47 protein-coding genes and 5 pseudogenes (1 of these 52 cut by a window edge) are annotated in these 57,337 nt (G+C 71.8%); 26 read left to right on the plus strand and 26 right to left on the minus strand.

The window, feature by feature from the left end; translation table 11 throughout:
• Window positions 1–97 precede the first annotated feature (97 nt).
• Window positions 98–829, minus strand: a pseudogene (locus tag ACWEO5_RS13625) (glycoside hydrolase family 27 protein); the annotation flags it as partial.
• Window positions 830–2,007: 1,178 nt separating this feature from the next.
• On the opposite strand from ACWEO5_RS13625, the gene ACWEO5_RS13630 reads away from it, so the two are divergent.
• From ACWEO5_RS13630 to ACWEO5_RS13640, 3 genes are all read left to right on the plus strand, one after another.
• On the plus strand, window positions 2,008–2,244 hold the full coding sequence (locus ACWEO5_RS13630) for a hypothetical protein (protein WP_452162573.1): 237 nt from the start codon (window positions 2,008–2,010) through the stop codon (window positions 2,242–2,244).
• A gap of 286 nt (window positions 2,245–2,530) precedes the next feature.
• Entirely contained in the window at window positions 2,531–3,364 is an 834-nt protein-coding gene (locus tag ACWEO5_RS13635; RefSeq protein ID WP_452162574.1) for a PP2C family protein-serine/threonine phosphatase, read from the plus strand.
• A 139-nt stretch (window positions 3,365–3,503) separates the two neighbouring features.
• A complete protein-coding gene (locus ACWEO5_RS13640; RefSeq protein ID WP_452162617.1) occupies window positions 3,504–4,499 on the plus strand; it encodes an MASE1 domain-containing protein in 996 nt (331 codons plus the stop codon).
• Window positions 4,500–5,393: 894 nt separating this feature from the next.
• On the opposite strand, the gene ACWEO5_RS13645 is transcribed toward ACWEO5_RS13640, so the two are convergent.
• From ACWEO5_RS13645 to ACWEO5_RS13660, 4 genes and pseudogenes are all read right to left on the minus strand, one after another.
• Window positions 5,394–5,972: a TetR/AcrR family transcriptional regulator gene (locus ACWEO5_RS13645; RefSeq protein WP_452162575.1), complete on the minus strand. Its 579-nt coding sequence runs from the start codon at window positions 5,970–5,972 to the stop codon at window positions 5,394–5,396.
• A 114-nt stretch (window positions 5,973–6,086) separates the two neighbouring features.
• Window positions 6,087–6,404, minus strand: a pseudogene (locus ACWEO5_RS13650) (alpha/beta fold hydrolase); the annotation flags it as partial.
• Between the two features lie 207 nt (window positions 6,405–6,611).
• Complete coding sequence (locus ACWEO5_RS13655) at window positions 6,612–7,511, minus strand: SDR family NAD(P)-dependent oxidoreductase (protein ID WP_452162576.1); 900 nt, start codon at window positions 7,509–7,511, stop codon at window positions 6,612–6,614.
• Between the two features lie 173 nt (window positions 7,512–7,684).
• Entirely contained in the window at window positions 7,685–11,731 is a 4,047-nt protein-coding gene (locus tag ACWEO5_RS13660; protein ID WP_452162577.1) for a DUF7927 domain-containing protein, read from the minus strand.
• A gap of 1,109 nt (window positions 11,732–12,840) precedes the next feature.
• Between ACWEO5_RS13660 and ACWEO5_RS13665 the strand changes: the two genes are divergently transcribed.
• Genes ACWEO5_RS13665 through ACWEO5_RS13675 form a run of 3 tightly spaced genes read left to right on the plus strand, consistent with a single transcriptional unit; the run spans window position 12,841 to window position 15,837 of the window.
• Complete coding sequence (locus ACWEO5_RS13665) at window positions 12,841–14,082, plus strand: cation:proton antiporter (protein WP_452162578.1); 1,242 nt, start codon at window positions 12,841–12,843, stop codon at window positions 14,080–14,082.
• Window positions 14,069–14,542, plus strand: coding sequence for a CBS domain-containing protein (locus ACWEO5_RS13670; RefSeq protein WP_452162579.1), 474 nt, complete (start codon window positions 14,069–14,071; stop codon window positions 14,540–14,542). Before ACWEO5_RS13665 ends, ACWEO5_RS13670 begins: the two co-directional genes overlap by 14 nt.
• Window positions 14,539–15,837 carry an SLC13 family permease gene (locus ACWEO5_RS13675; RefSeq protein ID WP_452162580.1) on the plus strand — a complete coding sequence of 433 codons (1,299 nt, stop codon included), beginning with the start codon at window positions 14,539–14,541 and terminating at the stop codon, window positions 15,835–15,837. Before ACWEO5_RS13670 ends, ACWEO5_RS13675 begins: the two co-directional genes overlap by 4 nt.
• Before the next feature lie 35 nt (window positions 15,838–15,872).
• Here ACWEO5_RS13675 and ACWEO5_RS13680 read toward each other — a convergent pair whose 3' ends face one another.
• The 5 genes and pseudogenes from ACWEO5_RS13680 to ACWEO5_RS13700 all read right to left on the minus strand — a co-directional run.
• Complete coding sequence (locus ACWEO5_RS13680) at window positions 15,873–16,223, minus strand: MarR family winged helix-turn-helix transcriptional regulator (RefSeq protein ID WP_452162581.1); 351 nt, start codon at window positions 16,221–16,223, stop codon at window positions 15,873–15,875.
• 14 nt (window positions 16,224–16,237) lie between these two features.
• Window positions 16,238–16,492, minus strand: a pseudogene (locus ACWEO5_RS13685) (chloride channel protein); the annotation flags it as partial.
• Window positions 16,493–16,738: 246 nt separating this feature from the next.
• Window positions 16,739–17,623 carry a hypothetical protein gene (locus tag ACWEO5_RS13690; RefSeq protein WP_452162582.1) on the minus strand — a complete coding sequence of 295 codons (885 nt, stop codon included), beginning with the start codon at window positions 17,621–17,623 and terminating at the stop codon, window positions 16,739–16,741.
• 42 nt (window positions 17,624–17,665) lie between these two features.
• Window positions 17,666–18,178, minus strand: coding sequence for a SigE family RNA polymerase sigma factor (locus ACWEO5_RS13695; protein ID WP_452162583.1), 513 nt, complete (start codon window positions 18,176–18,178; stop codon window positions 17,666–17,668).
• Between the two features lie 320 nt (window positions 18,179–18,498).
• A pseudogene (locus ACWEO5_RS13700) lies at window positions 18,499–18,939 on the minus strand (flavodoxin family protein); the annotation flags it as partial.
• 1,118 nt (window positions 18,940–20,057) lie between these two features.
• On the opposite strand from ACWEO5_RS13700, the gene ACWEO5_RS13705 reads away from it, so the two are divergent.
• The 4 genes from ACWEO5_RS13705 to ACWEO5_RS13720 all read left to right on the plus strand — a co-directional run bounded on the left by ACWEO5_RS13705 (window position 20,058) and on the right by ACWEO5_RS13720 (window position 24,220).
• A complete protein-coding gene (locus ACWEO5_RS13705; RefSeq protein ID WP_452162584.1) occupies window positions 20,058–20,375 on the plus strand; it encodes a helix-turn-helix domain-containing protein in 318 nt (105 codons plus the stop codon).
• Window positions 20,362–20,880: an ImmA/IrrE family metallo-endopeptidase gene (locus ACWEO5_RS13710; RefSeq protein ID WP_452162585.1), complete on the plus strand. Its 519-nt coding sequence runs from the start codon at window positions 20,362–20,364 to the stop codon at window positions 20,878–20,880. The genes ACWEO5_RS13705 and ACWEO5_RS13710 overlap by 14 nt, the downstream gene beginning before the upstream one ends.
• 572 nt (window positions 20,881–21,452) lie before the next feature.
• The gene (locus tag ACWEO5_RS13715) at window positions 21,453–22,451 is read left to right on the plus strand and encodes an SMODS domain-containing nucleotidyltransferase (RefSeq protein ID WP_452162586.1); all 999 of its coding nucleotides are present in this window, start codon (window positions 21,453–21,455) and stop codon (window positions 22,449–22,451) included.
• Complete coding sequence (locus tag ACWEO5_RS13720) at window positions 22,448–24,220, plus strand: ThiF family adenylyltransferase (RefSeq protein WP_452162587.1); 1,773 nt, start codon at window positions 22,448–22,450, stop codon at window positions 24,218–24,220. Before ACWEO5_RS13715 ends, ACWEO5_RS13720 begins: the two co-directional genes overlap by 4 nt.
• A 19-nt stretch (window positions 24,221–24,239) precedes the next feature.
• On the opposite strand, the gene ACWEO5_RS13725 is transcribed toward ACWEO5_RS13720, so the two are convergent.
• Window positions 24,240–25,340, minus strand: a complete 1,101-nt coding sequence (locus ACWEO5_RS13725) for an SAVED domain-containing protein (RefSeq protein WP_452162588.1) — start codon at window positions 25,338–25,340, stop codon at window positions 24,240–24,242.
• A gap of 284 nt (window positions 25,341–25,624) precedes the next feature.
• On the opposite strand from ACWEO5_RS13725, the gene ACWEO5_RS13730 reads away from it, so the two are divergent.
• The 4 genes from ACWEO5_RS13730 to ACWEO5_RS13745 are packed head-to-tail and all read left to right on the plus strand — an operon-like array spanning window position 25,625 to window position 27,462.
• A complete protein-coding gene (locus ACWEO5_RS13730) occupies window positions 25,625–25,918 on the plus strand; it encodes a transposase (RefSeq protein ID WP_452162589.1) in 294 nt (97 codons plus the stop codon).
• A complete protein-coding gene (locus tag ACWEO5_RS13735) occupies window positions 25,915–26,181 on the plus strand; it encodes a hypothetical protein (protein WP_452162590.1) in 267 nt (88 codons plus the stop codon). The genes ACWEO5_RS13730 and ACWEO5_RS13735 overlap by 4 nt, the downstream gene beginning before the upstream one ends.
• Entirely contained in the window at window positions 26,181–26,684 is a 504-nt protein-coding gene (locus ACWEO5_RS13740) for an IS3 family transposase (RefSeq protein WP_452162591.1), read from the plus strand. The genes ACWEO5_RS13735 and ACWEO5_RS13740 overlap by 1 nt, the downstream gene beginning before the upstream one ends.
• A 28-nt stretch (window positions 26,685–26,712) precedes the next feature.
• Window positions 26,713–27,462, plus strand: a complete 750-nt coding sequence (locus ACWEO5_RS13745) for a hypothetical protein (protein ID WP_452162592.1) — start codon at window positions 26,713–26,715, stop codon at window positions 27,460–27,462.
• A 181-nt stretch (window positions 27,463–27,643) separates the two neighbouring features.
• On the opposite strand, the gene ACWEO5_RS13750 is transcribed toward ACWEO5_RS13745, so the two are convergent.
• The 8 genes from ACWEO5_RS13750 to ACWEO5_RS13785 form a co-directional block, all read right to left on the minus strand.
• Window positions 27,644–31,006: a hypothetical protein gene (locus ACWEO5_RS13750; protein WP_452162593.1), complete on the minus strand. Its 3,363-nt coding sequence runs from the start codon at window positions 31,004–31,006 to the stop codon at window positions 27,644–27,646.
• Window positions 31,007–31,356: 350 nt separating this feature from the next.
• On the minus strand, window positions 31,357–31,590 hold the full coding sequence (locus tag ACWEO5_RS13755) for a hypothetical protein (protein WP_452162594.1): 234 nt from the start codon (window positions 31,588–31,590) through the stop codon (window positions 31,357–31,359).
• A gap of 236 nt (window positions 31,591–31,826) precedes the next feature.
• Entirely contained in the window at window positions 31,827–33,569 is a 1,743-nt protein-coding gene (locus ACWEO5_RS13760; RefSeq protein WP_452162595.1) for a relaxase/mobilization nuclease domain-containing protein, read from the minus strand.
• Complete coding sequence (locus tag ACWEO5_RS13765; protein WP_452162596.1) at window positions 33,566–33,985, minus strand: MobC family plasmid mobilization relaxosome protein; 420 nt, start codon at window positions 33,983–33,985, stop codon at window positions 33,566–33,568. Before ACWEO5_RS13765 ends, ACWEO5_RS13760 begins: the two co-directional genes overlap by 4 nt.
• Before the next feature lie 185 nt (window positions 33,986–34,170).
• A complete protein-coding gene (locus tag ACWEO5_RS13770) occupies window positions 34,171–34,395 on the minus strand; it encodes a hypothetical protein (protein WP_452162597.1) in 225 nt (74 codons plus the stop codon).
• Between the two features lie 86 nt (window positions 34,396–34,481).
• Window positions 34,482–34,604 (minus strand): hypothetical protein, encoded by a 123-nt coding sequence (locus ACWEO5_RS13775; protein WP_452162598.1) that lies wholly within the window; start codon window positions 34,602–34,604, stop codon window positions 34,482–34,484.
• 399 nt (window positions 34,605–35,003) lie between these two features.
• Window positions 35,004–35,711 carry an ATP-binding protein gene (locus ACWEO5_RS13780; RefSeq protein ID WP_452162599.1) on the minus strand — a complete coding sequence of 236 codons (708 nt, stop codon included), beginning with the start codon at window positions 35,709–35,711 and terminating at the stop codon, window positions 35,004–35,006.
• Complete coding sequence (locus tag ACWEO5_RS13785) at window positions 35,711–36,757, minus strand: hypothetical protein (protein ID WP_452162600.1); 1,047 nt, start codon at window positions 36,755–36,757, stop codon at window positions 35,711–35,713. The genes ACWEO5_RS13780 and ACWEO5_RS13785 overlap by 1 nt, the downstream gene beginning before the upstream one ends.
• Window positions 36,758–37,272: 515 nt before the next feature.
• Between ACWEO5_RS13785 and ACWEO5_RS13790 the strand changes: the two genes are divergently transcribed.
• The gene (locus ACWEO5_RS13790; protein ID WP_111552637.1) at window positions 37,273–37,890 is read left to right on the plus strand and encodes a hypothetical protein; all 618 of its coding nucleotides are present in this window, start codon (window positions 37,273–37,275) and stop codon (window positions 37,888–37,890) included.
• 106 nt (window positions 37,891–37,996) lie between these two features.
• Here ACWEO5_RS13790 and ACWEO5_RS13795 read toward each other — a convergent pair whose 3' ends face one another.
• Both ACWEO5_RS13795 and ACWEO5_RS13800 read right to left on the minus strand, forming a co-directional pair.
• The gene (locus ACWEO5_RS13795; RefSeq protein WP_452162601.1) at window positions 37,997–38,500 is read right to left on the minus strand and encodes a TrmO family methyltransferase domain-containing protein; all 504 of its coding nucleotides are present in this window, start codon (window positions 38,498–38,500) and stop codon (window positions 37,997–37,999) included.
• Window positions 38,501–38,544: 44 nt separating this feature from the next.
• Entirely contained in the window at window positions 38,545–39,936 is a 1,392-nt protein-coding gene (locus ACWEO5_RS13800) for a Tat pathway signal protein (RefSeq protein WP_452162602.1), read from the minus strand.
• A 175-nt stretch (window positions 39,937–40,111) separates the two neighbouring features.
• On the opposite strand from ACWEO5_RS13800, the gene ACWEO5_RS13805 reads away from it, so the two are divergent.
• From ACWEO5_RS13805 to ACWEO5_RS13840, 8 genes are all read left to right on the plus strand, one after another.
• Window positions 40,112–40,546 carry an ATP-binding protein gene (locus ACWEO5_RS13805; protein WP_452162603.1) on the plus strand — a complete coding sequence of 145 codons (435 nt, stop codon included), beginning with the start codon at window positions 40,112–40,114 and terminating at the stop codon, window positions 40,544–40,546.
• Window positions 40,547–40,727: 181 nt separating this feature from the next.
• Window positions 40,728–41,960: a methyltransferase, FxLD system gene (fxlM, locus tag ACWEO5_RS13810; RefSeq protein ID WP_452162604.1), complete on the plus strand. Its 1,233-nt coding sequence runs from the start codon at window positions 40,728–40,730 to the stop codon at window positions 41,958–41,960.
• Between the two features lie 43 nt (window positions 41,961–42,003).
• A complete protein-coding gene (locus ACWEO5_RS13815) occupies window positions 42,004–42,168 on the plus strand; it encodes an FxLD family lanthipeptide (protein WP_111552634.1) in 165 nt (54 codons plus the stop codon).
• Window positions 42,169–42,290: 122 nt separating this feature from the next.
• Window positions 42,291–45,383 (plus strand): lantibiotic dehydratase, encoded by a 3,093-nt coding sequence (locus tag ACWEO5_RS13820; RefSeq protein WP_452162605.1) that lies wholly within the window; start codon window positions 42,291–42,293, stop codon window positions 45,381–45,383.
• The gene (locus ACWEO5_RS13825) at window positions 45,380–46,537 is read left to right on the plus strand and encodes a lanthionine synthetase C family protein (RefSeq protein ID WP_452162606.1); all 1,158 of its coding nucleotides are present in this window, start codon (window positions 45,380–45,382) and stop codon (window positions 46,535–46,537) included. The genes ACWEO5_RS13820 and ACWEO5_RS13825 overlap by 4 nt, the downstream gene beginning before the upstream one ends.
• 27 nt (window positions 46,538–46,564) lie before the next feature.
• Window positions 46,565–47,419 (plus strand): thiopeptide-type bacteriocin biosynthesis protein, encoded by an 855-nt coding sequence (locus tag ACWEO5_RS13830; RefSeq protein ID WP_452162607.1) that lies wholly within the window; start codon window positions 46,565–46,567, stop codon window positions 47,417–47,419.
• Entirely contained in the window at window positions 47,416–48,570 is a 1,155-nt protein-coding gene (locus ACWEO5_RS13835; protein WP_452162608.1) for a hypothetical protein, read from the plus strand. Before ACWEO5_RS13830 ends, ACWEO5_RS13835 begins: the two co-directional genes overlap by 4 nt.
• A 98-nt stretch (window positions 48,571–48,668) precedes the next feature.
• Complete coding sequence (locus ACWEO5_RS13840; RefSeq protein WP_452162609.1) at window positions 48,669–49,628, plus strand: hypothetical protein; 960 nt, start codon at window positions 48,669–48,671, stop codon at window positions 49,626–49,628.
• A gap of 126 nt (window positions 49,629–49,754) precedes the next feature.
• Here the strand turns inward: ACWEO5_RS13840 and ACWEO5_RS13845 are convergent, their stop codons facing one another.
• The 4 genes and pseudogenes from ACWEO5_RS13845 to ACWEO5_RS13860 form a co-directional block, all read right to left on the minus strand.
• On the minus strand, window positions 49,755–50,471 hold the full coding sequence (locus ACWEO5_RS13845; protein ID WP_452162610.1) for a flavodoxin family protein: 717 nt from the start codon (window positions 50,469–50,471) through the stop codon (window positions 49,755–49,757).
• Window positions 50,472–50,580: 109 nt separating this feature from the next.
• Complete coding sequence (locus tag ACWEO5_RS13850) at window positions 50,581–51,198, minus strand: recombination directionality factor (RefSeq protein WP_452162611.1); 618 nt, start codon at window positions 51,196–51,198, stop codon at window positions 50,581–50,583.
• Between the two features lie 143 nt (window positions 51,199–51,341).
• Complete coding sequence (locus tag ACWEO5_RS13855) at window positions 51,342–52,901, minus strand: recombinase family protein (RefSeq protein ID WP_452162612.1); 1,560 nt, start codon at window positions 52,899–52,901, stop codon at window positions 51,342–51,344.
• 71 nt (window positions 52,902–52,972) lie between these two features.
• Window positions 52,973–53,254: pseudogene (locus tag ACWEO5_RS13860) on the minus strand (flavodoxin family protein); the annotation flags it as partial.
• Between the two features lie 471 nt (window positions 53,255–53,725).
• Here ACWEO5_RS13860 and ACWEO5_RS13865 point away from each other — a divergent pair.
• Together ACWEO5_RS13865 and ACWEO5_RS13870 are read left to right on the plus strand one after the other, a co-directional pair.
• On the plus strand, window positions 53,726–54,220 hold the full coding sequence (locus tag ACWEO5_RS13865; RefSeq protein WP_452162613.1) for a glutathione peroxidase: 495 nt from the start codon (window positions 53,726–53,728) through the stop codon (window positions 54,218–54,220).
• A 113-nt stretch (window positions 54,221–54,333) separates the two neighbouring features.
• Window positions 54,334–54,918, plus strand: coding sequence for an isochorismatase family protein (locus tag ACWEO5_RS13870; protein WP_452162614.1), 585 nt, complete (start codon window positions 54,334–54,336; stop codon window positions 54,916–54,918).
• Window positions 54,919–55,081: 163 nt separating this feature from the next.
• Here the strand turns inward: ACWEO5_RS13870 and ACWEO5_RS13875 are convergent, their stop codons facing one another.
• A complete protein-coding gene (locus tag ACWEO5_RS13875; protein ID WP_344556354.1) occupies window positions 55,082–55,315 on the minus strand; it encodes a hypothetical protein in 234 nt (77 codons plus the stop codon).
• A gap of 299 nt (window positions 55,316–55,614) precedes the next feature.
• Here ACWEO5_RS13875 and ACWEO5_RS13880 point away from each other — a divergent pair, with 299 nt between their 5' ends.
• On the plus strand, window positions 55,615–57,337 hold the 5' portion of the coding sequence (locus ACWEO5_RS13880; RefSeq protein WP_452162615.1) for a glycosyl hydrolase family 28-related protein. The gene runs 332 nt beyond the window's last position; the window shows 1,723 of its 2,055 coding nt (coding positions 1–1,723); it begins with the start codon at window positions 55,615–55,617; its stop codon lies off the right edge, out of view.

Consider the following 57,337-nt stretch of genomic DNA (forward strand, 5'->3'; position numbering starts at 1 on the left):
GGAGCATGATGCCAGCACGGCTGTCCCGCCGCACCACATTTCGGTTTCCGTAACAGCCGCCAGGTCTGCGAGGGCAGTTGCGGGACAGCCCTTAGGGGGCCAGCTGCACGTTGCCGTGGAAGATCGACAGCATGCTGGAGTAGCTGGCGTTGATGTCGCCGGTGGTGCGCCAGCTGTTGCCGGTGCCCGCGCCCCAGGTCCACACGTTGTCCTCGCCCCAGTTGCACAGGCTGAACAGGATGGGCCGTCCCGTCGCGGCCAGCGCGTCGCGCATCGTGGCGTAGCGGGTCTGGGCGGGCGCCTTGGTGCCGTTGGGGCAGGAGTTCAGCGCGCAGCCCGGCCCGGCGTAGCAGTTGTCGTACTTCAGGTAGTCCACGCCCCAGGCGGCGAAGGACTGGGCGTCGGCGCTCTCGTGCCCGAGGCTGCCGGGGAAGCCGGCGCAGGTCTGCAGTCCGGCGTCCTCGTAGATGCCCAGCTTCAGGCCCAGCGAGTGGACGTAGTCGGCGGTGCCCTTGATCCCGTCCGGGAACTTGGCCGGGTCGGGGACGAGGCGTCCGTCGGCGCCCCGGGAGTGGGTCATCCAGCAGTCGTCGATGTTGACGTACGTGTACCCGGCGCTCTGCATGCCGTTGTTGTGCATGGCCAGCGCCGTGGTCTTGATCAGCGACTCGGAGACGTTGCAGCCGTAGGCGTTCCAGTCGTTGAAGCCCATCTGCGGGGTGGCGGCCAGGCCGTTGCCCAGGGCCGCGGCGGGCGTGGCGGCGGCGGGCGTGGCGGCGCCCGGGGTGAGCAGCGGGATCGCCAGCGCCAGGAGCAGGGCCGGGAGCAGGTGCGCGAGTGCCCTGCGCGGGCGGGATCGCGCCGCTCGCCGTAAGACGTGTCGGTTCGGGTGGAGCACGGGGTCGCCTCCTGGCGTGGGTGGTGGGACGCGCACGACCCGCGGGTACGCGCGCCGGGAGCGTGGTGGGGTCCGTCGCCCTGCGGGCACGGCGGACGCGTTCCGGTGGAGGAATTCGGCACCCCGCGGACGGGATTCCTCCGGGGATTTCCCGACGCACCGCAGGGCGGCGTGGTCCGCCGCACCAGAATTCACCGGGCGGCCCGCCGGAAAGGCCCGGGAATGCGCCCGGGAGCCGAATTCCGGACCGGCCGCTGCCCCGATCGGGTTTCGGCCGGAAGTCCGGTCGCCCGCTTCCTGCCGTCATTCGACGGCGGGGATCGCGTGAAAGTTTCCGCCACCGCCGCCCGCACTCCGCAGGTGGGCGCGCTTCTCCTGCGGCCCCCGGCGGTCGACCCCTGGCCGCGCGGCAGCTCCGACAATTATTGTTAGCGCTAACAATTTATGTGGGAAGATCACCCTTTCCGAATGTCCTGGGCGGTGGCGGTTAAGAGCGTCCAGCACCCCGCACCCCGTGTCAACCCTTCTCGCAAAAACACCGCCACCGGAAGTCACCGCACCCCGCACGATTCCCGCGCGGGATTTCACCGCGCCGAATCTCGGGAAGTCGCGCACCGCCCTGGCCGGGTGACTCCGGGCGGCGGCGGAGGTCGTCGAGGGAGGGGCAGGAGTACAGCCGCCCGATCACCCGCTTCCCCACGGAGGAGCTGCCACCCAGCCAGACCGGCGGAACACCCTGGCACCCCTGCCGACCTGCGGCGAGGACGACCAGGACTCACGGCCTTCCCGGGAGTGCGCGCGACCCGAGAGCCCGCACACGGCGGTGGCACCACCTGGGCGGCCGTGCGACCCGCCGGAAGATCGTCCGCTCGACCCGCTGCGCCTGCCGGGACCGTCCCCGGCCTGTCGGGTTCCAGACGGTGCGGCGCTTGTCCGAAAGATGATCGTCCGGTTGATCGGACCGCCCTTGAGCTGCGTCTTCACCGGGGCTCCTTATCGCTTCCAGTCGAAATTGGTCTCGACCATTGCCTCGTCTTCGCTTTCGGGACATGCTCCTCGACGAAACGCGGGAGATCAGGATCCTGCGCTCGCCACCGAGAAGGAGACCCATGTCGCTTCGCAAGATGTTCTCCGCCGTTGCCGTGGCCGGCGTCGTGGCCGGCAGTGCCTTGATCGCGGCCCCGGGCGCCCAGGCGGCCACCTACACCTACATCGGCGTGTACCCGACCGCTGCCGCCTGCAATGCGGCCGGCCAGGCGTACGTGGCCAGCCAGCAGGCCGTCGTCTACTTCTGTGACACCACCACCCCGACCGGCCCGGCACGGCTCTCCGTGGTTCTGCGCTGAACCACGGAGCCCGCGCGGGCCGCCCCACAGGCGGCGGCCCGCGCCGGTGCCCTGCGGTAGGAGCGGGCGGGCACGCACGGTCACCGAAGGGGCGGCAGCCCTGGGACCTCCCGAACGCCCGTCATGCCCTCGCGGCCCGCACCACCTCGCCGTCCCGCGCCCCGGGGCACCTGCGGCCCAGCGGCGGCCGCGGGGGCGGGTCCGATCGGGTGAAGGGACAATGGATGCACGCGGTGGCAGGACAGCCGCCCGCCGCCCGTCCGCCGAGGCCGTGCTGGAGCCGCCCGTGAGCCGTCGCCGTCCCCCGTCGCACCCCGCCGGCGCGCACGAACTGCTGGGCACGCTCGGTGAGCTCACCGCCCGGGCGTTGGAGCACGCCGAGCGGCAGCGGGCCCGCGTCGAACTCGCCATGGCGCTGCAGCGCGATCTGCTCCCGGCCGCGCTGCCGAGCCTGCCCGGGCTGCGGACCGCCGCCCGGTACGCGCCCGCGCGCCACGGCCTGGACATCGGCGGCGACTGGTACGACGGCTTCCGGCTGCCGGACGGGACGCTCGGGCTGACCATCGGCGACGTGCAGGGCCACGACGTCGAGGCGGCCGTGTTCATGGGCCAGGTCCGGATCGGCCTGCGGGCGCTGGCCACTGCGGCGAGCGACCCCGGTGAGGTGCTGGCCCGGACCAACGAACTGCTGCTGTCCCTGCCCGACGGCCTCTTCGCCACCTGCTGTTTCCTGCGCTTCGACCCCGCCACCCACGAACTGTCCGTCGCCCGGGCCGGCCACGTCCCGGCGATCTGGGCCACCGCCGACGGCCGCTCCGGGATCGAGGACACCGAGAACACCGACGAGGTGGGGCTGCCGCTCGGCATCGAACCCGGCGAGGTGTACCCGGTGACGCGGCGGCGCCTGTCGGGAACGGAAGCGGTCGTCCTGGTGACCGACGGCGTGGTGGAAGGGCCCGCGTTCTCGCTCGACACCGGGCTGGAGCACGTCCTGCGGCAGGTGCGCGCGGGGGTGGGCGCCGAGCCCGGGGAGCTGGCCGGCCGGGTGCTGGAGGTCGCCGACCTCACCGGTCACCAGGACGACGCCGCCGTCCTGGTGCTCTGCCACGACGGACCGTGACGGCGCCCGGCAGCGGTGGGTGACCGCGGCGGATCCGACCGTCCCGGCCGCCTCCCGGCCGCCTCCCGGCCGCCTCCCGGGCGTGTCACGGGCGTGTCACGCCCGGGGCCGGCCGGCGGCGTGCGATGAGATGGCTGCTGTGCTGCGCAACGCGAAGGCCGGAGAGACCGCGGTGGCCGGCTTGTCCATCCTCGGCGTCGCGCTCGTGTACTGGGCGGGGGGCCGGCTGGGCCTGCTGACGCAGGTCGTCGTGGGCGGCGTCCACGTCACCCCGCTGTGGCCGCCGACCGGCGTCGCCGTGGCCGGCCTGCTGCTGCTCGGCCTGCGCGTGTGGCCCGGGATCGCACTCGGCACCCTGCTGGTCATCGCGGGGTTCGGAGCGATCACCCCCGCCTCCTTCGGCATCGCGGCGGGCAACACGCTCGCCCCGGTGGTGGCCGTCCTGCTGCTGGCCCGGGTGGGTTTCCGGGTCGAGCTCGACCGGCTGCGGGACGGTGTGGCGCTGGTCTTCCTGGGGGCGCTCGCCTCCACGCTGGTCAGTGCGACCGCCGCCTGCCTGCTCCTGGTGTCCGAGGGCGCGCTGGCCCCGCACCAGTTCTGGCCCGCCTGGACGGCGTGGTGGACGGGTGACGCGATGGGCGTGCTGGTGATCACCCCCCTGCTGCTGGCGGTGCGCGCGGCCCGGATGCCCCGCGACGTACCGCTGCGCCGCTGGGCGGAGGCCCTCGGCCTGCTGGCGGTCACCGTCGTCACCGTGCTCGCGGCGACCCGCAGCCCGCTCTCCCTGCTCTTCCTGGTCCTGCCGGTGGTGATGTGGGCGGCGCTGCGCTTCCAGTTGCTCGGCGCCGCGCCGTGCGTCCTGGTGGTGTCCGTCTTCGCCGTTCCCGCCGCCGTCGATCGCGTCGGCCCGTTCGCCGACCACGGCCTGCTCGCCGTGATGGTCCAGTTGCAGGCCCTCAACGGCGTCGCCGCCCTGACCGGACTGCTGCTCGCCGCCGTCACCACCGAACGCGAGAACACCCTCGACACCATCGAGCAGGCGTGCGTCGCCCTCGCCGAAGTGGTGAACCGCCTCGCCCCGGGCGAGGCCGACGGCCCCTGGCCGCCACCCGCCGACCGTCGGCGCTCCGACTGACGGACGACCGCCGGGAGGGCACTGCCGGCCTGGGGGTCGGTGGTGTCGCCGTGGGCGACCCGGCCGGTGGTGGTGACCTCGGCGGCGGGGTCGGCGCCGCGGTGGCGGCAGTGCGTGAAGCTGCCGGGGTCCGCCGGGGCGAGGTCCCGAGCGGACGGCGGTCTGCGGGGAGCCCCTGGTGCTGGTGGCAGCGCAGGCCCTCCTGTCGCACCCGGTTCTTGCAGAGCCTTCCGTCCTTCTTCACGGCACGGCACCTGTTGACCATGGACAGAGACTGTCGGCCCCGCCACCTTCCGGTAACACGGCGGTTCCGCTACGGGATCGATCCGGACAGCCCACCGGCTCGCCGACGTCCTGCGCGAGCGCTGGTGGACCAGGACGGTCACGCCCGGCCGGGCCACGCACTTCCTCGTCGGCAACATCGCCGCCCGCCCGAGGACGTTCATGCTCCTCGGCCTGTTCAACCCCACGATCGCCGCCCTCACCGCCCCGCCAGGACGCGCTCTTCCGAACCCGTCCTCGGAGCCCTGACCAGGGTCGTCAGTCGTGTGTTCAGCCACGCCGCGCGGTCCGGTAGGCGCTCGATGCCGGTCGCCCCAGCCGGGCAGCCGGGTGCGCCGCGACGTTCCATGACCTCGTACGGCGGGCCGACCGGATGATCTTCCGCGCCAGCACACCGGCCGGCGGACAAGAAGAAGCAGCCGCAACGAAGGCGAGGGCCCTGCTCATCGGCAACGACCGCCGAGCAGCAGCCAGCCGTCGCGGCTGGGCGCGATCACTCCTGCGCCGATCAAGGTGGAGAACCTTCCGATCAGGTGACGGCGTGACCTGGGGCCGGACCGGTGTGGCGGGTGGGGGCGCGCCGGCCCACCCGCGGTGAGACTCCCCGTGGTCTTACGGGACCGAAGGGATGCGCATGCCTTCGAGCAGGGTGGCGAGATAGCGCCGTGCGGTGTCGACCCGGTCGGCGGGAGTGCCTCCGTGGACGTTCACGGCGTGGGCGATGCCGCACATGAGCGGGACCAGGTCGGTGGCGGCGAGGTCGCAGCGGACCGCTCCGGCCTCGCGGGCGCGGTCGAGGAGCGCGGTGCCGGTCGAGGTGAGCGAACTTTTCAGCTCCGTGGTGCGGGGCAGTGCGTCGGAGGAGGAGGCGGCGACCGGGGCCAGGGCGGCGTCGGTCACCTGCGCTTCGACGATGCGGGCCAGGAAGTCCTCCAACGCCCGCCTCGGGTCGGCCTCGGTCCGTGCCTGTCGGCCGTGTGCGGCCAGGGCTTCCAGGCAGGGAGCGGCGACGGTCTCCAAGAGCGCCTCGGGGGTGGCGAAGTGCCGGTAGACGGTGGCGACGCCAACGCCCGCCCGGCGTGCGACGTCGTTGAGCTGCAGGGCGGTGCCCTGGTCGACCAGGTCGCGGGCGACGGCGACGATCCTTTCCCAGTTGCGGGCGGCGTCCTTGCGCAGCTGCGGCGTCGTCATGGGTCGGCAGTCCAGGTCGCTTGTCCGGAAGTTCGGAATTCGATCATATGCGAGGCCTCGATTCGGGCGGCCGGGGCCGGGTCGGGCGGGCCCGGGCCGCGCCCGACCCGCACGTCAGGACCGGTTCTGCCGGCGGAGGAAACTCGCCATGGTCTCCAGCCACTGGTTCGGCTTCTCCAGGAAGGGCAGGTGGCCGGTGGCCAGTTCGGTGGTTCGTGCGCCGGGGACGGCGGCGGCCGGCTCGCGCCGGAGAGCGGCCGGGATCAGCGCGTCGCCGCCGGTCACCACGACGAGGGCGGGGGTGGTGATCGCGGCGAGGTCCGCGCGGACGTCGACGCGGCGGGCGACTGTCCGGAGCCGGGGTAGTCGACGCCGACGACGGTGTGCTCGGCGGCGAGCCCTTCGAGGATCGGCCCGAAATTGGCCTCGACGCCGCCGGCGGCGCCGTGGGCGAGCAGGCGGCCGGGTCCGGAGCCGCGGACGGTTCGGGTGGCAGTGGGCGGGGCGCTGACGGGCATGGTCGGTCTCCTCACGTGACGAGTCGTCGGAAGCGGGTGGAGGTCGTGAAGTGCGGTTCGGCGCGCTCCCCGCTGCGAAGAGCGAACCCGTCCCGGCTCCGGTCCGTGTCGGTGGTGCCGCTCAGGCTCCGGCGGGTGCCGACAGGGGGGCGTGGGCTTCGCTGAGCCGGCGCACGGCCTGGGCGAGTCGGTGGTCGGTCGCGGCGCGGAACGGGGCGACCGGCCGGGCCTGGGGGCCGATGACGACGGCGGACCGGCCACTCAGCGCCCCGTCGGTGGCGGCGACGATGGAGGGCCTGGCCGCCACCGACGCCGGACCGGACGTGGAGCTCTCGAACCGGCGCCGCACGAGCGGCCACAGCAGCCTCAGCGCAGGGGAGACGATCTTCGGGTCGGTCAGGGTGCCGGCGGTCATGTCGGTCGCCGCACCTCCGGGATCGGCCGCGAAGACCGAGACGCCCGTACCCTCCAGCCGAGCGGCCAGGTCCAGGGTGTAGGCCAAGTTGGCCAGCTTGGCGCGTCCGTACCAGTGGAAGCCGTAGTAGCGGCCGGACGGCTCGACGGCGTCGAACTCCCGTTTGGCGACTGCGACCGCGCCCGAGGTCACGTTCACGATCCGGCTGGGAGCACCGATCGTCAGCGTGGGGAGCAGCAGTTCCGTCAGGAGGTAGGGCGAGAGGTGGTTGACGACGAACGAGGCCTCGACACCGCCCAGGTCCTGGCGGCGCGGGAACATCGCGCCGACGTTGTTGACCAGCACCGTCAGCGGTTCGCCGGAGGCGGCGTGGTCGGAGGTGAGCGTGTCGGCGAGTGTGCGTACCTGGTCGAGCGAGGCGAGGTCGGCGGCCAGGAACCGGGCGAGTCGCGTGGGGTTCGCGGCCTGGATCCGCTGGACCGCCCCGGCTCCCCGTCCGGCGTCGCGTCCGATCACGGTGACCGCGAATCCCGCGGCTGCCAGCCCCAGCGCGGTCTCCAGGCCGATGCCACCGGTTCCGCCCGTGACCACGGCTGTCTTCGTCATGAACTCCTCCATCAGAAAGGAAAACGGATAACTAATCCGCTTAATGGGGACAGTAGCACGGATGCGGATGGACTATCCACTTCGCGGTCCGGGGCATTGGCGGTCGGAAAAGGGGGGAGCCCCCGCGCGGGATCGCGTGGGGGCTCCGGGTGGCGCCGGTGGGAGGGGTCAGGTCACCGGCGGCTCCGGCGGTGCCGTGCGGTGGTGAGGAGGAAGCCGGCCGCGAGGGTGAGGGCGGCGGCCATGCCCGCGTACCAGACCAGGGCGTCGGTGCCGGTGTCGGGCAGCGGGGCCGGTCCCGGGGTCGGGGTCGGGCTGGGGCTGGGGGCCGGGTTCGGGACGGTCTTGTCGTGGGTGGAGCAGGACGGGTCGGTGGAGCCGGGCGCGCAGGTGGAGTCGGCCGGGCCGACGGCGGTGTTGGCGAGTTCCCGGTCGCCGGTGTCGGGGTTGTTCACGGTCACCGAGTAGGTGATCGTGGCGCTCTGTCCGGCCGCCACGTCACCGGTCCAGGACAGGACCGGGGCCGCGTAGGAGACGGTGCCGGAGGTGGCCTTCGCGTCGCCGTCGTACGTGGCGTCGTCGAGGTCGCCGCTGAGGTCGTCGGTGACGCTCGCGCCGGGGTAGTCGGCCTTGCCGGTGTTGGCCACCGTCACCGTGTAGGTGACCTGGTCGCCGTCCTTGACCGGATCCTTCGCGTCCGAGGTCTTGGTGATCTTCAGATCCGCGATGCCGTCGGCGGTGGTGCAGCCAGGGGCGCTGCGCAGCGGCGGGCAGGTGGAGTTGTTGGGGCCGGTGACGGTGTTGGTCAGCTGGTGGTCGCCGGTGTCGGGGTTGTCGACGGTGACCGAGTAGGTGATCGTCACGGTCTGTCCGGCCGGGACGGCGCCGGTCCAGAGCAGTTCGGGCTGCTGGTAGCGGACGGTGCCGGAGGTGGCCTTGGCGTCGCCGTTGTAGGCGGCGTCGTCGAGGTCGCCGCCGAGGTTGTCGGTGGCGAAGGCGGCCGGGTAGTCGGCGGTGCCGTCGTTGGTGACCTCGACGGTGTAGGTGACGGTGTCGCCGGGCTTGACCGGGTTCTTGGCGTCGGAGGTCTTGACGATGGCCAGGTCGGCGATGTCGTCGTTGGTGGAGCAGGCCGGATCGGTGGATCCGGCCTGGCAGTTGGAGCCGCCGGGGGCGACGACGGTGTTGGCGAGCTCCTTGTCGCCGGCGTCGGGCTTGTTGACCCGCACCGAGTAGGTGAGCGTGATCGTCTCGCCGGGTGCCACGTCGCCCGTCCAGGTGAGCACGGGTGCCGCGTACACGGCGCTGCCGACGGCGGTGCCGTTGGCGTTGACGGCCTTGGCGTCGTTGTCGTACGCGGCGTCGTCCAGGTCGCGGCTGAGGTCGTCGGTGAGGACGGCGGCCGGGTAGACGGCCTTGCCGGGGTTGGTGACGGTCACGGTGTAGGTGACCTTGGCCCCGGGCCGGACGGGGGCGCGACGGCTGTCGGAGGCCTTGGTGACCTGGAGCGCGGCGATCCGGTCGCGGGTGGTGCAGCGCGGGTCCTTGCCTCCGGGCGGGCAGTTGGAGTCGGCCGGGCCGGTGACGGCGTTGGCCAGCTCGTAGTCGCCGGTGTCGGGGTTGCCGACGGTGACCGAGTAGGTGATGGTCACCGCGCCGCCCGCGGGCACGTCGCCGTTCCAGCTCAGCACCGGCGCCGCGTAGTTGACGGTGCCGGAGCTGGCCTTGGCGTCGTTGTCGTAGGTGGCGTCGTCGAGGTCCTTGCCGAGGTCGTCGGTGATCGACGCGCCGGGGTAGGGGGCGGTGCCGGTGTTGGTGACGGTGACGGTGTAGGTGATCTTGTCGCCCGCCTTGACGGGGTTCTTCGCGTCGGAGGTCTTGGCGATCGTCAGCTGGGCGATGTTCCCGGCGGTGGAGCAGAGCGGGTCGGTCGATCCGGGCGGGCAGTTGGAGTCGGGCGGGCCGACGACCGCGTTGGTGACCTGCTTGTCGCCCCTGGCGGGCTTGTCGACGGTGACCGAGTAGGTGATGGTCACCGAGCCGCCCGCGGGCACGACGCCGTTCCAGGACAGCACGGGGGCGGCGTAGGAGACGGTGCCGGAGCCGGCCTTCGCGTCGTTGTCGTAGGTGGCGTCGTCGAGGTCCTTGCTCAAGTCGTCGGTGATCGAGGCGCCGGTGTACGGGGCGGTGCCGGGGTTGGTCAGGACGACGGTGTAGGTGATCTTGTCGCCGGGCTTGACCGGGGTCTTCGCGTCCGAGGACTTGGCGATCTTCAGTTCGGCGATCGGCACGGTGCTGGAGCAGGCCCGGTCGGTGGAGCCCGCGGCGCAGTTGGAGTCGGCCGGGCCGACGACCGCGTTGGCGAGCTGGTGGTCGCCGGTGTCGGGCTGCTTGACGGTCACCGAGTAGGTGATGGTCACGCTCTGGCTCGCGGCCAGGTCGCCGTTCCAGGTGATGGCGGGCGAGGCGAACACGGCCGTCCCCGAGGAGGCGGTGACGTCGTTGTCGTAGTCGGCGTCGTCCAGCACCTTCGTCAGGTCGTCGCTGACGCTCACGCCGGTGCGGGGGGCGCCGACCAGGTTGGTGACGGTGACGGTGTAGGTGACCTTCTGGCCGGGCTTGGCCGTGACGGCGTCGGCGGTCTTGGTGACCTTCAGGCCGGTCACGTCCTCGTGGGTGGTGCAGCCCGCGTCGGCGCCGGTGGTGCAGTTCGAGTAGCCGTTGCCGGTGACGCTGTTGTCGAGCTTCCCGTCGCCGCCGTCGGGGTCGTTGACGGTCACCGAGTAGGTGATGGTGGCGATCTGACCGGCGGCCAGGGTGCCCGACCAACTCAGCTTCGGCGCTGCGTAGGCGACGGTGCCCGCGCTGGCCTTCGCGTCGCCGTCGTACGTCGCGTCGTCGACCACCTCGCTCAGGTCGTCGACGGCGGTGGCGTCCACCGGCACCCGGCCGGTGTTCTCGACCGTCACGGTGTAGGCGACCTTGTCGCCCGGGTGGACGGTGCTGCCGGAGGCGGGGGAGGCGGTCTTGGTGATCGTGTACTGCGGGACGGCGAACTCCACCGTGGCGCACTCGGGGGCCAGCAGGCCGACCAGGTCGGCGGTGTTGGCCGCGCAGTTCTGGTAGGTGGCGGCGGTGGCGGAGGTGACGTCCACGCTCAGCGTGCAGGAGGCCTGACCGGCCGTCAGGTCGCCGGCCAGCTTCACCGAGGTGCCCCCGGCGTCGGCGGTGACCTTGCCGTTGGTGCAGGTGGTGGCGGTGTTCGGGGTGGGCGCCACGGTCAGGCCGGCGGGCAGGTTGTCGGTGAACGACCAGCCGTCCTTCTCCAGCAGGTCCGAGGTGTTGGTGATGGTGAACGTCAGCGTGGACGTCCCGCCGACCGGGGCGGGCGAGGGGCTGAAGGACTTGTCGATCTGCGGGGTGACGTCCAGGATCCGCATGTTGTCGAACGCCGCGTCGTTGCCCGCGCCGGTGTTGGCGCTGTTGCGCAGGATGATCCCGAACTCGCTGCCGGTGAACAGGTACGGCTTGTTCGCCGTCGCCTGGACCACGTTGATCGGGGCCTTCGCGTCCGGGTAGGTGTACTCCTTGGCGCCCGGGTCGGTGCACGGGTTGAGCGGCACCGTGTTCAGCGCGATCTCGGTGCCGCCGGTGGTCAGGAAGAAGTTCTGCTGCGGGTCCGCGTACGCGCCGTCGTAGCAGACCGCACCGGAGGAGACGGAGGCGGTCAGGTAGTGGTTGGCACCGGTGACGGGAATGGTCCCGTTGGTCTGCAACTGGACGTCGGTGGGCGTGTAGGTGCCGTCCTCGGTCCACGCCGCGACGCTGTGGTTCTGCGTCGGGACGGCGCTGCCGCTGTACTCGCCGATCGCGGTGGCCACGTCCGCCAGGGTGTTCCAGAACTCGTCGGTCTTGCACTCCGCCGGGACGGGCCCCCGCTCGGCGTAGTCCATCACCCAGCCGTTGCAGAACGCCAGCCAGGACGGCGACGCCGTGTACGTCATGCCCGAGGCGCCGGTGTAGGCGGGCAGCCGGATCGGCGCCAGGCCCGCCATGCCGTTCTCGAAGTCCTCGTCGTACACCACCACCGGCGCCGCCGGAACCCCCGCCACCCGGTGCGCACCGGACCCGGCCGCTGCGGCCTTCGCCACCTGCCCGCCGTGGCCCGCCGCCGCGACGGGGGTCACGCCCAGCGTGCTCAGCGCCAGGCCGAGCGTCACCGCCAGCGCCGACTCCCAGCGTGTCCGTACCCGACCGCCTACCGGTTTCAACCGAAGCATCCGGCGCCTCTCCCTCATGACTGACAGATCGTCAGTAGGAACTTTCGCGCCGACTCCCGCCCGTTCCGGGCCCAGCGGATCTGACACGCGAGAACCGCCCCCGATTGGCCGCGACCGCGTCCACAGGTCCGCCTGCGGTGACGCGTCCCGGATCGCGCCGGCAGCTCGCAGCCCGGAAGGTGTGCACTTTCGGGCCGCGCCCGGGGGCGCGCGAGTGCGGCGGTGCGCCGCTCGGGCGCGCACGCGTCACCTCAGCAGCCACGGTGGGCACCACGATGCACACCCGTCCCGACTCCCTTGGACGCGCGGCCGGGACGCGCACACGATGGAAAGCCTCCCAGGGCCCGGCTCGTGCGGCCCTGTTGTCGGAGCCCCGGGCGCCCGCTGTTCCAGCCGTCCAACCCGCCGCTCCCCCCCGGACGACCCCTCGGCCGCTCCCCCTCCCGTAGCTCGGCCGCCGCGCCCCTACGACGCGGCCGATCGGAGAACCCTCATGCTCCGCCAACCTCTCCGCGCCCCGCTCGCCCGTCCCGCCGCCCTACTGATCGCCGCCGTCCTGGCCGTCTTCGGCCTCGCCGGCGTCGCTCGGCCACCAACGCCGTGCAAACGGCGAGCGCGGCGACGAACTCGGCGGTTCTGCGGGGGTTCACGAGGTCCCCCGGCAGGTTCGGTTCTGATGGGTGGTGAGGTGCTCCAGGCCGTGGCGGTGCAGGGCGGCCGGCAGGCGCCGGAGCGGGTCACCGGGCACCGGCCGGGCGGCAGTGGCGCAACGGCCATGGGGCGGCGGCGTGGTGAGGGGGCATCGGGTCTCCGGGCATGAGGGGGTCCCCGTGCCGACCAGGCTTCCCGGCTCACCTGGCGGTGGTCGTGGCCCGTGCCGGGCACCGTGGCGAGGGGCCGTGCGGGCGGCCGCCGAGCCGTGGTGGCCGCAAAGGGTCTGTCAAGGAGCCGTAAGAGTCGTATAAAGTCACTCGCGGTGTGCCGGGAAGCCTGGTCGGCGAGCAAGGGGACAGCCCTCTTGTTCCTCAGCCGATCCGGGGGTTCCCTTCGTGGTGCTCGTCGTCGTGTTCGGGGCCGCGCTGCTCGTCGCGGTCCTGCTGTCGGGCCTGGCCGCCCGCACCGTGCTCTCCACCTCGCTGCTGTTCCTCGCCGCCGGCGCCCTGGCCGGTGACGGCCTCCTCGGCCTGATCCACATCACCCCGGACAGCCCGGTCGTCTCGGCGACGGCGGACCTGGCGCTGTTCGCGGTGCTGTTCACCGACGGCATGCACGTCGCCTTCCCCGCCCTGCGCGCCGCCTGGCGCAACCCCGCCCGGGCGCTGGGCCTGGGGATGCCGCTGGCCTTCGTCGGCATGGCGCTGGTGGCGCACCTGCTGGTCGGGCTGGACTGGACGACGTCGTTCCTGGTGGGTGCGGTCCTCGCGCCGACCGATCCGGTGTTCGCCTCCGCGATCGTGGGCCGCAAGGAAGTCCCGGCCCGGCTGCGGCAGTTGCTGAACGTCGAGTCCGGGCTGAACGACGGACTGGCGTTGCCGGTGGTGCTGGTGCTGATCACCGCGGCCGGACCCACTTCGCCCCACTTCGAGGCGTCGCTGCCCACCACCGGCCTGGAACTCGTCGGCGGCCTCGCCCTCGGCGTCGTCCTGCCGCTGGTGGTCAACGCCCTGGTGCGGGTGCCCGGCCTGGGCGCGGAGGCCAAACTGCAGCCGCTGCTGCCGCTGGCCTGCGGCGTGGTCCTGTACGCGGCCTGCCACCTCACCCACGCCAACCCCTACCTGGCCGCGTTCTCCGCCGGAGCCGTCCTCGCCTCCACCGCGCCCGAATCGAAGACGGCGTTCGAGCCGCTCGGCGAAGCGCTCGCCGAACTCGCGAAGTTCGCCGCGCTGCTGGTCTTCGGCGCGCTGCTGACCCCCGATCTGTTCAGCGGCCTGTCCTGGGGCGGGTACGCGGCCGTGGCACTGGCGATCGTGCTGATCCGCCCGGCCTCGCTGCTGCTCTCCCTGATCCGCTCCCGCATCGACCGGCGCGAGCAGCTGGTGGCGGCCTGGTTCGGCCCGAAGGGCTTCGCCTCCGTCGTCTACGGGCTGCTCGTGCTGCAGGCCGGAATCCCGCAGGGCGAGCGGGCGTACACCCTGATCGCGGTGTGCATCGCCGCCTCGATCGTCGTGCACTCCAGCACCGACGTTCCCATCGCCCGACTCTTCCACGTCGACCAACCCGAGCCCGGAGCCGTCCCGCTCCCGGCACGACCCCGCACCCTCACCCCGGAGGCGCCCGATGCGCGCGCGTGACCTCGCCGAACCCTTCCCCACCGTCGGCCTCGACGACCAGGCCCTGGACGCCGCCCGGCTGCTGGCCGAGCACCGCCTCCCCGGTGTGCTGGTCGTCGACGGCCCCGGCACGCCCCGCGCCGTCCTCCCGGCGTCCCAGCTCGTGCGCCTGCTCGTGCCCGGCTACGTCATCGAGGACCCCTCGCTCGCCGCCGTGATCGACGAGGCGCACGCCGACCGGCTCTGCGAGGAGCTGACCGGCGTGCGGGTGCGCGAGTGCCTGCCCAAGGACGCGCCCCCGCCACCGGTCGCCGACGCCGAGGACACCGCGGTGGAGGTCGCCGCGCTGATGGCCCGCACCCGCAGCCCGCTGGTCGCCGTCGTGGAGCGGCCCCCCGGCAGCCGAGCAGCCGCCGGGGGGCGGCTGCTCGGCGTCATCACCGCCTCGAACCTGCTGCACCGACTCCTGGGGGACGCGTGAACGACTGGCACGCCTGGGCGGCCCTGGCGGTCTTCGCCGCCGCCTACGTCCTGATCATCACCGAGTGGGTCCACCGCGTCGCCGCGGCGCTCGGCGGCGCCGCCGCGATGCTCGCCCTCGGCGCCACCGACGACGAGGCCGCGTTCTTCTCCACCGACTCCGGCATCGACTGGAACGTCATCTTCCTGCTGATGGGCATGATGATGATCGTCGGCGTCCTCAAGCGCACCGGCCTGTTCGAGTACCTGGCCATCTGGTCCGTCAAACGCGCCCGCGCCGAACCCTTCCGCGTGATGGCGATGCTGGTGGTCATCACCGCCGCCGCCTCCGCACTGCTCGACAACGTCACCACCGTGCTGCTCGTCGCCCCGGTCACCCTGCTGGTGTGCGAGCGCCTGGGCCTGAAGGCCGCGCCGTTCCTGATCGCCGAGGTCTTCGCGTCCAACATCGGCGGCACCGCCACCCTGGTCGGCGACCCGCCCAACATCATCATCGCCAGCCGCGGCGGCCTGACCTTCAACGACTTCCTCGTCCACCTCGCCCCGCTCGCGATCGTCCTGACCGCCGTCCTGCTGGCGATGTGCCGCTTCCTCTTCCGCGCGCACTTCACCCACGACGAGCAGCGCGCCGCCGAGGTGATGGCCCTGAACGAGCGCGAGGCGATCCGCGACCGCCGCCTGCTCGCCCAGGGCCTCGCCGTCCTGGCCCTGGTCATCGCCGGGTTCGTCCTGCACCCCGTCGTCCACTACGCCCCGTCCGTGGTCGCCCTGCTCGGCGCCGGAATCCTCGTCGCGGTCTCCAAGGCCGAGGTCAAGGACGTCCTCGCCGAGGTCGAGTGGCCCACCCTCGCGTTCTTCGCCGGCCTGTTCGTCATGGTCGGCGCCCTCATCGAGACCGGCGTCATCGAAACCGTCTCCAAGGCCCTCGCCGACGCCACCGGCGGCAGCCCGCTCGGCGCCGTCATGCTCCTGCTCGTCGCCTCCGCCGTCCTGTCCGGCGTTGTCGACAACATCCCCTACGTGGCCACCATGGCCCCCATCACCGCCGACCTCGCCCACACCGTCGGCCAGCCCTACGGCCACGTCCTGTGGTGGGCCCTCGCCCTGGGCGCCGACCTCGGCGGCAACGCCACCGCCATCGGCGCCTCCGCCAACGTCGTCGTCCTCGGCATCGCCGAACGCAACCGCCAACCCATCAGCTTCTGGACCTTCACCCGCTACGGCATCCCCGTCACCGCCGCCACCATCGCCGTCTCCGCCCTCTACCTCTGGCTGCGCCACTTCGCCCTCGCCTGAACACCTCCGGCCCACCGGTGTCGGAGGACCGCTGCCTACCAGCCGAGCAGTTCGGGCTGCTTGTTGGGGGCGGTCGGTTCGGCTCCGGCCTCGGCGAAGGCGCGCAGGGCCTGGACGAGTCCGGTGCGCCGGCGGGCGGGCATGGCCTGGACGGTGCGGCGGATCTCCTCGCGGCGGCGTTCGGTGGCTCCCACGACGGTGCGGGCGCCCTGTTCGGTGAGGGCGGCGCGGACCTCGCGCCGGTCCTCGGAGCGGGTGTCGCGCACGACCATGCCGGCGGCGGCGAGGCGCTCCAGCATGCGCATCGCGGTGGACGGGTTGACGGCGAGGTGCTCGGCCAGGCGCGAGAGGCTCATCGGGCCCCTGGAGTGGAGCAGGACGAGCATGCGGGCGCGTCTCGTCGGCCCGGGTCAGCCGCCCCGCCGTGGAGCCGCCCCGCCGTGGAGCCGAGGCCCGAGCCGATCCGTACGATCGGACCCTCCCGGCCCACCGAGCCGCCGCCGATGCACAGCGCCGAGGCCAGCGCCTTGACCGCCGCCGCCTGCGGCGCGATCCGCCCGCCCCGCCGGGCGACTGCGTGCACCACCTCCGGCACGCCGTGCCCGGCCCCCGACGGAATCGAGGAGACCGTGCCCAGCCGGGTCAGAACACCCAGGCCGCCCGCCGGCGTGCGCCGCTGGGCCCTGCGCCGGCCGATCCTGCTGTTCCGCCTGCACCTGGACCGCCTGCTCGGCGAGCGGATCGCCCTGCGCCACCCGCGCACCGCCCGCCGCCCGATGCGGATGTGCGGCCTGGAGCCCGCGTCACCGGAGGCAGCTCGCAGACGGCCTCCGGTGGGGCCCCGGCCGAGGCGGAGCACCTCCCGACCGGGCACCTGACGGGTCGGTGGATCGACGCGCGGTCAGTTCAGGGTGGCGGCCAGGGTCGCGCCGGCTTCGGCGGTGGCGGCGGGGACTTCGGTCCGCCAGGCGGGGTCGCGGACGACGGCCTGCCAGGCAGCCGTGGTGAGCGGAGGGGCGGGGCGGTCGGCCAGGCCGGACGGGTGCTCCGGCGACGGGGCCGGACCGTTGCCCACGACGAGGTCGACGGACGTCCCGTCGGCCCGCTCCAGGCGGACCTTCCTGAAGTAGTAACCCCCCTCGGGGCCTACCCCGGTGACGGCGCTGAACATGGTCCCCGAGGCATCGGTGGTGCTGGTGCAGCCGGTCGGTTCGGCTCCCCCGGGGCGGGTGCCGTGGTCGGTCAGGTCCACCTGATCGCAGTTCCACGACGTGCCCTTCGGATCGGGAGGGCTCATCACGACGTAGATGTGGGCGGCGCCCCGGCCGTCGTCGTACTCCACCGTGAAGTCGGTCGCGGCAGCCCGGGTCCACTCGAACGGGCCCGGCCGGAACTTGCTGAGCTTCCCGCCGGGGGGCAGCAGGTCGGCCAGGACCTTGAGCATCGCCTCGGCGGTGACCGGCACTGTCACCGGCGCCGTCACCGGACTGGGCGCCACGACGGTCGTGGTGGTGGTGGTGGCGGCGGTGGACGGCGTGCCGGCCGTGCTGGCGGCGGGCGGCGTGCCGATGACCGCCGGGCCGGCGACCGGACGGGGCATCACCACCGCGCCCGCGGTGGCCAGGGCGACCACCACCGCGGTGGCACCGGCGATCCGCAGGCGCCGACGGCGGCGGCGAATCCTGTGCCCCTGTGCTTCCGCCTCGGCGACGATGGCGCCGACCGGCGAGGCGAGGCCGTCGACGCTCTCGCCGAGCAGGCGGCTCAGATCGTGCTCAAGGTCCATGGCCTGGTTCCTCGTTGTCGACTCGGGGGGATGGTCGGTCGGTCAGCGGTGGAAGAGGGACTCGCGGTCCTCGCCCAGGATCTCCCGCAGCTTGGCCAGCGAACGGAAGTTGAGGCTCTTCACGGCACCGGGGGAGATGCCGAGCATGTCGGCCACGGCCTCGATGCTGTGGTCCTCCAGGTAGCGCAGCACCACCACCGCCCGGCTGCGGGGCGGAAGTTGCTTCAGGGCGGCGACCATGACCAGTCGCAGCTCGCCGCCGTCATTCGGCGTGGACGCCTGCTCCGGCAGGTCGGTGGTGACGATCTCGGACGACTTCCGCAGCCGCTTCTGCGAGAGGTAGTTGCGCAGCAGCACCTTCCGGGCGTAGGCGTCGATCGTGGGCCCGTCGTCACCGCCACGCCGCAGTCGGCTCCAGACCGAGAACATCTTCGCCAGCGTGGTCTGCACCAGGTCCTGGGCCTGGTGCCAGTCCCCGCACATCAGGTAGGCGACCTGGAAGAGCCGGTGGGCACGGCTGCTCGCGAACTGCTCGAATTCGAGCCCCTGCTCCATGCCGTCGCCCCCCGTGCCCCGTGCCGTACCGATGTCGCCAGTACCACGCGTCGGCGGCCCGCCGGGTTACGCGCGCGAAGCAACTTTTTGATCACAGCGCACCGGCACCCGCGGGCACGGTCATCCCGGCCACCGGGTTCTCCGCGGCCGGCCCCGCCGCCGCCGCCGGCCCGGAACCCGCTGCCGTGGCTGGCCGGCCCGGCCACGGCGGACCGCCGACTACCTCCGTCAGCGGCTCGACGAGAAGGCCCTGTGCCTCAAGCACCCCGTACCCGGTACCCGGTCGGCGTCGGCCGGGCTCCCGCCCGCGCTGCCTCGCGTCAGCGGTGCTCGGGGTTCTCGAAGTCGAAGCGGCAGCCGGCGTCCCACTCGGAGCGCTGGTTGCCGTGCGCCGGGATGCCGCCCGCGTCCTTCAGCAGCCGGGCCAGGTGCAGCTGGTTCCAGGTCATGAAGGTGACGTTCCGGTTGGTGAAGTCGTTCTCGGGCCCGCCCGACCCCTCGTCCAGGTACGACGGCCCCGGCCCGGCCGGACCGACCCAGCCCGCGTCCGCCTGCGGCGGGACGACGTACCCCAGGTGCTGGAGGCTGTACAGCACGTTCATCGCGCAGTGCTTGGCGCCGTCCTCGTTCCCGGTGATCAGACAGCCGCCGACCCGGCCGTAGTAGGCGTACTGGCCGTGCTCGTTGAGGACGGACGAGCAGGAGTACAGCCGCTCGATCACCCGCTTCATCACGGAGGAGTTGTCACCGAGCCAGACCGGCGGAACACTCTGGCACCCTAGCTGACCTGCGGCGAAGACGGCCAGACCTTCGCGGCCTTCCAGGGGCGCACGGGATACGAAAACTCCGCACACAACAGCGGCACCGCCTGAACGGTGCCGCCGTACAGGAAGGCGGATACCCCGGATACCGCAGCATTCTCCACGTGCACCATTCATCGAACGCATTGGTGGGCCCGCCTGTCACACGTGTCGGGACCACAGAATTTGAACCTGTACCGCCCTTGACCCCCAACGTCCGAACTGGGGTCCGGCTGATGCTCGCTCATCCGAATTTCGCAGGTCAGGGCCTGTCACATCCAGCCTCCATGACGCCCGATACTGCCTCGTGACACCCAGTCCGTGAGAAGCGCGTGAGAGGCAGCCCCACCAAGGCGCTGGATGCAGAGCCCTAGCAGTTCCTCAGAAGACGGCCGGCCAACGGCCACCGGCCGATCGAAGAAGTCGCCCCATCGAACCCTATGCCCATGCTCCCGGGTACGCCCTCTACCCATCCGTCAGGCCCTGCGATCTTCCTCCCAGTGTGTTGCCTGGCGCGTGTCGCCGCCGACCGGCCACACCGTGCTCCGCGCCCTGCGCCGTAAGCCCTGTCGGCACGCCGAACGAGCCAGCGAACCTTGGTGCCAGGAGCACCAAGTGCGAGGAGGTGTGAGTTCTCCTCGGTTCTGGGCCCGCCAGCTGCGGCCCGTCGCTCCAGCGCCTCTACTTCGCACCAGAACACGCAGTCCACATCCTTGCCGGGCAGGCCGAGCGACTCATCGCCGAGGGACCGGAACCGGCGCACAGCGGTGGCGCACAACTCGGTGAACGGTTGAGTGATGGGAACGCAGAGCGGGTGGATCCCGTCGTCGGCAGGAGAGTTCATGTCGGGCAGGTTGGAGGACTGGGCCGGTCAGCGGCGACATGAGCCGCATCTGTGAAGGACGGTCTACTGCCCTGTCGGCGGGGTCGCAGCCCCCGCCCGTCTGGTTCTGGGTACCAGGGGCGCCTGTGTCCTGCGTGTCCAATCAGGGCTGGCCCGGTTGGACGCCCAGGGGGTGCCTGGTTCGGGCGGGGTCGGGGAAGTAGGTTGTCAGGCAGGCTGGCGCGTTGGGGGCGTTGTGGAGGAGAGCGAGTTCAATGAGGCGGTGGCTCGGCGGATCCGCCAGGCGCGAGTGCGTGCCGGGGTGACGCAGGAGTATGTGGGCAGGCGTGTGGGGCTGTCTCGCGGCTCGATCACGAACATCGAGTCTGGGACGCAGTCGCCGCCGTTGTACCGGTTGGCGCTGATCGCTTCGGCGCTGAACGTGGAGCCCGCTGATCTGCTGCCGTCGATTCAGCCCGACGAGGTGTCCGGCCTGCCGGCACGGCATGCGGCCGATGTCGCCGCCGTGTGGGCCCAGGCGGCGAAACTGAAGGACGGTCATGGCGAAGGCTGACCTCGCGGCGCGTGAACTGCTCGAAGAGTTCCAGGTCCGCACCCCGCCGGTCGATCCCGTCGCACTGGCCGAGCGTCTGGGCATCCTTGTGGTGCCGCAGAAACTGGACGACGACGTTTCGGGCATGCTCCTGCGCAAGGACGGCAGCTGTGTCATCGGCGTCAACCGGTCCCACAGTGCTGAGCGGCGCCGTTTCACGGTGGCGCACGAGCTCGGGCACCTGCGGCTGCACGAAGGGCGTCCGCTGATCCTGGACACGGACACGCGGGTGAACTACCGCAACACGGTGTCGAGCATGGCCACCGACCGCGAAGAGATCGACGCGAACCGCTTCGCTGCCGCGCTGCTCGCTCCGGAGGCCATGGTCCGGCAAGCGGTTCGGTCCGTGGGCTTCCGGACTGCGGAGGAACTAGTGCGCGTTCTGTCCGGCCGTTTCCAGTTGAGCGAGATCGCCATGACCTACCGCCTGATGAACCTGGGCATCGTGTCCGGGCCAGCGCGGTAGAGGAGCTTCTGCCCCCGTGGCGCTCGGGTAGGAGTGTGGCCGCACCGAGTGCCGTCAACAGCTGTCGTGCAGTCAGAAACCTTGCTGCACAACGATGTCAGGGAAACTGACTTTCGTAGAAGGTATTGTGCCAGCCTGCTCGACCGTGTAACAGTGGTACGGCAGGGAGTGAACCGCTCTCCTGCGATCGAGGTGGTTCCTGCGCCGTGTGAGACCGGCTGCCGCCTCGTAGGGCTGTACCGAGTGCACGCGCCCGGCCGTGAGCCGGGCACCGCTGGCCGGACAGCACCTCCCGACAACGCACCCTGTACAGCTTCACGCGCCGTTGCCGCCGATGCTCGCCCCCAAATCTGCAGGAGCACGCCTGCATACGGCTGAATCGACGGCGGGGCGTGAACTGCCTCGTCCGGCAGGCCACGTGTCCGCTCGTGCCGCCAATCGGTGCCTTGTTGCCCTGTCCTGGCCGTGTTCGCTGCCGTTCCTGGACGCGGCAGGCCGACATGCGCTCTTCCGAACGGCCGCTTCCGCTGTGCCCGCTCCATCCGCCACTGACTCCTGAGAGGAACAGACCCGTGCAACACGTCAGCAGCTTCCGCACCTTCCTGCGGGAGACCGTCAACCTGAGCAAGGCCAAGCTCGACATCCTCGACAGCCGAGTCGAGTCCGTCTACCAGGCACTTCAGGAGGGCGCCGAACTCGGCCCCCTGATCCTCGGCAAGGAGCCCCAGGGATCGTGGGCGCACCGCACCATCATCAACCCCGTCGGCGACAAGGAGTTCGACGCCGACTTCATGCTCCACCTCACCGAGGTGCCGGAGTGGGCCGACAGCCCGAAGACCTACATCGACAAGGTCTACGGTGCTCTCCACCGGCACAGCGTGTACGGGAAGATGTTTCACACCCGCAAGTGCCGCTGCGTGCAGTTGAAGTACGCCAACTTCATGCACGTCGACATCGTCCCTCACCTGTTCCTCGCGGACGGCCGGGAGGTGATCGTCAACCGCGACGGCAACTGCTGGGAGGAGACCAACCCCGAAGGCTTCACCGCCTGGATGCGGGAGAAGGACAACATCGCCGAAGGCAACCTCCGCAAGGTCGTCCGGCTGATGAAGTTCCTGCGGGACCACAAGGGCTCATTCACCGGAACCCGGTCCATCATCCTCACCACCCTGCTCGGCGAACGCGTCAGCCAGGCCACGGCCCTGGCCAACCCCGGCTGCTACGGCAACGTGCCCACCGCGCTGCTGACCATCGTCGAGGACCTCGACCTCTGGCTGCAGGCCCGCCCCGGCAAGCCCCCCATCGCCGACCCCTCCGGTTCCGGGGCCACCTTCGACCACCGCTGGGACCAGGCCACCTACAACTACTTCCGCGCCCGCATCCACACCCACGCCCAGGAGATCCGCGCCGCCTACGACGAGCAGGACCCGGACAGGAGCGTCAGGTTGTGGCGGAACCTGTTCGGAGACTCCTTCCCCTCCCTGCCGGGCACCTCCTCGTCGTCGACGGCTTCGAAGTTCGCCGCCGCGACGCTGCTCACCACGGCCGCGCGCCCCGGGCGCGCGGGATGACCAAGCGCAGGCACCGCCCGGGGAGCCCCAACGACTGGCAGCGCCGACAGTTGGCCGAACTCAAGACGCTCGCGGACGAGCACCCCGGGGAGGTGCGGATGCCCGGCAGGCCCCGCACCACCCCCGGCGGCCGCGTGGCTGTCGCGGTCCACCTCCGCACCGCGGACATTGCGCACTCACCGGGCGGCCTGCGGCTGGCCGACACCGAGGAGTTCCTGCTCGTCCTTCCGCCCGCGCCCCTGGCCCCGCCCGAAGTGCTCACCCTGGACTACCGCTTCGCCGGCGCCCCTCATGTCCTGCAGGGAAACCGCCTGTGCCTCTACCTCGACCCGGCCCGCGAATGGGACCCCTGGGCGGGCATCACGTCCGTCGTGAACCGCCTGTGGCAGTGGCTCACCGACGCGGCGGCAGGGAAGTTCGACGCCGACACCGCGCTCTACCACGCCGTCGGCGGCGTCCTCCACAGCACGCCCGGCACCCCCACCGTCGTCGTGCGCGAGCCGGTGGCACCCGGCCGCGCCGCCGTCGGCTGGCTCACCCCTCGCACCATCCACCGCCTCGACCTGACCAGCCGCCCCCAGGACGACGGCAGCCACCGGACCCCTGTCCTCACGCTGGACAACTTCCTGCCCCTGGGAGCGGGCGATACCCTGGCGGACCTGCTGGCCTCCCTCGACCACGCCCCCGCCGCAACGCCCCGCCCGGCAACGGAGCCCGGCCCCGTTGCCCGAGCCCTGCTGACAGCGCTGGCCGCCAGTGCCCTGCGTAACCCCGAAGGCACCGCGCAGCACTTCGTCCTGGCAGTCCCGCACCCCGCGACGCCCCGCTCGCCCCTGTTCCTCCTCGCCGGGCGCCTGCCGTCCGGCCCGAGCGACCTGCTGCGCCGACTCGCCGACCGCGTGACGCCACGCCACCTGGACAACCTTCCTGTCGAGTTGAGCGGCGCCGCCATCGAATGGTGCTACCTCTCCGACGAACGCCCGGCGGTCACCACCCGACGCGACGCACACCGTCCCGTCCGCGCCTTCGAAGGACTTCACGTCCACGTCTGGGGATGCGGCGGCATCGGCTCGTGGGCAGCCGAGCTGATGGTCCGCGCCGGAGTCTCCCGCCTCACCCTCAGTGACTCCGCGCCGGTCACCGGCGGCCTCCTCGTGCGGCAGAACTACGCCGAGGAACACATCGGTATGCCGAAGGCCCGCGCCCTGGCCCAGCGCCTGGCCGACATCCGGGACGACGTCGCCATCGAGGTGGCCCCGCAGCCCCCCTCGCCCGAACTCCTGGAGGCGGCGGACCACGCCGACCTCGTCCTCGACGCCACCGTCAGCGTCAGCGTCGGCCGCTTCCTGGACCAACTCGCACAGCGCCCGCAACGCAGAGCCGTACTGGCCCAGTTCGCCGTGGACACCCGCAGCGCATCCCTCGGAATCCTCACCCTCGTCGCCCCCGACACCACCAGCGGCCCCAGCGTGGTCGACCAGACCGTCGGCCGACGTGTCCTGGCCGCACCGGACCTCGAGCCCTACCACGGCCTGTGGACCGAACCGGCGCCCGGGGACGAGCTCCGGCCGGTCCGCGGCTGCTCCGTACCCACCTTCCACGGCTCCGCCGCGGACCTCATGGCGACGACCGCCGCTCTGGTCAACCTCCTGGGCGTACAGATGCGCCACCCGGTCTCCGGAACCCACCTGTGCGCCCAGCCCCACACCGGAGTCGACCCCGCGCACCGGTTCATCGCCCACGAGGAGTCGGCACGGCAGGGACGGTGAACCGGAGCGCCGTGCCGCATCAGCCGGTGGCCGGGCCGACCTCCAGCGTGGACACGTACTGCCCCGCGAGCCTTTCGTAGATGACCAGTTGGGGGTGCACCTGAGGATGGTGCGTACGTCCCAGCATCACCGCCGCGGACATCGGGACGGCCGGCAGGACGTGCAGGCGCCGCAGAGTCTTCGCCTCGATCTCCAAGCCCGCCAGAAACCGTCTGATGGTGTGCTCCAGCGACTGCAGGGAAGCCTGCTGCCGCAGGATGTCCGGGTGCGTCGGTGCGTTGACCGGGCTGATCTCGTAGCGGCGCAGAGCGGCGAGGCCGCTCGGAATCTCACGCCTGGCGATCGTCCCGGAGACGTTCATGATCACCGCGGCCTCTTCCCCGGCCGGCACGTCCTGGTCCACGCGCACCGTGAACTCCGTTGCCGGGCCGTCCTCCACCGGCCAGATCCACGACTGCTCGTGGCGGTGGCGCTGGTACACATCCGTTGGCACGGTGTCGTCCAGCAGGGAACCCAGGTGGACGAGCAGGGGCAGGCGTGCGAACCCAAAGACGCTGACGTGCTGCACGCTGCCGCGGTCGATGCCTGCCCGCAGCTGATTCTTGATCACCTCGTCGATGGCCCTGGTCGCGTACCGGTAGTAGCTGCGGCTCTCGGCAGCGGCGGACCGCGCGTCCTGCGACGGGGTGCAGTACTCGCCGGGCAGGTGCCGCAGGTCGACCTCGACCCCATGGCGGGAGTAGGACTCGAGGAACAGCGGGAAGCGGGAGCGCGCGGTCACGGCGTCCACGGCGGCGCTCCGTGACAGCTCCACGGCCTGGCCGTGCACCGATCCCACCACTCGCACCACCGTGGTCGCGCGATGCGGGCCCAGCCCCGTCACATGCCGGATGCGGTCTTCGTGCTCCAGCTTCAACCGGCGCAGCCGCTCGACGGTGAAGACGTCCAGGGCGCCCTGCGCGTCGATCTCGGCGTGCTCGTCGGCGCACAGCAGCATCAGGTTGTCCGCACTGTCGCGAAGATCGGGATTCAGCGGATGCCCGCCCCGTGGCGACCGCGCATCAGTGCTCTGCCCAACGATGTGCGCCAGCTCGCCCAGGTTCAGAGTGCGCCATGACAAGGATCCTTCCAGTAGGTAGGTGTTGCACAGCGCGCACCGCCCCCCGCTGCGAACCCATACCTCCAACCGGTCCCGGGTAGGAAGAGTCTTCCTCCGGTGTGCCGGGCGACCCCCGCTCAACTTCGCCGCCTTCGCCGTCCCCTGTGCCTGCCAGGTACGACCATAGGCGATAACTACTTTCCTAATCGTAAGGAATTGACATTCCGCGCACCGCAGTTTGAGCATTGCCCCGGGATGTGGACACCTTGACACTTGGATCTTGTAGATCCAGGGGGGAAGTCCAGGTGGGACGTCCGTCGAAGTACTCGGACGAGTTCCGTCGTGATGCCGTGGCGCTGTACCGGGCCTCGGAGGGCCGGCGCACGTTCGTGGCCGTCTCGAAGGAGATCGGGGTCAACCACGAGACCCTGCGGAACTGGGTGAGGGCCGCCGATGCCGAGCCAGCGTCGACCGGGCAGGCACTGAGCGCTGACGAACGGGCCGAGCTCGCCCGTTTGGGCAAGGCCGAGCGAGAGTGGCAGGTGGAGAAGGAGATCCTGCGTCGGGCAGCGGCCTATTTCGCACGGGAGATGAAGTGAGGGACCGCCGCTGGGACTTCATCTCCGCCCACGCCGCCGAGTTCGGCGTCCAGCGGTTGTGCGAGGTCCTGGGCGTCGCCCGTTGCGGGTACTACGCATGGCAGGCCGGGGTTCGGGCCCGTGCCGATCGGGCGGCAGCCGAGGCCGCGCTCGTGGGCGAGATCCGCGAAGTCCACCGGGAGACCCGGGGCGCCTACGGGGTGCCGAGGGTGCACGCGGAACTGTGGGCCGCGCGGTCAACCGCAAGCGGACAGGCCGCCTGATGCGCGAGCACGGCATCGTGGGCCTTCACCTGCGAAAACGCTGCCGCACCACCGTCCAGGACAGGAGCGCGCCACCCCTGCCGGACCTGATCGGTCGGAACTTCACCGCAGACAGGCCCGATGTCCGCTGGGTCAGCGACATCGCGTATCTGCCGGTCGGCGGTTCGTGGATGTATCTCGCGACCGTGATCGACCTGCACTGGCGCCGCCTGGTGGGCTGGTCGCTGGCCGACCACATGCGCACCGAGCTGGTGGCCGACGCACTGGAGGCAGCGGCGGCCGCCCGCGGCGACCGAGTCGAAGGCGTGATCTTTCACCCGGACAGGGGCCCGCAATACGGCTCGGCCGAGTTCGCGAGGCTCTGCCGACGCTGCGGCGTCCGGCGGAGCGTGGGGAAGGTCGGCTCCAGCCACGGCAACGCCGCCGCGGAGAGCTTCTTCACCTCGCTGAAGCGGGAGTTGATGCACGGCGCGCTGGAGCAGTCGTTCTCAGGTGAGGCTTGAGGTGTTCCGGTGGCTCTAGCCTTGGTGCATGAGATCTTGGGACGAATCCGGCGGGACCGTTAGCAGCACCTTCGATGAGTGGGACACCGCAAACAAGGAGATCCGCGCCTTCCTTGAGCTCTCCACGAGGTGGTCCAAGCTCGGTGACGACGAGGCATGGCAGGCCAGCGGTAGGGACGTGGACGCTTACGAGCACAGCGTGCATCTGCTCTACCGGCCCGAATACCTCGGGATCCTGCATACCTCGGTACTCAAGGACGGCGTGACCGCCTTCGAGGTCTACATGGAGAAGGCGGTGGAAGAGGTGCTGCATCGCCGACGCAAGGAACTCACCCCTCTGCGCGTCAAGCGGCAGGAAAAGCACGAGTCACCACTGTGGTGGAGGGTGGTTCAGCTCCACGCTGACCTTGGCAACAAGGTGGAGCCGGAATCGGTGACAGAGATCCGGAAGCTCCGACACCTGCTGACCCATCAGCGCGGGCAACTGCGAACGGTGAAGCAACTGGAGGCCCACCGCGACGCAGTTGCCGAAGCCGCCATGGAGGACTGGCAGCGGCCCGAGCTGGGTGACCCGGTCCACCTGAGCCGGGAGAAGGTGCTCGCCGCGCTCGGAACACTGGAGGAGACGGTCCGCAACGCGGACCGCCGCATCTGGGAATACGGCTGGGGCGAGTGCAAGCTGCCACTCAACTTCAACGCAACCAATCCGAATCTGCAGGCCATCCCTGAGGCCGAAGTCGACGCATGGGCAGGTACCGTCTACGGCCGGTACAACTGAGAACACCCGGCCGAACGCAGGCCCGGCCCCGTTGTTGTCCGAGGCCGGGCACAAGGTGCCCTCGTCCTGCCGGGAGGACGACGTCTGCGCCGGTCAGCTCGGCCAAGAACGCAGGCTTGCCCATAGCCGCTCGCACCCGGCCCGGCGAGGCGTCCGGCGGCCGGGTCCGGCTGCTGATCACCTACATCGGGCCCCAGTCGTGGGCGTCGATGACACCGCTGTTGATCAGCGCGTCGCGCAACATCGTGACCTCTGGCACGTCGGCGCCGCAGGCCTTGAGGAGATCGACGGCGTGTCGGCGTACCTCGATGTCCGCCCAGGCGTCCCGGCCTGGCCGGGCGACCAACTGGGTCATCAGCCGCAGTGCGGTCGGGTTGTCCGGGAAACGTGCGGCGCGAGCAGCGACCACCTCGGGACATTCGAGCGGGGCGCCCGCGGACGCCGCGGTGAGCTCCAGCCACGAGGCGTCCGGCCACCGCGAGTACCGTGCGAAGGCCCCCGAGCCGGCCAGGCTGCCCGCCGGCAGCGAGGTATCGAGCGCGGCCCGCCACACCGCCTCGGCGGCTGCCACGTACCCGTCGGCCGCATCCGGGGGAACATGGGTGAGCAGCCCGGCGATACGGGAGAAGACCCGGCTGACGGCAGCCACGCCGGATGAGCCGGCAGCGACCCGGGGCAGCAAGTCCTGCAGTGGCCCGAGACACTGTGGGTCGCTCAGCAGCGCGATCGCAACGTGGGTGGCCGCCTCCGAGGGGCGGCCCGTGCTGAGGGCGTCGACCAGTTCGTCCCGGTCGAGCTCCGCAAGTAGCGGCGGGTGCGCAGGACCGAATCGGAGCCACAAATCGGCGGCGCTTCCCGGCCGCAGGACCAGCAGCGCCACACGGCGCTCCAGCGTCCACTGCGGGTGGCGCACGAAGAGGTCGGGCAGTGCCAGCGGCAGCGCGTGGGCGACGCGGGGATCAGCAGGATCCTTCACAACCGCGCCATCCAGGCGAAGCAGCAGCTCTTCGGCAGCCTCAGCGTCAGCGAGCGATCCCAGCAGCAGCCGAACCGCTCGCTGGCGGTTCCGCAGCGCCGGCAGCACCGGGACCACGTCGGCAGGGAGGGTGTCGACATCGCCGGCCATCTCCAGAAGCCGCTGGGAGAGGCCCTCGTTCAGCGCGGTGCTGCAGCGGACGGCGGCCTCGGACAGCGCCACTAGGGCAGTGTCCGCAGCCGCCGAATCACTGGCTGGCTCGCCATCGGCCAGGGCGCGGCTGACCTTCAGCGCTGCCTGGAGTAGTTCGGTCTGCGGCAGGCTGGCCATGTCCAGGCCCGCCTCCACGTTGTTCGCCGCAGCTTCGAGGTAGGCGGCGCTCAACCCCGGCGCGTCCAGAGCCGCGACCACCGCGAGGGGATCCGTGGTCCACTCGGTCGGGTCGATGGCCAGCAGTCTCCGCAGAACCAGTGCGTACGGGCTGACCGCAGTAAGATCCGTCCCCGCTGCCGCACGCACCTTCGTGGCGGCGGCCGGCGCGCCGCTCGTGGCGACCTCCAATGCCAGGTCGGACAGCGGCACCGGGACCGGCACGTCCTGTACCCGGAACGGGGTAAAGCCGCCAACCCCGGCCGGCTCTTTGCCGAACGCCGCAGTCACGGCGGCGACCACGGGCCGCCACACCTCCAGCCACGCCCCGGGCAGCGTTCCAGCCCAGTCCACCGCTGCCATCCACTGGTCCGGCAGGAAACTTCCCGGTTTCAACGCGGCCAGGGCCTCCGTAACGTCCTCGACGACGGGGACCTGGCCCAGCGCGGCCAAGAGCGCCTCTTCCACCAGCAGCTGGTCATCGTGGCCTGCGACGTCCAGCAACGCGCAGACCAGGGTCACCGGCTCCGGCGCAGGCCGTTGCACGATCAGGGACGGCACCAACGCCGTCGCCCGCTCCCTCCACTGCACCGTGGACCGGTCGCAGTCGAGGAGGTGCGCGGCCTGAAAACGCAGCGACAGCTGACGATCCACGTCGGCAGCCTCCTCCAGGACCGCGATCCGATCCTGCAGTGGGACCCCAGTGTGGGCAGCCTCGTTGAGCAGGTCCAGCAGCGCGCGGGCCAGGGTCGAGGCGAGATAGGCGAACGCATCGCCCACCTTCATCGCCGCCATATCCCCATAGAAAATCTGCCTGACCGCCTCGCTGACCAAGACGGGATCGGCAGCGACCGCCGGTGGCAGGCTCGCGACCAACCGCTGCAGGTCGTCCTTGAGCAACTCGACCAGGGCGATGCGCACCTGCTCGTACGTCACCTCGGCGTCCGCGTGGGCTGCGCTGCGGACCACCTCGCGCAGCAGCTGGGCGACATGCCACTGCGGCAGCCCGATGACCTCGGCCTGGCCCCCTTCCAGCTCGTCCTCGTCCTCAGGGGAAACCGGCGAGAAGTCCGCGCGGACGGCCAGAGTCACCAAGGCCGCAACTGCGGCCAACCACGTACCTTCCCGCTCGCCGATCGGCACGGACAGCGCCCACTCGCCAGCTAGCCGTTGGGTCCACGGCGGGACCGCCTCCGCGTCCGCACGGGTCCAACTCTGCAGGAGCGGAGCGATCCGGGCGGTGAGGTCCACTCCCGGCCGGGCAGCGAGGCGCAGGAGGCCGTCCAGCGCCTCGGCGCGCACCGGCGCGATCTCAGCGAACCTCTCGTCCAGCCATGCGGTCACCTCGGCGGTTGCCGTGGCGGTGAGGTGGTCCAGGTAAGGCAACGCCGGCCACGCAGGCGCCTCAAGAATCGGGTCCGGCCGCAGCAGTTCCTCGGTCAGCAGCTGCAGCCACCGGGGGGACGGCGCCTTCGTGAAAAAGTAGGCGGTTCCGCGCGGGTCCTGCCATCGGGCAACTTCGAGCGCATCGTCCGCAGTTGGGTCCTCGAGCACGGCCAGTTGCCGGATCCGCTCCGCGCGGGCGGGCAGCTGGATGAAAAGCCCGCTGGCAAGCTCCAGCAGGTCGCGATACCGGCCAGCTACGTCCTCCAGTCCGGCTTCGCTGCCATGGACAGTCTTCGACGCCGCCCCGTACCCGCCACCCCAGCCGTCCGCAGCATTGCGCTGGGCAGTCCCGGCCGCTTGGCCGAGGACTTGCCGCAGCTGGATCAGCGCCCGTTCGCGATGGTAGCCGCCGGGGTTGTTCACCTCGTCCACCAACCGTTGCCGGGCGGCGACGAGCTGGCGGACCTGCTCGACGGTCAGCTTCACCGGCACGGAGGCCGACGCCGCGCCCGGAGCGACCAGGCGCTTCGTAAGGATGCTCTTCAGCGTCTTGTTCATCCCCGTTGCCGCAGCCCTAAGGCCTCGGGCCTCCTTGTTCGCCGTCCCGAGCGAAAGCAGGCAGTCCGAAGCGGTCCGCACGGCAATGTCCGCTAGCTCCGCGCCACGTTCGTAGCCCTGGTCGTGAAGAAGCCGGTAGGCGTCCCGGAGCAGCCCAAGCGCGCGGACGCCGCCAGCACCCTGCTGCACCAGGGCAGCTGCCAAGTCGTCGCCGACAGGTTCGAGCGGAGGGTTGAACACGCTGGTGGTTGTCACAGGCCTACCGTAGCGACCTGGCGGACACTGCAGGGCGAGAAGAGAACTCCTGCACAGCGCGGACTCAGACAGGACCGGCAGCTTCTCCGGATGTGCGGCGAGGACGCCCCCGGTGGCGGTGGAGTTGGCCAGGGCCAAATAGGGCCGAGAAACGCAACGCCTGCCGCAAGCACCAAGTGCGCTGCGCCGGAGAGATCCACAGCTCGACTCATGTTGCATCCAACGCAACATCGTTGCATCGGTGATTCGCCCGGGTCCTGGCACCGGACGAGGGGGCCGACTCGGAGCCGCCCCTCGGAAATCCGCTGACCAGCGGCCTGTACCGGTCACACCGAATGCAACACCGCTCATTACTTCAGGTAGATCCCGGCGAAGGAGCCGTCGAACCCGAGAGCGATCTCGCCTTCACGGACGGTCGGGTATCGAGTCCAGTTCGGGTCGGTGATCATCGCGTCGAAGTCGGCGCGGGTGATCTCGGGCTCCAGCCACTTGTGTCCGCAACGGCAGTGGATCCACACGTGCTGGCGGTAGTTGCTCAGCAGCCAGTCACGCTGAGCCCGGCACTTGGTGCAGTAGACCGGCATGCCGCGCAGGTCCATTGCGCGCGGGCACCGCAGACCGCGGGTGGTCTCCGGCCCGCTGGGCGGGGCCGTCTCGTACTCCAGCCGCAGCAGCGGGTCGTCGCCCGTCGGCTGCGCGGCGGGCGACGACCGGAGTGGTGGGGTCTTCGGTGTCTCTGGGCACGGGCTCTCCGTTCGTGCGGTGCGGGCTCTTGAGTAACACCTGGTGGGAGTGGGTGTCGAGGGGTTTCGGGTGCTGGTCAGCGTCGGGGTGCCGGGCGGTGGGGGGCGGCAATCAGACGCGCAGGTGTCGGGGTTGCGGGGCGAGCGGCCATGCGGCCGGGTGCCTGCTTGGTCGGGGTGGTGCCGGCCTTCGGCTTGCCCGTGCCGTTGGGGAGGGCGGGCAGGTCGGCGAGGCGGCGGATGCGCCAGACCAGCACGGCATCCGTGTTGCGGGCGCGCGCCAGTTCGCGGCGGTCGACGGCTTCTTCGAGGAGAGCCTTGGGGTCGTGGCCGGCCTTCTCGGCTTCGGCGAGGGTGGCAGTCAGGGCGTCGAACCGCTGCGCGGTGCGGGCCTGGTGGCCAGCGCGGGTGTCCGGTTCGCCGAGGGCGGCACGGATGGTGGCTTCATGGCGGCGGCGTTCGGGTTCGGGCAGCGCCTGGGCCCGCTCCCACATCGTCCGCAGCGGGGTCGCGGCGCTCTGCCGGTAGGCGGCGCGCAGGTGTTCGGCGGCCTGGCGGGAGGCTGCTGCCTGCTGGGCGTGGCCGCGGGCGGAGTGCCAGCGGGCGGCGGCCAGGGTGAGCAGGACGAGGGTGGACAGGACCATCGCGGTGGCGCCGCCGTCCTCTCCTCGTCCAAGCGCCGTTCCAGCGTGGACTATTCCGCGGGCGGCCGAGCGCAGGGCCCGGATGTCGGCGTTCTCGGTGCGGACGTGGGAGCGGGTGGCGCGCTCGAACGCGCGGGCTGCGTCTCGTAGTTCGGCGCGGGTGGCGGCCGGGGAGGTCTGGACGAGGGCGTCGAGGAGTTCGCCGGCACCGACGAGCTGGGCGGCGGCTTCGTCGCCGTCTTCGTCGAGGATGGCGGTGGCTCGCTCGGCGGTGCCAGCGGCGTCCCGGCGGGTGCGGGCGGGCGCGGACCGGTCGGTGCGGGGCGGGGTGGTGTCGGTGGGGGCGTCGGTCAGGCGGCGGCGGATCTGCGGGAAGGAGAGGTCGGGGGCGAGGGTGGATCCGGCGAACCAGACGGGCTCGCTGTTGCGGTTGCGGTCGCCGGGCAGGGCGACGTTGTAGCCGAGGACATCGCCGGAGGGGGCGTGGCGGAGTTTCACCCGCAGGCCGGCCTCGCGTAGCCGGTCGAAGAACTCGGCTTCGTCGGCGGCTCCGGCGACGGCCTGGCGGACGGCTTCGCGCAGGGTTTCGCGCGGGGTCTCGGTGCGGCCGGTGCGCTCGGCCTTGAAGCGTTCCTGGCTGGTGGGGTTCTTGGCGGCGGTGCCGTCGCCGGGGGTGAGTTGGCGTAGGCCGTAGTCCTTTTCGATGCGGCGGGCTTCGGCCTGGGCCTTGCGGTAGTCGAAGGAGAGGCCCGCGAGGCGGCCGTCCTGGCGGACGAGGGTGGCAGCGATGTGGATGTGGTCGTCGGCATGGCGAACGGCGACCCAGCGGCAGGCGGTGGTGTCGCCGTCGGGGGCGATGCCGGTGGCGTGGACGATGCGGCGGGCGATGTTCGCCCAGTCGTTGTCGTCGAGGTGGCGGTCGCCGGGGTCGGCGCGCACCGAGCAGTGCCAGATGGTGGCGGCGGGGACGCGGTCGCCGATGGCCTTGACGGGCTGGTCGAGCTGGTTGGCGAGTTGGGCGAGGGTGTGGTGGGGGTTGCGGCCGGGGTCGGAGGCGAAGCCGTTCCAGCTGGCCACGACGTGCTGGTCGGTGTGCTCGTCCTGCTTGCCGGGGCCGAAGAGGTAGCGGATGAGGCCGTAGGTGCCGCCGGTGCCGGTGCGGATCTTGGGGATCACCGGCGGACCATCCAGGCGACGGCGTCGTCGACCGCGGCGATGGACGCTTCGACCCGCTGTAGGAGCTGCTGGAGGTCGGCGGCGACCTGGCCCCCGGCGTTGAGGAAGTGGGCGACCTGGTTCAAGTTGTTGCCGATACCTCCGAGTTGGCGGTTAGACTCCATGAGCTCCTGGATGCCGCGCCGGTAGTCGGCCACGGCAGCGGTCGGGTCGCTGCTCGCGGCGGCCAGAGTGGCCGCGGCGGAGAACCCGCCCGGGGCGAGGTCGGCCAGGTCTGCCGCGTGCTGGACGGCCGCCCACTCGGCTTCGCTGAAGCGGAGGCTGACGCAGGTGCGGCGCTGGCTGGCGTGACGCGGGCGGCGGCGGCGCGAGGTGGCGCGGGTGGCGGCGGGTCGTTCCCCTTCTCCCGTCGGCACCCCTGGGCCGACTCCCTGGTTGGTGGCAGACCCCCCTGGGTCTGCCACCAACCAGGGAGTCCCCGTCCCCTTCGAGGCGGGGGCGGGGGTGGGGTAAGCATGGCTTACCCCACAACTTGCTCCGCCAGGAGCCTGATCGGGGTCACCGGCCGCTCGCGGTGGTGTGGCCTTCGGGTCGGTGCCGGTCATCGACGGGTCTCCGTGTCGCGCTGCTCGACGTCGCGGACCAGGTCCTCGATCCAGTCGAGGGCCAGGACCGGGTGGTGGAGGGTCCAGGGCCGGGAGTGTCGGCCTCGTTGGACGGTGCGGCTCCCGTCGGTGCCGGTTTCGGCGCGGTGGAGGTCTCCGCGCCGGTGCAGGACAGTCAGCCAGGCGTCCGCCTCGGTCCAGGTGGCGGGGGTGGTGCGCATGACGGTGCTCCACTTCGGTGGTGCGGTGGCGGGTGGGTGACCGGCCGGGGCGACCTTCTCGGTCAGCCTCGGCCGGTCGGTTCCGGTCAGCCCCGGTGGGCGTCGACGAGCTGGTTCTTGCGCTGCTGTTCGCGAAGCTGGGCCATCAGCTGGGTCAGGGTGTCGCTGGACAGCGGGATCTGCTGACCCCGGATCGCGGTGGCGACCACGGCGCGGGTCAGCTTGTTGTCCGCCTCCTTGACCGCCTACTTCGCGATCTCCAGCAGTTCCTCGGTGTCCCGGTCAGCCGCCCGGTCAGTGACCGGCAGCGCGGTGACCGGGCTGACCGGGCTGACCGGCGGGGCGGTCACCGGGGCGACCTCGGCCGGTCGGTCAGTGACCGGCCCGCCGCTGACCGGCTGACCGGCTGACCGGCTGACCGGCTGACCGGCTGACCGCCCAGGCCAGCGGACTCGGTAACCACCATCCGCAGCGCGGTGACCGGGCTGACCGGCGAACCGGTCACCCGAACCGACCTCGGCTGGGCGGCCAGTGAGCGCGTAGGCGGTCTGCTGACCGGATTCGAGAGCACTGGTGACCATCGGGATAGGACACAGCGCGGCGGTTGTTCAGGCGGCGCGCTGGTGGCGTCTGCGGTCGACCGGTTCGAACTCGGCCCGGGTGGTCATCTCGGCGAGGCGGGAGGTGACGCGGTCGCCGAGGTACGCCTTGAGGTCCCTGATCTGCAGGTTCGTCGTGATCAGGGTCGGGAGCATCGCGTTGTACCGGCGGTTGATGAGCCGGTAGGTCTGCTCCTCGACGAACTCGCTGGTCTTGGCGGCGCCGAGGTCGTCGAGGATCAGCAGCGGCACCCTGCTGTAGGCGGCGAGCACCCGCTCGGCATCGGTGTTGGAGCTGGGGCGGAGTTCGGCGTAGAGGTCGGCGGCGGTGGTGGCGCGCCAGCGCACGCCGAGGCCGGCGCGCACCAGGACCCGGACCGCTCCGTACGCCTGGTGGGTCTTGCCCGCGCCGGTCACCCCGGCCATCAGCAGGCTGGGGCCGGTGGCGACCTGGCGGCGCGCTCCGGTGCTGGGGGCGGTGGCTTGGGCGGCGACCTGCCGGGTCCAGGCGAGGACCAGCGGGTGGTCGGCGACGGCGTCGCGGTAGCGGGGCGGCATCCCGGCGGAGAGCGCGGCCTCCGGCGAGAACGGCTCCGGCTCGCCGGGGAGGGCGTCAACCGTGGCGCGGTCGATGCCCCGGGCGGCGAGGATCCGGGCCATCCGGTCGAGGACGGAGGGGCCGTCAGCGAGGGTCTGCGGGTCGCGGTGGGTGCGCATCACAGCTCCTCGGCGTAGGCGGTGGCGGCGTCGACCGGATTGGTCCACGCCTGGTGAACAGGCAGGTTAGAGCGCAATCCCGGCCGGACCAAACCGGCGCCCGGCACGTTCATCGCGTCGTTGACCAGGCTCGGCAGCCGGGACGGGTGGCCCTGGATCTCGGCGAAGCGCCGCAGTCCGGCGCGGACGTGCTCGGGGCCGATGCCCTCGGCCAGCAGGCCCTTGACGGTCTTGCCGAGGTGGCCGAGCACGCCGTTCGGCGGACGCCGCTCGCAGGCGGCGACGTACTCGCCGACGAGCTGGCCCGCCGAGACCGCCTCCGGCTCGGGCGCTTGCCGCCCCGTAGGGAAAGAAGATCCAGGATCCAAGATCCTAGATCCAGGCGTCGAGGGCTCCTGGACGCTTCGCCGAACCTTCGGGGAGGCTTCGGCGAATGCCCTCTGACCTGCACTTATTCCAGCGACAGGGACGGCCACGCGGTTCTCGTCGACCGCCGGGGCGGTGGCCGTGCCGCCGGCACCGCCCTGCGGAGACAGCTTCGCGACCGGTTCGGAGAGGGGGTCGAGGCGGGAGGGAGCGTTCGCCGAGGGCTCGTCGAACACTCGGGGAGCCATCGGGTCCGCCTCGGGCGCAGGGGTCGGCGCATCGGCGAGGGTGACGCGCTGGATGCACGGGCCCTTGCAGACGCCGCACCGCTCCGGCTCGCAGTGCGGGCACGCGGGCAGCCGGGACAGCGAAGGCTTGTCGATCTTCTGGTGGTTGCGCCAGGTCGGGAAGTGGAAGTACTTCCGCCCGTCGCAGCCGGTGTAGCGGCACACAGCCCCGGCGGCGGCGAGCTGCCGGAGGTGCTCCTCGACGTCGGTGCGGGTGATCTCCTCGCGCATCGGCCACACCAGGCCGTAGACGACCGCGGCGTTGTCGCGATGCCGGCCGTGGTCGTCGGCGTGGTTGGTCATGCCGAGGAAGGTGACCATCGCGGGGATGGAGACCTCGGCGAGCGTCTCGCTCACCCAGGTCTCGGGCTTGACCGATCGGATGCGCGCCATGTCAGCGACCCCGAGCGGCGGTGCCCGCACCAGGCACCTTGCCGACTGGCTGCGCACCAGGGCGAAGGCGCCGGCTGCGACAGGGCGATGCCGGGTTTTCCGTTTCCGTCATGGGTACGCGCAAGCCATGCTCCGTACTTCGTAGGAGCGCGCGCGGCGGTCTCTCGGGCATGGAAGTCCGCCGAGCGCGCGGTGGGGAATCGGCCACTTCGGAGGGCCGGTGCGGCGTCCAGGAGTTGGTGCTTCTGGACGCCGGTATCGTCTTCGGTCGGCGTGGGCAGCGGCCCATCAGCCTGCCTGCCGTGTGCGGCAGGACCAGAACCATAGGCCGTACCGCGGGCACTCATCCACCCTGTTAAGCCACCTGACCAGTCACGACGGACCTTGGCTTGCCCCTTCGCACGGTCTTCCGCTCACTGTTGAGAAGCTGTGCGCGAGCGCCGCGCCGATGCGCGGCCGGAGACCACACGCGTACGCCGTTGCATACGACCCGACCGCCCTTCCGGAGCCACCCCGTGACGTTCGAACCACCCGTTCCGCCCGCCTTCGCCGGCAGCACACTTCGCCAGAAGGCCGCGCGGGTCGTCACAGACGTCCTTGCCCCTGCCAACCTCGTGATCGCGCTCCTGCTGCTGATCGGCTGGCACAGCACCCGCTCCTGGTCGGGCCTCGGCTGGGGGCTGCTGGCCGCGCTCTTCTGCGGCGTCGTCCCGATAAGCATCATCGCGCTCGGTGTGAAACGCGGCGGTCTCACCGACAGGCACATCCGCGTCCGCCGCCAGCGACTCCTGCCGATGGTGCTCAGCCTGGTGTCAGTCGCCACCGGCATCATCCTGCTGTACGCCCTCGGCGCCCCGTCCGACGTGTCCGCGTTGGTCGTCGCGATGCTCGTGGGGCTGGTCTCCAGCCTCCTCGTCACCACCGGCTGGCAGATCTCTCTTCACAACAGCGTCGCCGGCGGCACCGTCATGATCCTCGTGCTCGCCCTCGGCCCCTGGCTGCTGCTCACCACGCTCGGCGCCGCGGCGATCGGCTGGTCCCGCATGGTCCTCAAGGCCCACACCCTCGCGCAGATCCTGGCCGGCACCGCCCTCGGCAGCGTCACGGCCCTGGTCTTCGGCCTCCTGCGCTGACCATCGGGCGCCCTCACCCGGGGCGTCCGAAGTGGGGCCGCCCAGCAGGCCGCTTCGGACGTCCCCTTTAGGATTCGGCTTCCGCGGAGGGAAGTTAACCGCTCGGCTACTCGGCGCTCCGGCCGTCCTCGCCCGGGGCGAAGTACTCGCCCAGCATGTCGGTGGTCCACTGTGCCTGGTGGATCTCACCGCGGGGACCGAAGTCGACGAACCAGGGCTTCACGTCGAGGATCGGGGTGCCGTCGACGGCGTCGAGGTCCTCGACGTGGAGGTCCAGGCCGTCGACCTTGAGGAGCCGGCAGCGCGAGACGCCGAGCCAGTTCAGGCGGCGCATGTTGCGGTGGCCGAAGATGCCGACTTCGGGCCAGTCGGGGTTGTCGCGCGGGCGACGGGCGCCGAGATTGAGGTCGGTGGGGTCGGTGAGGTGGAAGCGGAAGACGACCTCCAGGTGGGAGAAGTCGTCGAGCCCCTTGGTGGCGTCGGGGGTGAAGCGGGTGCCGTCGAGTCGGATGATCGCCCGGGTGCCGCCCCAGAAGTCGTCGGTGGGTTCGGTGCGGCCGCCCACCACGTGGCCGAGGGCCTCGACTTCGAACACCTCGCGGTCGGTCATGATCGGTTCTCCTCCTGCGGTCGGGGTGGTGACGGTACGTCGGTTCACGCGGTGGCTTCCAGGTAGGCGGCCGCCCGGCTGTCGACCCGGTCGATGCTGCGGATGCCGCGCTGCCGGAACGGCGAGAGGGCGGTGCGCATGTGCGTGGCGGTCTGCCGGGTGCGCCCGGACCGGACGGGCTCCATCGCGTCCAGTGCGTCCGACCAGACGGCGCAGGCTTCCTCGATGTTCTTGAGCCGGACGTGGACGGAGCCCAGGTAGCCGAGGGTGACGGCGTGCGTCCGGGCGAACGAGCTGGCCTTGCGGGTCTCGACGCTGTGCCGGAACTCCTTCACCGCACCGGCGAGGTCGCCTATGTCGCGCAGGGCGGAGGCGGTCTCGTGCGCCAGGCTCGCCTCGCCGAAGAAGAACACCCGGGCCGGTTCGTCGTCGCCCGGTGCCGCGGCGGCGAGGTCGCGCTGGGCCTGGAGCAGGGCGCCGGTGGCGGCCGTGTGCCGTCCGGTCGCCGCCAGGCCCCGGGCGTGGATCACCCCGAGCAGCGCGCGTTCGCGCGGGCAGGCAAGCGCGTACCGGTCTCCGCTGATGGACGCCGCGGCGAGGTCGAGCGCCTGCTTCGGGTGCCCGAGGTCGAGGGCCTGGTGGGCCATCGCCCGCAGGACGTGTCCGGCCATCGCCGGGTCGTCCGCTTCGGCCGCCAGCCGGACCGCCTGCCCGAAGTAGGTCTGGGCTGCGGCGTGGTCGGCGCTGTCGAAGGCCATCCAGCCTGCCACATAGGCGAGTTCGGCCGCAGCGGAGAACATCTGCCGACGCGTACCCTCCGAGGCGAAGGTGCCCTTCAGGAATCGTGCGACATCGCTCGTGAGGTACTGCACCACGGCGGTGCGTGCGTGGCCGCCGCCGCGTCGCTGGTCGACCTGGGAGAACAGGCCGGTCATGTCACGGACCGCCTCGACGTCCGCTTCACCGACCCGTCGGCCACCGGCTCGTCCGCGTGCCTCACCCGTGCGCGCCATCGACTCCCACCAGCTCTCGGTGGGAAGTGCGAGCGCGCCGACGGAGTAGGCCATCAGCTGGAGGGCGGTGCTGCGATCCACTTCCACGTCGTCCACGTCGATTCGTCGGAGATCGGCCAGGACGCTCAGCGTATCCAAGCTCCAGTCCCGAAGATCGCTCACCTCTTCGGCCAGGCCGAGGTCGGCCGGGGTGACGGTCCGCCCGAGCCGGCGGGACAGCACGGCGGCGAGGTAGGACGGCATGTCCCCCGACGGCACCACGCTGTAGCGCACCCAGTGGCTGATCAACGACTTCCCCGGGCGGGCGTCGTCACCGTGTCGACCTGCGACGATGCCCAGCTCCAGGGCCAGGCGGTCGTACGTCATCCGGGATTCCCTGATGGCCTGCTGCAGGCGCTCGTTGACCCGAACTTCCTTCGCCATCACGTCCCCTGACTTCCCGTTAAACGGGTTAAACCGCTGGGAGTGGCCAACACCTTACTCCCAGTCGCCAACCACGGTTGTCTTGAGCAAGCGGGCGGCACCGTCCGAACACCAACTGCCGGGAACAACCGTGCGGTTCGTGAGGCAGCGACCGGAGACGGCGGAGGGAGCGGGCGTGGACGTGACAGTACAGGGGCTCCGGCTGTGGGAGCAGGAGTTTCCGGCGACAGCGGCATCGGCCCGACTGGCCCGTGGCGCTGTCCGGCGGACCCTCCTGGGTTGGGGGTGGGATCCGGAGCGCATCGACGACATGGTCCTGATCTGCTCGGAGCTGGTCACCAACGCCATCCGCCACGCCTGCCGTGCCGGCGAGGTCGTACCCGTGCGGCTCCAGGAGATCGACAGTGACTGCTGGTTGGAGGTCCGCGACAACCGGTCCGAACTCCGACCGCGCCCGCGCCCCGCAGGTGTGCGCGTGGACGGGCAAGGGCTTCTGCTGGTCGCCGATCTGTCCGATGACTGGGGGGTGACGGTTGATCTTGGAGCGAAGACCGTGTGGGCCCGGCTGTCGGGGCAGTCGCAGCACTCGGACGTCGGGGAGGCCGCTTGAGTGGGGGCAAGCCTCGGATATCGGCTGCCAGGTCTCGCATCTCTCGGTGACGGCAGCTCGGCGACGCGGTGATCTGCTCCGGGCACGCGCTGATGACTTTCCCAGAAAAAGGAGTTGGGACGTTGCCACGTCCCGGCTCCGGAACGGTGCCGCATCCGTGCGGCGAATCAAGAGGAGAACGATGTCCACCTTGGCAGACTCCGTCGGCCGGTCGTTGCCGGACGGGGATGAGGCTCTGCGCACCGCGATGGTGGAGGCACTGCGCTCCGGCGGCGCGCTCCGTACGGACCGGGTGGCGGCCGCGCTGCTGGCCGTGCCCCGGCATGTGTTCGCGCCCGAGGTGCCGGTCGCGGAGGCGTACGAACCCGAGCGGGCGCTGGTCACCAAGCGGAACGAGTACGGGCTCGCGGTCAGCTCGGTGTCGGCCGCGCGGATCCAGGCGCAGATGCTGGAGCAGGCGGACGTGCGGCCGGGGATGCGGGTGCTGGAGGTCGGTTCGGGCGGCTACAACGCGGCGCTGATCGCCGAACTCGTCGGTGAGGGCGGCGAGGTGGTGACGGTCGACATCGACCCGTTCGTCACCGAGCGCGCGGAGAAGTACCTCGCGGAGGCCGGGTACGAGCGGGTGCGGGTGGTGCTGGCGGACGGCTCCGAGCTGGTGGAGGGCGGCCCGTTCGACCGGATCGTCGTGACGGTCGGGGCGTGGGACCTGCCGCCGGCGTGGACCGGCGCTCTGGTCGAGGGCGGCACGATCACCGTGCCGCTGCGGATGCGCGGGCTGACCCGCTCGATCGCCTTCCGCCGGGAGGGCGAGCGGCTGGTGAGCGTGTCCGCGACTGTCTCCGGGTTCGTCAAGATCCAGGGCGCGGACGCGCACGACGAGTTCCTGGTGCTGCCACGCGGCACGAAGGAGGTCGGGCTGCGCTTCGACGAGCTGGAGCGCCCGGACACCAGCCGCCTGGGCGGCGTGCTGGAGACGCCCCGCGCGGAGTGGTGGAGCGGGGTGACGATCGGCAACCAGGAGCCCTTCGACTCCCTGTACCTGTGGCTGGCGTCCTCGCTGCCCGGCTTCGGCCTGATGTCCGTGGACCCCGAGCTGGACACCAAGACGGTCGCCCCGGCGAACCGGATGGCGTGCCCGGTGATCGTGGAGGGCGACAGCCTCGCCTACCTCGCGCTGCGCAGGATCAGCGAAGACCCGGCGGAGTTCGAGTTCGGTGCGCACGGCTTCGGCCCCGAAGGGGGACCCCTGGCCGCCCTGATCAACGCCGAGGTGCGCAGGTGGGACCGCGAGCACCGCTCCGGCAGCTGCCCGGTCTTCACTGCCCAGCCGATCGGCACCCCCAACGACCAGCTTCCGGATGGGCTGGTTATCGACAAGACCCACGTCCGGCTCACGATCTCCTGGCCGTAGTCCGCGGCCAGGTCCTGCACCACCGACTCAAGGAGGAAGCACCATGAGCACCACCATCACCGGCACCGCCGCCGCGAGCGACTTCGAGCTCGACGTGACGATCGTCGAGGGCGCCGACCCGGTGGCCGCGCTGCTGCGCTCCACCGACGACGGCTGCGGCAGCACCTGCTCGGGCACCGCCTGCGCCTCGTTCGGCGGCAACGTCTGACCGCCCCTCTCCCCGTGTGACCGGGCCCGGCGTGCGGTCGTCAAGCCGCCGCACGCCGGGCCCCGGCATTCCCGGAACCTTCCAGGACCTCCCGAAATCTTCCAGAACCGAGGAGAACTCCCGTGGCCCTGTACCGCGTCGCAGGACCAGCCCTGCTGCGGGCCGCTGCCCGTCCAGCCGGGGCCGGACCGGGGTGGTGGCCCGACCTGGCTGACACCGGCCCCCACGCCACCGCGAACTGGCGGGCCTGGCTCCAGCACGTCTGGTCAGACGCCCCGTTCGCGGCGGCCGTCGAGGTCGCCGCGGGCCCGCAACTGGCCGCCCGGGTCCGCGAGGTGGTCTTCAACTTCGACCACGTACCCCGGCGGCGGCTGTGCCGCCTGACGGCCTCGGTGATGCAGTACGCGCTACGCCAGCAGCGGGCCACGCCCTTCGGGCTGTTCGCCGGGGTGACCGCGGTGCCCTTCGGCGAGTCCGCCGCCCCGCCCCGCTGGGGCGCGGGCCAGGCGGTGGCGCGGCCCGACGCGCGCTGGCTGGCCGGTGTGGTGCGGGAGTTGGAGGAAGCGGTCGGCGATCTGCTGCCGGTGACGGCCAACCAGCTGCGGGTGCTCCGCGGGTGCCGCGTCGTCCTGCCGGTGACCCGCAACCTCCAGGACGGAGAACCGGCAGAGGTGTCCGTCCGCGCCACCGCCCCGGTGCTGGCCGTGCTGAAGGCGGCCGACGGCCCGGTGTCGATGACGCTCGGCGAACTCGCCGACCGCTTCCCGGCCGCCCCGGCGGACAAGGTCCGCGCGATGCTCGGCGAGCTGGTGCGCCAGGGCTTCCTGATCAGCATCCTGCGGCTGCCGACGACCGCGACCGACCCGCTCGGCCACCTGCTCGCCATCGCCCGCACCACCGGCCTCGACCAGGTCCCCGCCGCCGAAGCCACCTGGAACACCCTTCGAACGGTGCGCGGGCAGCTGACCCGGCACAACGAGCTGGACGACCCGACGGAGCAGCGGACGCTACGCACGCGGCTGACCAGGGAGCTGACCCGCCAGCCGCGCGGGGTCCCGGACGGGCCGTCGCCGCTGATGGTGGACCTGCACCTGGACGCCGGTCCCGCGGCGCTGCCCCGGCGGGTGGCGTCGCTGGTAGCAGGCGCGGCCGAGGTACTGACCCAGCTGTCGCCGTTCCCGAACGGGCACCCGGCGTGGGTGGACTACCACCGCCGCTTCGCCGAGCGGTTCGGGCCGGGCGCGGTGGTGCCGGTGCTGGAGCTGGTGAACCCGGACACCGGGATGGGCTTCCCCGCCCGCTACCGGGACTCGGTCCTACCCGACGTGCCGCCGCAGTTCGGGCGACGCGACGCGGGGCTTCTGGCGCTGGCGCAGAAGGCCGCCGTCGAGTGCCTGGACGAGATCGACCTCGACGGCCCGCTGCTGGAACGCCTCGCCCCCGACCCGGTGCCCGAGGGGGCGGTGCAGCCGCACGCGGAGCTGACGGTGCGGCTGTCGGCCTACGGTGTAGGGCCGTTCACCTACGGGGCCGCGCAGTTCACCCCCGTGGTGCAGGCGGTGCCGCGCGGAGCGGGCACGACCGCGGGCCGGTTCCTGTACCTGCTGGAGCCCGAGCGCCGCCGCGAGCTGGAGGCGGCGATCGCCGCCGCGCCGCCGCTGCGGGCCGACGCGCTGGTGGTGCAGGTCTCCACGCCCCCGCTGTACGCCCGCGCGGAGAACGTCTCCCGGGCCCCGGCGCTGCTGCCCCTGCTGTCGCTGGGCGAGTACCCACAGATCGGCGCGGTGCTGCGGCTGGAGGAGTTGGGGGTGTGCGCGGACGAGCAGCGGATGTGGCTGGTGCGGCTCGCCGACCGCCGCCCGGTGGAGGTGCGGGTCCTCAACGCGGTGGACTTCCGGGCGAACACCGACCCGCTGGTGCGGTTCCTGTGCGAGATCACCCATGCCCACACCCCGTGGCTGACCGCGTTCAACTGGGGCGCCGCCGGGCGGCTGCCCTACCTGCCGCGTGTGCGCCACGGGGAGGTGGTGCTGTCGGCGGCGCGCTGGCACCTGCCCGCCGCCGACCTGCCCGGCAAGGACGCCGAGTGGGAGCAGTGGCGGGCGGCGGCGGGCGAGTGGATCGACCGCTACAACGTCCGGGCGGCGGTCTACCTGTCCCAGCAGGACCTTCGGCTGCCGCTGGACCTGCGCCTGCCGGAGCACCTGGTGCTACTGCGCGAGCACCTGCTGCGGGAGCCGACCGCGGTCCTGATCGAGGCCCCCCGGGCAGACGACAACCGGTGGTGCGGCCGAGCGCATGAGATCACCGTGCAGCTGCACTCCACCCGCCCGCCGCTGCCCGCCACCCGCCCTCGGCCAGGGAGGCCGGCCACCGTGCGGTCCGGGCACCTGCCGGGCGCGTCCGGGTGGCTGTCGGCCCGGCTGTTCGGCAACCCGCGCCGCACCGACGAACTCCTCTCCCGAGTACCGGGGTTGGCCGCCGGCTGGGTGGTGCCGCCGCAGTGGTGGTTCCTGCGGCACACCGACCCCGAGCCGCACGTGCGCCTGCGCATCCCGGTCTCCGCCGTCGCCGCGTGGTCGCTGGCCGCCGAGCGCATCGGCCGGTGGGCGGAGCAGATGCGGGAGGAGGGCCTGCTGACGAGGATGGAGCTCGACACCTACCTGCCGGAGTCCGGCCGGTACGGGCGCGGGGCGGCGCTGCGGGCGGCGGAGGAGTTCTTCGCGCTCGACTCCCGGGCGGCGCTGGCCCAACTCGCCTACCAGCGCGCCACCTCCACCGACCCGGCCACCCTGACGGCGGCGAGCATGCTCGACCTCGCCACCGCACTGCTTGGCCCCGAGGCCGGCTACGCCTGGCTGCTGGAGCGGGTACCTCGGCACAGCGACATCGCGCTGCCGCACTCTGCGCCGCGGCTGGCCGCCGAACTCGCCGACCGCCCGAACCGGTTGGCGCTCACCGGGGAAGGCCGCGCGCTCGCCTCGGAGTGGGAGGTGCGGGGGCGGCAACTGGCCCGCTACCGCACGGCGCTGGGCCGGGACGGGGAACTGGAGCCCGCGGACGTCCTCAGCTCGCTGCTGCACCTGCACCACGCCCGCGCCGTCGGCCTCGATCCGCTCAGCGAGCGCACCTGCCACCGCCTGGCCCGCGCCGCCGCCCTGATCCGCACCGCCCAGGCCCGTACCGACCCTGCCAGAGAAGGACAACCGGCATGACCGCCGACCTGCTCGCACCACCCACCGACGCCTCCGCCCAGTGGGGCCAGTCCCTGGCCAAGGGCGGCCTTGCCACCGCACTGCTGCACATCGAGCGTGCCGCCACTGGCCGGGGGAGCTGGGACACCGCGCACCAGTGGATCACCGCGTGCGTGAGCCAGCCGGTGAACTCCTTCACCGGGGCCAGCGTGTTCTACGGCGCGCCCGCCGTCGCTCACGTCCTGCACCTGGCAGCGCTCCACGGGCCGCATGCCTACCAGCAGTCGCGCACGGGCCTGAACGCCGCAGTGGAGGAGATCGTCCGCAAGCGCCTGGCCGCCGCCCACCGCCGCATCGACTGCGGGATGCGGCCCGCCTTCGGGGAGTTCGACCTTCTCGGTGGCCTGACCGGCCTCGGCACGCACCTGCGGGCCCGGGGCCGCCAAGAGCTGCTGTGCGAGGTGCTGTCCTACCTGGTGCGGCTGACCGAGCCGGTGCAGGGGCGCTCGGGCTGGTGGACGCACCTCGCACCGAGCGGTGAGCAGGACGACCGCTACCCGGGCGGGCACGGCAACTTCGGCCTCGCGCACGGCATCCCCGGCCCGCTCGCCCTGCTGGCCCTCACCTACCTCGACGGCACCCGCGTCCCGGGCCACCTGGAGGCGATCGAACGGATCCTCGACTGGATGGATGCCTGGCAGCAGAACGGCGCCGCCCGCGCCTGGTGGCCCGAGGCCCTGACCGCCGCCGAAGCCGACCAGGGGTGCACCCGGCAGTCGAAGCCGCTGCGCCCGTCCTGGTGCTACGGCACCCCCGGCATCGCCACCGCCCTGCACCACGCCGCCCGCGCCACCGGCGATGCAGACCGCGCCCGTACCGCCGAAGCCGCCTTCCTCGACGCCCTCGAAGACCCCGACCAGGCCCACAGCCTGACCGACGGCACCGTCTGCCACGGCACCGCCGGGGTCCGCCTGGCCGCCCGGCGATTCGCCGAACGCACCGACCACGCCACCGCCCTGCGCATCCTCGCCGCCGCCAGCAGCCTGCCCGACCCCGGCACCGACGCCACCGGCCACGGTCTGCTCGAAGGCACCGCCGGCATCTCCCTGGCCCGCTGCTCCCTGGCCGCCGACAGCTCTGGCACCGGCTGGGACGCCCTGCTGCTGCTCGTCTGACCGACCTGACCCGAAGAAGGAGAACCCGTGCTCGCCATCGGCGACCGCGCCTGGACGCAGGTCCACCTGCACCTGGCCACCGACACCCCCGAGGAGCACGCCGTCCGGCTCCTCGGCCCTGCCCTGATATCCCTGGAGGACCAAGGGCTGATCGACTGCTGGCACTTCCTGCGCAAGGGCGAGCGGTGGCGGCTGCGCTACCGCGAGAGCGCCTCCGGCACCATGGAGGCCGCCACCACCGCGTTCGCGGTCAACGAGGCCCTGGACATGTGCCGCGCGGCGGGCATGATCAGCGACTGGACCCCGGCCATCTACGAGCTGGAGACCTACGCCTTCGGCGGGGCCGCCGCCATGCCCGCCGCCCACCGCCTCTTCCACCAGGACAGCCGCCACGCCCTCACCTACCTCGGCGCGGTCCACCGAGGCGAATTCCCCGACCAGAGGGCCGAGTTGTGGCTGCTGCTCGGCACGGCCGCGATGCGCGGGGCCGGGCTCGACTGGTACGAGATCGGCGACACCTGGGCGCAGGTCGCCGAGAACCGGCCCGCCGACGGCGGGCGGCTGTCGGTCCCGAGCCCGCGCCTGACCGACGCCACCCGCACCCTCCTGCAGGCCGACACCACCCCCGGCTCCGCCCTCCTGGAAGGCCGACTCGCCCACGTCGCGCCCTGGTTCGGCGCGTTCGCCGTCTACGGCCTGACCCTGCGGGCGCTGGCCGACGAAGGGCAGCTGTGGCGGGGGCAGCGCGCCGTCCTCGCCCACCACCAGCTGTTCACCGCCAACCGCCTCGGCCTCCCGCACCACCAGCAGGCCGCCCTCGTCTCGGCCGCCGCCGGCGCCGTCCTGGACCTGGTCGACGCCAACGAGGCGGTGCTGCGATGACCACCCAGCGCACCGCCCGGCCCACCGGCCCGCTCGGCGATGCCCTCGCCCGCCTGCCCCTCGTCCCCCGCAGGCACGCCCTCGCCGCCCCGCTGGAGCAGCGGATCCAGCAACTCACCGACCTCGCCCGGCAGGCCGCCGACACTGGGAACCCGGCCACCGCCGCCAGTGTCCACAACCGCGCCGCGCTCCTCGCCTCCGACCGCGGCCTGCCCGGCCTGGCCCGCGTACTGTGCCTCAACCATGCTGGCTTCTACCTCGCCCACCGGCCGCTGGCCTCCGACCTGGCCCGCCTGGCCCTCGAACCCCTCGTCAACCTCGCCCACCTCGAACTGCGCGCGGGCAACGGCACCGCCGCCCTCGCCGCCCTGGATGAGTTGCTGCGCGCGGTCACCGCCAACGACAACGCCACCCTCCCCGGTGGTCTGCTCATCCCGCTCGCCGGGCTGACCGCGAACGACGCCGACCGCGCTGACGTCCGCACGTGGCTGAACGACATTCGGGTCTTCGACGGTGCCCGCGCGCTGGTACGCGACGGCCGCTGGGCCGAAGCCCACCGCCACCTTAAGCAGTCCCCTGCCCCCGGCACCCGCTTCTTCGAGGCCCGCCAGGTCGCCACCGTCGCCATGGCCCTCGAAGGCCGCACCGCCCTCGCCCGCGCCCTGGCCTGCAACCTCCCCGTAGAGGAGGAGTGGGAGTCCGCGATCGCCGCCGCCCTGACCGTGGCGTGCACGCTGCTCGACGGAGCCCCGGCCGCCGAACAGGCCGAGGTGATGCTCCGCGCCCACGCCACTGTCACCCCGCGCGAGGGCAGCGCGGTGTTCGACACCCGGCTCGCCCTGACCGTCGCCGACCTCGCCACCGCCGCCGGCCGACTCCCCGACGCCGCCCGCCTCTACGTCGCCGCCGTCACCCGGACGCTCGCCGCACCTGAGGGCTACAGTGCCCGCGACCTCGCCCGCCACCGCCTCGCCGACGGCCTCCCCACCGAACAGCTCCGCCAACTCACAGCCATCGCAGCCGACTCCGGCGTCGTCGGCCCGGCCACCCTGACGACCGACCACGACGACCGGATCACCGCCGCCCTCGCCCTGGCCACCGCCGTCATCACCAACACCGCCACCAAGTCCCTCTCGCCGTCGCGGCCGTGACCCGGCCGCCCGTTCGACTGCGGCCCCGGGCACCGCCGCCGGTCCGGCGTACTCCCCGGCTCGCCTTCCAGCAGGACCCGACACCGAGAGGCAACCGCATGAGCAGCACCCGCACCACCGTCAGGCCCGAGCCCGGCTCTCTGGGCTCCTTCGTCCACGTCGGCTGGAACATCCAGCACGGCTGGAAGCTGCCCCAAGCGATCGACCACATGCGTCAGTTCGTCCAGGAGCGCGGCGCCGACCGCCCGCACCTGCTCACCCTCCAGGAGCTCCAGGAGGGCCAGGCTGCCGAAGTCGCCCAGCAGCTCCAACTGGACTTCGTGGAGGCACCGAACGTCCAGCCCGGCAGCCGCAACGCGCTGTTCTTCGCGCCCGAGCTGTTCCAGGCCGACCCCGAGTGGGTCCCCTACACCAACGCGGTCCGGCACCGGCCCGCCACGGCCAAGCTCCGCTGCATCCATCCCCACACCAAGGCCCTCAGCAAGCGCGAGGTCTCGGTGGCCAGCGTCCACCTGAACTTCGGTGACCCCGGCGACCGGGAGCACCAGATCCGCTGGCTGCTGGCCAACATGTACAAGGACCGGTGGCTCGCCTTCTTCCAGGGCGACATGAACTCCTGGCCGGTGTGGGGCTGCCCGCTCCGCCTCGACGGGGCCGAGGACAAGGCATGGGTGGTGGACCGCTCGATCGTCCTGCCCGACGGAACGACCCGGCCCGACGACGTGCCCGACCGGCTCATGACCCTCCGCGGCATGGTCAACATCGGCCGGTACGCGGCCACCGTGCTCGGGCAGGTCGGCGCGGACGGGCCCACCACCTGGGACGGTCCGAAGAAGGCCCGTCAGCGGATCCCCGGAGAAGACCTCCCGCCCGGCGGCCTCGGTGGGATCGACCACGGCTACGCCGCCGAGGAGCTGATGCGGGCGCTCATCTCCGCAACCATCCCGAACATGCCGCAGGTGCAGGAGGTTTCCGACCACCTCCCACAGGTCACCGAATGGGACACAGAGGTGTGGTGGGAGGTGATGGACGCCGAGGTCGAACTCGTCCGCCACTGATCCGAGGAACGGCGCCGCGCCCCGAATTCGAACAGCACCCGCATCGAACCAGGCCGTAGAGCACAAGGGCGTTCAAGTCGCGGACCGTACGACACCAGCCGAAATCACCAGGTCCAGCGAAGATCCCTACCGGTGCTCGGGGTTCTCGAAGTCGAAGCGGCAGCCCGCGTCCCACTCGGAGCGCTGATTGCCGTGCACCGGGACGCCGCCCGCGTCCTTCAGCATCCGCGCCAGGTGCAGCTGGTTCCACGTCATGAACGTGGTGTTCCGGTTCGTGAAGTCGTTCTCCGGCCCACCCGAGCCCTCGTCCAGGTACGACGGCCCCGGCCCGGCCGGACCGACCCAGCCCGCGTCCGCCTGCGGCGGGATCGTGTACCCCAGGTGCTGGAGGCTGTACAGCACGTTCATCGCGCAGTGCTTCGCGCCGTCCTCGTTCCCGGTGATCAGGCAGCCGCCGACCCGCCCGTAGTAGGCGTACTGGCCGTGCTCGTTGAGGACCGACGAGCAGGAGTACAGCCGCTCGATGACGCGCTTCATGACGGAAGAGTTGTCGCCCAGCCACACAGGCCCGGCTAGCGTAAGGATGTCAGCGGCCATCACCTTCGAGTAGATGACCGGCCATTCGTCGGTCTCCCACCCGTGCTCCGTCATGTCCGGCCACACGCCGGTCGCGATGTCGATGTCGACGGCACGAAGGACTTCGACCGCCACGCCTTGGCGTTCCATGATTCCCGTGCTGATGTCGATGAGCCCTTGGGTGTGGCTCCGTTCCGGCGATCGCTTCAGCGTGCAGTTGATCACCAGGGCTCGAAGGTCACCGTACGACGTGCCAGGCGCGGGCATGGCTTCCTCTCCTTCTGCTGCTGCTCAGGTCGTTCAGGTCAGCTCACCAGCCACGGGACCGACCGGTTGACAGGCTCACCCGGTCGGGCCGTGATCCCGCTCCAACGGCTCAGCCGAGGACGAGCACCGGCTCGTGGCACGTCACTTGCACGCCGTCGGACGTCTCGAAGCAGCGGGACTCGATCCTGAGTTCGCATTGCAGCGACGCCCGGCCCTCGGCGAACGCCCGCAGTGCGGGTCCCAGCGTCCCGGCCAGCGTCCATGACGAGGTGGCGAACTCGAACATCCCGAGCGAAGGCGCCTCGGTCAGCCGGAACGCGATCTTGATCTCGGGCTTCGCGCCGTGGCCGGACCTGGCCGCAGAGCGCTGCTCCGCCAGGCCCGTGCCACAGCCGCACTGCTTCACTTCGAGAGCAGCAGGGCGGTGACAATTCCGGTGATCCGCCCGGACCTTGCCAGTCCCCCGCACGCCCCGGTGCACCATCCGGAACGAGATCGACTCGGCTCCCTGCATCGTGATCGAGAGGGAGTCGGATCCGGTCCTCACCACGCGGGTGGGCGAGGAATCGCGGGGGTCGGCTGCGTCGACCCTGCCACCCAGTGCCGAAGCGACCGCAACTGCGCTCTCTCGGCTGCCGGCGACGAAGCACCACCTTTCCTCGGCCATCACGCTGATCCGCTCAGCAGCCGCCGGAAGACCGGATGTCACACAACGGTACGTCGCCACAGGACGCCTCCTCACCTCTCGTCGAGTGGTGAGAGCATCCGGATCCGGCGCGGTTTGACTCGGCCGTCTCCCCTTGTCTCGAAGCCCGGCACAGCCGGGGACCGGCCCGCCGCGGTGTGACGGCGGCAGGCCGGCCGTGTCGGTCAGGCTGCCGCGGCGAAGGATCCTTGGTCCTTCGGCTTCCACCACGGGTCGGGCTGGTCGAGCCAGTGGATCTCCACGCGCGCCGGGCCGTCGAACACGTTGCATCCCCGACGGCCCTTCGTCACCACGACCCGGCGGATCACGAGGCGCAGCAACTCGCGTCGCAGCGGCAGGTCGGCCTCTGCCCAGGCATGCCGGATCGCGGCGTCCTCCAAGAGGAATGAGACGTCGAGGCGCTTCGGGCTGGCGTCCGCCACCCTCCGCTTCGCGTTCTCCAAGGCGGTCCGCGCTTCGGCCTGCAGGATCGGCAGGTGTGTGTCGAACGGCGGGTCGAAGAAGCCCGAGGCCTGCTGTTCCACCAACCGCTTGATCCCGGCTTCGGCCGACTTCAACGCGGCTGCGGCTTCCGCGAGTTCAGCTCCGTTGTCCGGCTGCTGGAGGCCCTTCCAGCGCTGGGCGGCCTTCACCAGGAGCGGGTCGTCCGGCTCCGCCGCGTTCATCCAGGAGAACCAGGCTTCGGTCACGTACTCCTCGAGTCGCGCCCGGCTGACCGACACCGGTGCAGGGCAGACATCGCCCTGCACAGCGCGCCAGCACCGGTAGTTCTGCGAATCGGGGGACGCACCGCCCCGGCAGCCGGGGCACTTCACCGCGTCGGTGAGGAGTTCGCGGGTCGTCCCCACCCGGGCGGCCTGGTCAGGGGAGGCGAAAGTGAAGCCGGCCGCGACCTGCCGGGCCCGGGCGAGCAGGTCGGCCGGTACGGGTTCCACACCTTCGGCGAGCACGCTCACCCGGTTCCCGTCGCGGTCCCGGAACGCCTCGAACCGGCCGCGGGTGACCTTCTGCCGACGCGGCGCCACCTGCCAGCCCTCGTAGACCGGGTTGTGCAGGATCCGCGAGATGGCGTTCGCCTGCCACCTTCCGCCGCCCGGGCCGGGGACGGGGTTCGGGCCGGAGTTGAGCGCCTTCGCCACGGACCGCTGCGAGAAGCCGAGCGCGACGCACTTCACCACGTGCAGGACGATCCGCCACGTCTCGGGCGCGTGGTGCAGTTTCCTCGTCCTGTCCGCGCACAGGCCGTAGGGGGCCTTCTGCGTCCACTGGCCGCGGGCCCGCATCGTCGCCTTGGTCGACTTGATGTTGTACGACAGGCGGTTGGAGTACTCGCGGGCCTGTTCGGCGCGGTCGATGATCCAGCGCCGGTCCCGTTCGATCGAGGAGTCCAGCCCCTCGTAGTCGAAGATCACGCGGGCCTTGCCCAGGATCGGCCCGATGTCGTCGATGCCCTTGCGGGTGAACCGGTCCAGGAAGGCGCACCACAGTGCCGGTACTTCGCCCGCCAGGACGGCGGCCAGGGCCTTGTCGAACTCGGGCCGCTCGATGTCGCTCCAGGCGGACAGGTTGTCCACCCACACCTCGCGGACCCGGTACCCCTCCCGCGCGGCCCAGGCCCGACCGGTGTTCTCCTGGGACTGGATGGAGGTCAGGTCACGCGGGTCCTCGTCGCGGACGACGCGCGATTTGCGCAGGTAGAGGTCTACGTACGGCAGGTCGGTCATCACTCGTTCTCCGTCCGGGGCGGGCCATCATGGCACGCGATTGGCGGCAGGCAGAGTGTTCCGCCGGCTCAGACCGGTCCGGCCAGGGTGAGGATGTCGGCGCTCATGATCTGCGAGTAGATGACGGGCCACTCGTCGGTGTCCCAGCCGTGTTCGGTCATGTCGGGCCAGACGCCGGTGGCGATGTCGAGGTCGACGGCGCGCAGCACCTCGACCGTCACGCCCTGGCGTTCCATGATCCCGGTGCTGAGGTCGATCAGCCCCTGGGTGTGGCTGCGCTCGGGGGAGCGCTTGAGCGTGCAGTTGATCACCAGGGCGCGGAGGTCGCGGTAGGAGGTGCCGGTGTCGGTCATCGTGGCGTTCCCTTGCGGCGGAGCGGACGGGGGCGGTCGGGCGGCGGAACGCGCCCGGCTCCCGACTATCCCGCCCCGGCGGGCGGAACGGCCGGACGCCGCACCAGCGGCGGCCGACTCGGCCGCCGCTCACCCGCCCGGCCCCGCCACCGACCGGCCCGGCCCGCCCGGACCGTTCCGCGCCGGCTGCGGCGCCCCTGGCCCCGGCGCCGCCGCAGTGCGTGGCCCTCCCCCTACGGGAGGCGGTCGGGCTGGAGCGGGCCGACCCGGGTGGTGATCGTCCGCTGCGGCCTGGCGGTCGTGCTGACCGGAGCCGTCCGGGCCCTCGGCCTGCTCTTCCTCTAGCGGTCGTCGCCCCCGGCCGGGGAGCGGTGCCGGGCGGGCGACCGGCCGGGAGGCTCCGCCGGGGCGGGGCGGCGGGGTAGGTTCGGGGGTGTTGGCATGTCGTCTCGAAGAAGGCAGGTTCAGGTCATGGCAGATGCGCTGTTCGAACTCCCGATCCGGACGCTGGCGGGCGAGCCGTCCTCGCTGGGCGAGCACCGCGGCAAGGTCCTGCTGCTGGTGAACGTGGCCTCGAAGTGCGGGCTGACGCCGCAGTACGCGGGCCTGGAGCGCCTGCAGAAGACGTACGGGGAGCGCGGGTTCACGGTGCTCGGGTTCCCGTGCAACCAGTTCATGGGGCAGGAGCCGGGGTCGGCGGAGGAGATCCAGGAGTTCTGCTCGACCACGTACGGGGTGTCCTTCCCGCTGTTCGAGAAGATCGACGTGAACGGGGCGGAGCGGCACCCGGTGTACGAGCGGCTGACCGAGGTCGCGGACGCGACCGGCGAGGCCGGGGACGTGCAGTGGAACTTCGAGAAGTTCCTGGTGTCGGCGGACGGCGAGGTGGTCGGGCGGTTCCGGCCGCGGACCGAGCCGGAGTCGGCGGAGCTGGTGGCCGCGATCGAGGCGCAGCTGGCGGGCTGAGCCGGAGCCCGGCGGCCCGGGGCCCGGACGTCCGAACTGTACAGGTAACCTGCGCAGTGGAACTGGACAGTCCGGGCCCCGGGCCGTCCGCACGCCCCGACGAAAGGCCCGCCGTGTCCGTCACCGCGCTCGACCCGAACACCGCCCTGGTCGTCATCGACCTCCAGCAGGGCATCCTGGCCGCCCCCACCGCCCCGCACCCCACCGGCGAGGTGCTGGCCCGCAGCATCGAGCTGGCCGGGGCGTTCCGCGCCGCCAAGCTGCCGGTGGTGCTGGTGCGGGTGTCCTTCGCCGGGGACGGCGGGGACGTGCCGCCCGGCCGCACCGAGCAGAACCGGGGCGGCTCCGGCCCGGCCCGGCCCGAGGGCTGGGACCGGATCTCGGCGGAGCTGGCGGCCCCGTCCGACCTGGTCGTCACCAAGCACAACTGGGGCGCCTTCCACGGCACCGACCTGGACGTGCAGCTGCGCCGCCGGGGCGTGACGCAGATCGTGCTGACCGGCGTGGCCACCAGCCTCGGGGTGGAGTCCACCGCCCGGGCCGCGCACGAGCACGGCTACCACGTGACGCTGGCGGTCGACGCGATGACCGACCTGGACGCGGAGGCGCACCGCAACAGCGTGCAGCGGATCTTTCCGCGGCTGGGCGAGACCGGCACCACCGAGGAGGTCCTGGCCCTGCTGGCGGCGACCCGCTGAACCGACCGAGGCGCAGCACGGAGCCCGGCCCGCCGCACGCGGGCCGGGCTCCGGCCTTTCCGGGCTCCGGCGCCCGCCGGGGCCGGGCTCCGACGGGGCCGGGCTCCGACGTGGCTCCGGCGTTCGGCGGGGTCAGGCCCCGCCGGGCCGGGCTCCGGCGGGGTCAGGCTTCGCCGGGGCGCCAGGCGGGCCACTCCCAGGGGCGGTCGTCCCAGTGGACCCGGACGGGGTCGTGCGGGTCCAGGTCGGGGAAGTGGCGGTGCAGTTCGGGCTCGAACTCCTCGGGGGCCAGCGGCTCCCAGCCCGCGTCCCGGAAGTGGACCAGGCGGTAGCGGCTGTCGGTGCGGAACTCGGCGACCCGGACCAGGGGCTCTTCAGTGGTGCTGTTGCTCGTCATGCGGCCAGCATCGGCCGGGCCCCGGCGGCGCGCACGCCCGTGGCGCGCCGCACGGCGTGTCCCGGGTCCGCACGAGTGGGTCGGGGCGGTTCGGCACGGGGCCCCGGGCCGGTGGGGGCATGCCTGGCGGGTCCGGGCGGCAGGTGGGGCGGCAGGCCGGTCGCACCGCAACGATTGACCCTTCGGTCGCAAGAATCTGACATCAGGTAGAAATTTCCGTGCAACTCTCTTGTGGTCGTGCCGCGTGCGCCCCTACTGTCGGCTCACCTCCACCACGCCTTTCAGAGAGCCGGTCCCCGATGACTGCTGCCCCCGCGTCCCCCTCCCGTTCCGTCCTCCCCCGCTCGGCCCGCGCCGGGGCGGTCGTGGTCGCCTCCGTGCTGGGGCTGGGGGTGGCGCTGTGCGCCCCGGCCGCGCACGCCGCGTCCTCCTCCGGCGGCGCCGCCGTGGTGACCCGGGCCGGGATCGACCCGGCGCTGACCGCGGGCCGCGGCGCCCGGGTGGACTTCCAGGAGCAGGAGGCCGAGAACGCCGCCACCACCGGCAGCGTGATCGCCGCCGACCGCACCGCGTACACCCTGGCCGCGGAGGCCTCCGGCCGCAGCGCGGTGAAGCTGGCCCCCGGCCAGTACGTGGAGTTCACCCTGCCCGCGGCCGCCAACGCGATCACCGTCCGCTACAGCCTGCCGGACGCGGCGAACGGCGGCGGGATCACCGCCCCGCTGGACGTCACGGTGAACGGCAAGGACCGCCGCCAGCTGTCGGCCACCAGCCAGTACTCCTGGCTGTACAACCAGTACCCGTTCAGCAACGACCCGCAGGCCGGGCTGCTGCACCCGGACTGGTGGATCACCGAGTGCGGCTGCGTGCCCGCCGCGACCACCCCCGCGCCGACCGTCTCCACCCCGTTCCGCCCCGGCCACGTGTACGACGAGCAGCGGCTGCTGCTGGGCCGCACCTACAAGGCGGGCGACAAGGTCCGGATCGCGCTGCCCGCCGGGTCGAAGGCGCCGTGGGCCGCGATCGACCTGCTGGACTCGCAGCTGGTCGCCGCCCCGCACGTCGAGCTGAAGGCCGTCAACGTGCTGGCGACCGGCGCCGACCCGACCGGCCGGCGCGACTCGGCGGACGCCATCGACCGCGCGGTCAAGCTCGCCAGGACCCTGCACCTGCCGGTCTACCTGCCGCCGGGCGTCTTCCAGGTCAACCGGCACCTCGTGGTCGACGACGTGACCGTGATCGGCGCGGGCAGCTGGTACACCGTGCTCAAGGGCACCCAGCAGACCCTCGCCGCCCCCGCGCCGGACGGCAGCGTGCACACCGGCGTCGGCGTCTACGGCAAGGACGCGGCGCAGGGCGGCAGCCACGACGTCCACCTGTCCGGCTTCGCCATCGAGGGCGACGTCCGGGAACGGATCGACACCGACCAGGTCAACGGCGTCGGCGGCGCGTTCAGCGACTCCAGCATCGAGGGCCTGTACATCCACCACACCAAGGTCGGCATCTGGCTGGACGGCCCGATGAAGAACCTGAAGGTCACCGGCAACCAGATCGCCGACCAGATCGCCGACGGCATCAACTTCCACACCGGCGTGGCCGACTCGGTGATCCGGGACAACTTCCTGCGCAACACCGGCGACGACGGCATCGCGCTCTGGTCGGAGAAGACCGCGGACGCCCGCACCGTCATCGACCACAACACCGTGCAGTCGCCGACCCTGGCCAACGCCATCGCCGTCTACGGCGGCACCGACACCACCGTCTCGAACAACCTGGTCGCCGACCCGGTCCGCGAGGGCTCCGGCCTGCACGCCGGCTCCCGGTTCGGCGCCGAGCCGTTCGCCGGGTACCTGCACTTCACCGACAACACCACCGTCCGGGCCGGGACGTACGAGCTGAACTGGAACATCGGCCTCGGCGCGATCTGGTTCGAGGTGCTGGACCGGGACATCGACGCCGACATCGAGGTCACCGGTGACCACTACCTGGACTCCACCTACAACGCGATCATGGCGGTCGCCG

This window comes from Kitasatospora sp. NPDC004272, from assembly GCF_053603035.1.

Coding starts and splice junctions, on each gene's coding strand:
- ACWEO5_RS13630 (WP_452162573.1), top strand. CDS start 2,008: ATGTCGCTTCGCAAGATGTTCTCCGCCGTTGCCGTGGCCGGCGTCGTG.
- ACWEO5_RS13645 (WP_452162575.1), bottom strand. CDS start 5,972: ATGACGACGCCGCAGCTGCGCAAGGACGCCGCCCGCAACTGGGAAAGG.
- ACWEO5_RS13655 (WP_452162576.1), bottom strand. CDS start 7,511: ATGACGAAGACAGCCGTGGTCACGGGCGGAACCGGTGGCATCGGCCTG.
- ACWEO5_RS13670 (WP_452162579.1), top strand. CDS start 14,069: ATGCGCGCGCGTGACCTCGCCGAACCCTTCCCCACCGTCGGCCTCGAC.
- ACWEO5_RS13680 (WP_452162581.1), bottom strand. CDS start 16,223: ATGCTCGTCCTGCTCCACTCCAGGGGCCCGATGAGCCTCTCGCGCCTG.
- ACWEO5_RS13690 (WP_452162582.1), bottom strand. CDS start 17,623: ATGGACCTTGAGCACGATCTGAGCCGCCTGCTCGGCGAGAGCGTCGAC.
- ACWEO5_RS13695 (WP_452162583.1), bottom strand. CDS start 18,178: ATGGAGCAGGGGCTCGAATTCGAGCAGTTCGCGAGCAGCCGTGCCCAC.
- ACWEO5_RS13710 (WP_452162585.1), top strand. CDS start 20,362: ATGGCGAAGGCTGACCTCGCGGCGCGTGAACTGCTCGAAGAGTTCCAG.
- ACWEO5_RS13720 (WP_452162587.1), top strand. CDS start 22,448: ATGACCAAGCGCAGGCACCGCCCGGGGAGCCCCAACGACTGGCAGCGC.
- ACWEO5_RS13740 (WP_452162591.1), top strand. CDS start 26,181: ATGCGCGAGCACGGCATCGTGGGCCTTCACCTGCGAAAACGCTGCCGC.
- ACWEO5_RS13745 (WP_452162592.1), top strand. CDS start 26,713: ATGAGATCTTGGGACGAATCCGGCGGGACCGTTAGCAGCACCTTCGAT.
- ACWEO5_RS13755 (WP_452162594.1), bottom strand. CDS start 31,590: ATGCCGGTCTACTGCACCAAGTGCCGGGCTCAGCGTGACTGGCTGCTG.
- ACWEO5_RS13770 (WP_452162597.1), bottom strand. CDS start 34,395: ATGCGCACCACCCCCGCCACCTGGACCGAGGCGGACGCCTGGCTGACT.
- ACWEO5_RS13780 (WP_452162599.1), bottom strand. CDS start 35,711: ATGCGCACCCACCGCGACCCGCAGACCCTCGCTGACGGCCCCTCCGTC.
- ACWEO5_RS13785 (WP_452162600.1), bottom strand. CDS start 36,757: ATGGCGCGCATCCGATCGGTCAAGCCCGAGACCTGGGTGAGCGAGACG.
- ACWEO5_RS13795 (WP_452162601.1), bottom strand. CDS start 38,500: ATGACCGACCGCGAGGTGTTCGAAGTCGAGGCCCTCGGCCACGTGGTG.
- ACWEO5_RS13800 (WP_452162602.1), bottom strand. CDS start 39,936: ATGGCGAAGGAAGTTCGGGTCAACGAGCGCCTGCAGCAGGCCATCAGG.
- fxlM (WP_452162604.1), top strand. CDS start 40,728: ATGTCCACCTTGGCAGACTCCGTCGGCCGGTCGTTGCCGGACGGGGAT.
- ACWEO5_RS13815 (WP_111552634.1), top strand. CDS start 42,004: ATGAGCACCACCATCACCGGCACCGCCGCCGCGAGCGACTTCGAGCTC.
- ACWEO5_RS13825 (WP_452162606.1), top strand. CDS start 45,380: ATGACCGCCGACCTGCTCGCACCACCCACCGACGCCTCCGCCCAGTGG.
- ACWEO5_RS13835 (WP_452162608.1), top strand. CDS start 47,416: ATGACCACCCAGCGCACCGCCCGGCCCACCGGCCCGCTCGGCGATGCC.
- ACWEO5_RS13840 (WP_452162609.1), top strand. CDS start 48,669: ATGAGCAGCACCCGCACCACCGTCAGGCCCGAGCCCGGCTCTCTGGGC.
- ACWEO5_RS13845 (WP_452162610.1), bottom strand. CDS start 50,471: ATGCCCGCGCCTGGCACGTCGTACGGTGACCTTCGAGCCCTGGTGATC.
- ACWEO5_RS13855 (WP_452162612.1), bottom strand. CDS start 52,901: ATGACCGACCTGCCGTACGTAGACCTCTACCTGCGCAAATCGCGCGTC.
- ACWEO5_RS13865 (WP_452162613.1), top strand. CDS start 53,726: ATGGCAGATGCGCTGTTCGAACTCCCGATCCGGACGCTGGCGGGCGAG.
- ACWEO5_RS13875 (WP_344556354.1), bottom strand. CDS start 55,315: ATGACGAGCAACAGCACCACTGAAGAGCCCCTGGTCCGGGTCGCCGAG.